Source organism: Halopseudomonas salina (assembly GCF_008641105.1).
Genome location: NZ_VTTI01000001.1, coordinates 83,750 through 141,420 on the forward strand (window position 1 = coordinate 83,750; position 57,671 = coordinate 141,420).

Below are 57,671 nucleotides of genomic sequence, written 5' to 3' on the forward strand. Positions count from 1 at the left end.
CTTCGGCATTCTCGCGCTCGGCTGCATCCTTGGAGTAATGCGCCTTGTCCAGCAGTTGCGCGGTGTAATAGGCCAGCGCACGATTGCCTTCGTTGAAGGCCTTCATGGTCAGCAGCATACGGCGTACATCGGGGTGTACGATGATCGGATCGGCGGGCTTGTTCGGCTCGGCCGGGCCGGAAAGGGCGCGCATCTGCAGGCGATCCTTGGCGTAGGCCAGGGCGCTCTGATAGGACGCTTCACCGTGACACAGACCCTGCATACCAGTACCCAGGCGGGCGTGGTTCATCATGGTAAACATGCAGTTGAGGCCCTTGTTGACCTCGCCGATCAGGAAGCCCTTGGCATCGTCGAAGTTCATCACGCAGGTAGCCGATGCCTTGATGCCCATCTTGTGCTCGATCGAGCCACATTTGACGCCGTTACGCTCGCCCTTCTCGCCATTGGCGTCAGGCAGGAACTTGGGAACGATGAACAACGAAATACCCTTGGTGCCTTCCGGCGCGTCGGGGAGCTTGGCCAGCACCAGGTGTACAATGTTCTCGGCAAAATCATGCTCGCCGCAGGAGATAAAGATCTTGGTGCCAGTAATCTGGTAGCTGCCATCGGCCTGGGGTACCGCGCGGGTCTTGGTCAGGCCCAGGTCGGTTCCGCACTGGGGTTCGGTCAGACACATGGAACCGGTCCACTGCCCTGGTACCAGCTTGTTCAGGTACAGCTCCTTCTGCTCCTGACTACCATGGGCACGGATAGCTGCAGCGCAGCCCTGACTCAAACCCGGATACATGCTCCAGGCGTAGTTGGCAGAACCGATCATTTCAGCCACTACAAATCCGAGGGATGCCGGCAGACCCTGACCGCCAAACTCTTCGGGTCCTGTCATCGACGCCCAGCCGTTGTCCACGAACTGCTGGTAAGCTTCCTTGAAGCCTGCAGGTGTAGTAACGACGCCGTCGTCGATATGGCAGCCTTCCTCGTCACCGGTACGGTTCAGCGGTGCGAGCACTTCACCAGCAAACTTGGCGCTTTCTTCCATCACCGCGGAAATCAGATCCGGGGTCGCTTCGGTCAACTCGAAACGCTCGTAACCGGCGCCGAAGTTGTGCAGTTCTTCCATCACGAAGCGCATGTCGCGCAACGGAGCTTTGTAATCAGGCATGGTTCAATCTCCTAAAGAAACACCTGGCATGTGCCAGGCGTCAGAATTCATACAGTCGTTTGAACACTATGCCGCCAGGCCCTGTCGGTCAAGGCAAATGCCTGCCAATTTCATTGCTTGATACAAAGCCATAAGGCGCCAGCAGAACAGCGGGAGTCCTTATGCAGACTGCTGTGCTCTGTTCGAGACGATTGACCAGCGCTGCGCCGCACTCGTCCTTACCCGCCAGGCCTCTTATTCTATAAAGCTATATAAAAATCAGTTTTCGTGCTTGGACAATCTTAGCCATCCCTCTTAATGTGGCGGCCTGAAAGGTTCCGACCCGCGGAGCCACTGTTACAAGACAAGGTTCGGGTTGATGAACTGGGATTCCCTGCCAATGATTGGCGTCGCCGTTCTGCTGTGCTGGGTTTTTTACGCCTTTGCACGGGAAAAATTCAGCCCTGATGTAGTGGTCGGTATCGCTGTGGCGGTGCTGCTGGTCAGCAGCTTACTGAGTCCTTCCGACGTCCTCGGCATCCTGTCCAACAGTGCGCCTATTACCATTGCCTGCATGTTTGTGCTTTCCGCTGCGCTGGAACGCACAGGCTGCGTCGAGGCGCTGGGCAAGTGGCTGTCGCGCATGGGTGGCGGCAGCCCGTTACGCACCCTGTTCAGCCTGATGCTGACCGCCATGGTGCTATCTACCTTTATCAACAACACACCCGTGGTTGCCATTCTAACGCCCGTCGCTGTAACGCTCGCGGCCCAGGTTGGCAGCAAGGCATCCAAGATGCTGATACCGCTGTCCTACGCGACGATCCTCGGTGGCACCATGACCATGATCGGCACATCGACAAACATTCTGGTCGACGGCGTGGCTCGAGAGCAGGGCATGGAGCCCTTCGGCATGTTTGAAATATTCCTGCCTGGCCTGATCATGTCAGCAATCGGCCTGGCATTCATCATGCTGGTCGGTCATCGACTGTTACCTGACCGCGAGAGTCTGTCAAAGCAGTTGCGCCCGGATCAAAGCAGACCCTTCATGACCGAACTGCTGGTCCCCCATGACTCCCCCGTGGTCAATCAGACCATCAGCGATGCAAAGCTCAATGGCGATACCGGCATTCAGGTTCTGAAGATTTTCCGCGGCGATGAAGAGCTCTCTACTCCGGTCAATACGACTGTGCTCAATGCCGGCGACAGGCTTGTACTGCACGCCAACATGCGCGACTTCATAGAGCTACGTCAGACCGGCCTGCTTACCTTCAATCACCAGCAGCCAGCCAATTTCGAAACCATATCCACCCGGGATGTGGTGCTGGCCGAAGCCATCGTTGGCCGTAACTCGCGCTACAGCCATCGCCCCATGCGCGATTTGAACCTGACCGCCCGCTACGGTATTCACGTACTGGCGATCCATCGACATAACGAAAACATCCAGGACAACCTGGATGATTTTCAGCTGCAGTTCGGTGACGTGATGCTGGTGGAGGGTACCCCCGCACAGATCCGCAAATTTGCCGACAACGGTGATCTGATCAGTCTGAACACCGTGCAGGAGCGTGCCTATCGCCGCGACAAGGCGCCTATCGCGATTGCTGCCGTATTGGCGGTGATGGTGCTGGCAGCACTGAAAGTGATGCCTATAGAGGGTCTGGCAATGATCGCTACCGCCGCTGTGCTGGCGACCCGATGCCTGGATACCGAAGACGCCTACAAGGCCATAGACTGGCGCATTCTGACGATTATCTTCGGTATGCTGGCGATAAGCGTCGCGATGAACAAGGTCGGGTTGGTGGATAGCGTTGTCGATCAGGTCATGCTGCTGGCACCGTTGATGGGCCCGCTTTTCATGCTGTCTTTCATCTACCTGCTGACCTCGATCCTCACCGAGATTGTCAGCAACAACGCCGTCGCGGTATTGCTGACGCCTATCGCGATGGGTGTTGCCTATCAGCTCGGCGCCGACCCGCGGCCCTTTGTGGTTGCCGTGATGTTCGCCGCCAGCGCCAGCTTCGCCACACCAATCGGCTACCAGACCAACACCTTTGTCTACAGTGCAGGGGGTTACAAGTTCACCGACTTCATGCGCATCGGGATACCGATGAACCTGATCATGTGGGCCACGGCGACGCTGGTGATACCGCTGGTCTGGCCGTTATTTCCCGGCTAACGCAGCGGCAAGCTTCAAGCTTCAAGCTTCAAGCAGTTTGAAGTGGCTTTTATAATAAAGCCCGCCAATTACCACTTGGCAGGCTGAAACCTGCTCACTATCAACCAGCTCGGACAGCTTGAAGCTTACCGCTTACCGCTTACCGCTTGCAGCTTGCGGCTTGCGGCTTAGCCCTTCTCGCTTTTCTCAAGCGCCTGCTTCAGATCCGCAAGAATGTCATCGATATGTTCAATACCGATCGACAACCGCACCATATCCCTCGGTACGCCAGCCTTGGCCAGCTCTTCGTCATCCAGTTGGCGATGGGTGGTGGTTGCCGGATGGCATGCAAGGGATTTGGTGTCACCAATATTCACCAGTCGCACGACAAGATCCAGGGCGTCGATAAAGCGCGCACCTGCCTCCTGACCGCCCTTGATGCCGAATGACAGAATCGAGGCTGGAATGCCTCCCATGTATCGCTGCGCCAGCGCGTGTTCCGGGTGGTCCGGCAGTCCGGCAAACTGCACCCAGCTGACCTGCGGATGCTGCTGCAGGTATTGCGCGACCTTCATCGCGTTTTCACAGTGACGCTCCATACGCAAGGTGAGTGTTTCCAGGCCCATCAGGATCTGGAACGCATTCATCGGCGACAGTGCTGCCCCCATGTTGCGTAACGGCACCACTCTGCAGCGGCCGATAAATGCAGCCGGGCCAAAGGCCTCGGTATACACCACGCCATGGTAGGAAGGATCGGGCGTATTCAAAAGCGGGAAACGCTCTGCGTTATCTGCCCAGGGGAAGGTTCCGCTATCGATAACCATGCCGCCCAGCGTGGTGCCATGGCCGCCGATATACTTGGTCAATGAGTGCACGACGATGTCTGCACCATGCTCGATTGGCCGGCAAAGTGCTGGCGTGGCCACTGTATTGTCGACAATCAACGGTACACCATGCCTGTGGGCCGCTTCGGCCAGAGCGGTAATGTCGATAATATTCCCCGAGGGGTTGCCCACTGACTCGCAGAAAACCGCCTTGGTCCGGGCATCAATCAGGCTTTCCAGGCTGGCTATATCGGCGTGATCACCAAAGCGAACCTCGATACCCTGACGCGGCAGGGTGTGGGCAAAAAGGTTATAGGTACCGCCGTACAGCTTGGCAACTGAAACGATGTTGTCACCGACTTCGGCCAGGGTTTGAATAGCGTAGGTGATGGCCGCCATACCGGACGCCACAGCCAGACCACCCACACCACCCTCCATCGCCGAGAGCCTCTGTTCGAGTACATCGTTGGTCGGGTTCATGATGCGCGTATAGATATTCCCGGGCACTTTGAGATCGAATAGATCAGCACCGTGCTGGGTGTTATCGAACGCGTAAGAGGTAGTCTGGTAGATCGGGACCGCTACTGCCTTGGTGGTCGGATCCGGGGAATAACCGGCGTGTACCGCGAGTGTTTCGAGCTTCATGGTTATATTTGTCCGTCGAGGGGTGTGCCGACAAGCATGCCCATGCAGCAGGTGACAGGTCAATATCGGAAACGGACCTGAGAGCAAAGCTTGCTTTCGGTCAACTAATCACACAAAACAGGAGGGCATACTGGAGCAGTAAACCTCAAGGAGTGCTTGCCGTGTCACCGATCATCGTTGCCAGCGACCTCAGCCCCGAATCCGATCTGGCCATTAGCCGGGCATGCATGCTCGCCGGCCGTCTGGGCGCACCACTCATTGCCCTGCATACGGTGGATAATCATTTATCCCTGGCCCTTCAGGACAAGGCCTGTGCCGAGGCCAGGGTCCTGCTCGAGAAACAATTCGAACGATGCCCCGGTGGCACTGCCGACGTACAGATTGTCATTCAGCGCGGTCCTGTTGCCGAGACCATCCTGCGCGCAGCGAGTGAATGTGCGGCACAGCTGCTGATACTGGGTCGGCACCATCAACGCAATCCGGAGCTATTTGTGGGCACCACACTCGAGCGAGTGAGCCGACTTTCCTCGGTACCGGTGCTGTTAGTCGCCAGTGAGAGCAGCTCTTATGACAACGGGTTGCTGGCGCTGGATTTTTCAACCTGCGCCAGTGAGGCCTTGCGTTGTGCTGCAATGCTGCTGCAAGGGGGCAAGCTACATGCACTGCACATGTGCAATCCACCGCTGGGAGCGCGGCTGGCTGGGCCGGCTGCCCGCGAAGCATTCATGGTCGAGAGACAGGAAACGTTATCGTATCTACTGGAAGATGAGATGGAGACTCTGGATCTTATTGGTACACCCAGACCCGATACTGAGCTGAAGATGCGCAGTGGAGAACTCCGCGCCTTGCTTGAACTGGAAATAGCCCAAATCCATCCCGGATTCATCGCTCTTGGCAGCCATAGCCGCAGCAGCATGGGGGAAGCATTACTGGGCAGCCTTGCGCTCGCGCTGCTGAGAGAGCCGCCCTGTGACGTGCTGGTTGCTCGCTGAGGCCCTAGCCAGCCTCGATATGGTCGTGCAACGCGATGAACTGCTGGGTCAGCTTGTGCCGGCCATCGAGAAAAATCAGCGGTGTATTGACCTGATGAGACTCGCGCATTCGCACTGAACTGGAAAGATACACAGGCAAGACAGGCAGCCCCTCGGCGATCAGTTCGTCGAGCATCTGTTGTGGCAGCGATGCCCGCGCCTGGAACTGGTTCACCACAATGCCTTCAACTTCCAGGTCCTCGTTATGCTCTTCCTTGATATCCTCCAACTCACGGAGCAGACCATAGAGCGCCTGGCGGGAAAAGCTGTCGCAATCAAAGGGGATCAAGCAGCGGTTAGAAGCGATCAGCGCGGAAATAGTATAGAAATTGAAGCTCGGCGCGGTATCGATATAAATCCGTTCGTAATTGTCTTTCAGGTCGTTGAGTAACTTGCGCAACTTCTGGATCTTGTAGCGCGACTCGAGCTTATGTTGCAGCTCACCCAGTTCCGGGCTCGCGGGCATCAGCCAGAGGTTTTCAAAGGGCGTTTCGGTGACAAACTGCTCGGCCTTCTTGTTGAACAGACTACTGGACAGCGTTTGCGCGAAGAAGTCGGCAATGGTCAGGTCAACATCTTCGAGACCGTCGCCGAGCAGGTAGTGGCTGGAATTGGCCTGAGGATCAAGATCCACGACCAATGTCTTGTACCCCGCCGCAGCACTGACTGCGGCCAGATTGCAGGCGATGCTGGATTTGCCGACACCGCCTTTCTGATTGAAAATGACTCGCCGCATAACCTTCTCCCGGTCAGTCCTGCGTATGGCTGATTTGATTCAGACTACGATAGCAGAGGGGTCGTGATAGATCGCCGACAACTCGTGCACGGCCTCGATAAACGCACCCGCATGCGCAGGATCTACTTCTGGAGTGATACCGTGACCAAGATTGAATACATGACCATTGCCCTTGCCGTAGCTCTTTAGGATGCGCGCGACTTCTTCGCGGATAGCAGCCGGCTTGGCGTACAACACCGTGGGGTCCATATTGCCCTGCAGTGCGACCTTCGAGCCCACCCGCGAGCGTGCTGCGCCCATATCGATCGTCCAGTCCAGACCCAGCGCATCGGCCCCACTATCAGCGATACTTTCCAGCCAGAGCCCGCCGTTCTTGGTGAACAGAATCACCGGTACGCGGCGCCCGTCATGCTCGCGGATCAGGCCAGATACAATCTTGCGCATATAGGCCAGGGAAAACTTCTGATAGGCATCAGCCGACAGGTTGCCACCCCAGGTATCAAAAATCTGCACTGCCTGGGCGCCGGCCATGATCTGACCGTTGAGATAAGAGGTTACCGATTGGGCCAGTTTGTCGAGCAATTGATGCATGGCTTCAGGCTGGTCGTACAACATGGCCTTAGTCTTGCGAAAATCCTTCGAAGATCCGCCCTCGACCATATAGGTAGCCAGCGTCCAGGGGCTGCCGGAAAAGCCGATGAGCGGCACGCGACCATTGAGTTCGCTGCGAATGGTGCGCACGGCATTCATCACGTAGCCCAGATCCTGTTCCGGATCAGGCACCTTCAGTGCCTCAACATCGGCCGGGGTATCGATACGCTTGCGAAAGCGTGGGCCTTCGCCTGTCTCAAAATACAGTCCGAGCCCCATCGCATCCGGAATAGTCAGAATGTCGGAAAACAGGATCGCCGCATCCAGCGGGTAGCGCTCCAGCGGTTGCAATGTCACCTCGCAGGCTCGCTCGGGATTCATGCACAGCCCCATGAAGTCACCCGCCCGACTGCGCGCTTCGCGGTACTCGGGAAGATAGCGCCCGGCCTGGCGCATCATCCAAACCGGAGTCACATCAACAGGCTCGCGCATCAGGGCGCGCAGGAAACGGTCATTTTTCAGTTGGGGCATGTAGTAGCATCCAATAGCGGAATCAGCCGCCATTGTACCGGGAAATCGGCAGAAAGATCAGCGCTGGCCGGCCAAACCTCAGGGCATGTTGCCACATGTCATGTTTTCTAGAGCGCGACCACTGTCACAGGCATAAAAAAGGCGCCCGAAGGCGCCCTGTATTTCACGCTGGCGCGATCAGAGATCGAGATACTCGAGAATTCCCTCTGCAGCCTGACGACCTTCCCATATCGCAGTCACTACCAGATCGGACCCACGAACCATGTCGCCACCGGCAAAGATCTTCGGGTTACTGGTCTGGAACCGATACTGCGCCTGCTCGACTGCAACCACTCGACCCTGACTGTCGGTATCCACACTCTTGTCGGCAAACCAGTCCGCAGGACTGGGACGAAAACCGAAGGCGATAATAACCGCGTCGGCCTGCAGGATCTCTTCCGAGCCGGGAATAGGTTCGGGGCTGCGACGACCGCGGGCATCGGGCTCACCGAGACGGGTCTCGACCACCTTTACGCCTTCAACGCGATCTTCACCAACAATCGCAATCGGCTGGCGGTTAAAGAGGAATTTCACGCCTTCATCCTTGGCGTTCTTTACTTCCTTGCGCGAGCCGGGCATGTTTTCTTCATCACGACGATAGGCACAGTGTACCGACTTGGCGCCCTGGCGAATCGACGTACGATTACAATCCATCGCGGTATCACCACCCCCCAGCACAACCACCCGCTTGCCTTTGAGGTTGATGAAATCAGCTTCGGACTTCTCGAATCCGAGGTTGCGGTTGACGTTGGCGATAAGAAAATCCAGAGCATCGTATACACCCGGCAGATCTTCACCCGGGAAGCCACCTTTCATGTAGGTGTAGGTGCCCATACCCATGAATACCGCATCGAACTCTCCTAGCAGTTCGTCAATAGTCACGTCCTTGCCAATCTCGGTATTCAGGCGGAACTCAATACCCATGCCCTCGAATATCTCGCGACGGCGTGACATGACCATTTTTTCGAGCTTGAACTCGGGGATACCGAAAGTCAGCAGACCGCCGATCTCGGGGTTACGGTCGAACACCACCGGACTAACGCCGGCACGCGCCAGCACATCGGCACAGCCAAGGCCTGCGGGGCCGGCACCAATGATGGCAACACGCTTGCCCGTAGGCACTACCTGGGACAGATCTGGTCGCCAGCCCATCGCAAAGGCGGTATCGGTGATGTATTTCTCCACCGAGCCGATGGTTACGGCACCGAAGCCGTCATTCAGGGTGCAGGCACCTTCACAGAGGCGGTCCTGGGGGCAGACCCGTCCGCACACCTCAGGCAGCGTGTTGGTCTGATGACACAGCTCGGCAGCTTCGAGAATATTGCCTTCCGAGACCAGCTTGAGCCAGTTGGGAATATAGTTGTGTACCGGACACTTCCACTCGCAGTATGGGTTACCGCACTCCAGGCAACGGTGCGATTGATCGCCCGCCTGCTCTGGCTTGAACTGTTCGTTGATTTCGACGAACTGGGTTTTGCGCATACGCAGCGGACGCTTCTGCGGGTCCTTGCGGCCCACATCGATAAACTGGAAGTCGTTGTTCAAACGGTCAGCCATAAAAAACCTCTTAGCAGCAGCGGTGCTCCAACGGAGCACGGCCGCAAACATTCACCTTGGGCTCAGACCCGCTCAAACACCGCGAGCCTGATGCCAGACAGCCGCTTTATTGCGGATTGGCTCGGGTGCTGCTCAACAAGGCACCCAGACTGGCCGCCTTGGGCTTGACCAGCCAGAAGCGCCGTATGTAATTGTCCAGGTTGTCCAGAACCTCGGCACCCCACGCACTCCCAGTCTCGGCTACGTATTCGTTCAGAACCATGGTCAGGTGACTGCGGTAGGACTCCATGGATTCGCTGGAAATCCGATGCAGCTCCACCAGCTCGTGGTTCAGTTTGTCGAAGAAGCTGTTGTCCTGGTCAAGTACAAAGGCAAAGCCACCGGTCATGCCTGCACCGAAGTTGTGACCGGTATGGCCCAGCACACAAACCATCCCGCCGGTCATGTACTCACAGCAATGGTCGCCGGCACCCTCGATAACCGCGTGACAACCGGAGTTACGCACGGCAAAACGCTCACCGGCACTGCCCGCGGCGAACAGCTTGCCGCCAGTGGCGCCGTAGAGGCAGGTATTGCCGATGATCGCCGTCTCTTCCGAGCGGAACGGGCTGCCCTTGGGCGGCACTACTACCAGCTTGCCCCCTGTCATACCCTTGCCCACATAGTCGTTGGCATCACCTTCTAGGTACATATGCAGTCCGCCGGCGTTCCAGACGCCGAAACTCTGACCTGCGGTACCCTTGAAACGATAGGTGATCGGCGCCTTGACCATGCCCTGGTTGCCATGTACCCGGGCGATTTCGCCAGATACCCGCGCACCGATAGAACGGTCGCAGTTGGTCAGCTTCATCTCGAACTCGCCACCAGTCAGCCCGTCAATGCAGGAACGCGCCAATTCGACCATCTTCTCCGCAGTCAGGCCCTTGTCAAAGGGCTCGTTGCGTGGCGATTCACAGTACTGAGGCTTGTCAGCAGGTACATCCTTGCTGAACAGCAGTGGCTCGAGGTCCAGGTTCTGCTGCTTGCTGGTGTTACCCGGCAGAATTTCCAGCAGGTCGGTCCGCCCGATCAGATCCTGCAAGCGTGTAACACCCAGCTTCGCCATCCACTCCCGGGTCTCGGTCGCGACATAAGTGAAGAAATTCATCACCATTTCCACGGTACCGATGTAATGGTTGTCACGCAGGTGCTTGTTCTGCGTTGCAATACCGGTAGCGCAGTTGTTCAGGTGGCAGATCCGCAGATACTTGCAACCCAGGGCAATCATCGGCGCTGTGCCGAAACCGAAGCTCTCGGCACCGAGTATCGCTGCCTTGATTACGTCCAGACCCGTTTTCAGGCCACCGTCAGTCTGTACCCGGACCTTGCCACGCAAATCGTTACCGCGCAGAGTCTGATGCGCTTCAGACAGGCCCAGTTCCCAGGGCGACCCTGCATAGCGGATGGATGTCAGTGGCGAGGCACCGGTACCGCCGTCATACCCGGAAATCGTGATGAGATCAGCATAAGCCTTGGCAACGCCGGCAGCGATGGTGCCTACCCCGGGCTCGGATACCAGCTTGACTGATACCAGGGCCTGGGGGTTGACCTGCTTGAGGTCGAAGATCAACTGCGAAAGATCCTCGATCGAGTAGATGTCGTGGTGCGGCGGCGGCGAGATCAGCGTTACGCCGGGCACTGCATAGCGCAGGCGGGCAATCAGCTCATTGACCTTGCCGCCAGGCAACTGACCACCCTCTCCCGGCTTGGCGCCCTGGGCCACCTTGATCTGCAGCACATCGGCATTGACCAGGTATTCGGGGGTAACACCAAACCGGCCAGAGGCGATCTGCTTGATCTTGGAGCTGCGTGAGGTGCCATAACGGGCAGGATCTTCACCACCCTCACCCGAGTTCGAGCGGGCGCCCAGACGGTTCATCGCTTCAGCAATGGCTTCGTGGGCCTCCGGCGACAATGCACCCAGCGAGATACCCGCTGAATCGAAACGTTTGAAGATGCTCTCGAGCGGCTCGACCTGGTCGAGATCAATCGGCGTCTGATCGTCACGCAGGCGCAGGAGGTCACGCAGGGACGCTACCGGACGGCTATTTACCAGCCCTGCATATTCCAGATACTTGTCGTAGCTGTCGCCCTGAACCGCATCCTGCAATGCCCTCACCACATCAGGATTGTAGGCATGGTACTCACCGCCGAAGATGAACTTCAACAGGCCGCCCTGCTGTATAGCCTTGCGTGGATTCCAGGCTTCCTTGGCCAGCAGCCCCTGCTCCATCTGCAGGTCACTGAAGCGCGCACCCTGAATCCGGCTGACCACCCCGCGGAAGCAGACGTCGACTACCTCATCAGCCAGACCGATTGCTTCAAACAGCTGAGCACCGCGATAGGAGACGATAGTGGAGATACCCATCTTCGACAGGATCTTCAACAGCCCCTTGGAAATACCCTTGCGGTAGCTCTTGAAGACCTCGTACAGATCACCAATGACTTCGCCGGTACGGATCAGGTCGCCAAGCACTTCGTAAGCCAGGTACGGATAGACCGCAGTAGCACCGAAGCCAATCAGCACTGCATAGTGGTGCGGGTCGCGGGCGGTAGCCGTTTCGACCAGAATATTACAGTCGCAACGCAGTCCCACTTCAATCAGGTGGTGGTGCACGGCGCCCACGGCGAGGGCCGCGTGTACCGGCAGCTTGCCTTCTTCAATATAGCGGTCGCTGAGCACGAGCAGGGTCTTGCCCTCGCGTACGGCGGCCTCAGCCTGTAGTGCTATGTCCTTGACCGCGTCGGCCAGGGGCATGTCGGCTGGCACATTAAGCTCGATACGCTGAACGGCAAAACCCGGGCGTTCGAGATTCATCAATGTGCGCCATTTGGCAGGCGACATGACCGGGCTGCTCAGGATGGCGCGGTTGGCGTGCTCGGCAGTCTCTTCGAACACATTGCGCTCGGCGCCAACACAGGTTTCCAGCGACATCACGATGGCTTCCCGCAGCGGATCGATTGCCGGATTGGTTACCTGGGCAAACTGCTGGCGGAAGTAGTCGTAAACCGAACGTACACGGGTCGACAGCACTGCCATCGGCGTATCGTCACCCATGGAGCCAACTGCTTCCTGGCCATTTTCGGCCAATGGACGAAGCACCTGGTCCCGCTCTTCGAAGGTGACCTGGAACATTTTCATGTACTGCTTGAGCTGTTCCGGGCTGAGAAAATCCGAGCCATGATCGCGATCGTTCATCGTGGCCTGGATACGTAGTGCGTTTTCCTTCAGCCACTTGCGATAAGGATGACGGGACTTCAGTCGACCTTCGACGTCATCCGTGTGCAGCACTTCACCAGTCTCGGTATCAACCGCGAGAATCTGGCCCGGGCCCACCCGGCCCTTGCTAATCACGTCTTCGGGCTGGTAATTCCAGACACCGATCTCCGAGGCCAGGGTAATGTAGCCGTTCTTGGTAACCACGTAACGGGCAGGACGCAGGCCGTTACGGTCAAGCAGGCACACGGCGTAGCGGCCTTCGGTCAACACGATACCGGCCGGGCCATCCCAGGCTTCCATGTGCATCGAGTTGAATTCGTAGAATGCCTTCAAATCAGCATCCATGGTCTCAACGTTCTGCCAGGCTGGCGGCACCACCATACGGATCGCACGGAACAGATCCATACCACCGGCAAGCAGAAGCTCGAGCATGTTGTCCATGCTGGAGGAATCCGAGCCAGTCACGTTGACGATGGGCGAAATGCTCTCAAGGTCAGGTAACAGCTCATTGGTAAACTTGTTGCGGCGAGCGTGGGCCCAATTGCGGTTGGCGGTAATGGTGTTGATCTCACCATTGTGGGCAACCAGCCGGAACGGCTGAGCAAGCGGCCATTTGGGCAGTGTGTTGGTGGAAAAACGCTGGTGGAACACGCTAATAGCGGTTTCCATACGTTGATCGCTCAGATCTGGATAGAAGCGGCCCAAATCAGCCGGCATCATCAAACCTTTATAGGAGATGACCTTGTGCGACAGGCTGCAGACGTAGAAATCCGGGGCCGCCTGCATGGCAATCTCGGCCTTGCGTCGTGCGTAAAAGAGTTTGATGCCGAACTGCTGTTCGTCGAGGCCTTCGCCAGAGACAAACACCTGCTCGATTCGCGGCATGCTGCTCAGAGCCAGCGGCCCGAGGACACTGCTGTCTACCGGCACTTCACGCCAGCCCAGCGATACCAGACCCTCGCCTTGGAGCGCTGCATCAAAGGCCGAATGGGCTGCCTCTGTAGCGGCCTGATCAGCACCCATGAAGACCATGCCAACGGCATATTGTTCAGGCAGGGCGACGCCAATCGATTCCTGGGCTACGTCGCGCAGGAATCGGTCCGGTTTCTGAATGAGCAGACCACAGCCGTCACCGGTCTTGCCGTCAGCGTTGATGCCGCCACGGTGTGTCATGCACGTCAGGGCTTCAATTGCCGTCAGTAACAAGTGGTGGCTCGGCTCTCCCTGCATATGGGCGATAAGACCAAAACCACAGTTATCCTTGAACTGATCAGGCTGATATAAACCTGCTTTCATAGGCACACTCTCAAATGCTATTGAATTCAGACGCTTACGAGACTCAAACGAGACTGGATCTGGCTCGGCGCCGGACAAAAGGGGAGTAATTGTACACAGCGGTTTGTACAGCCACAATTTTTTTTCGGCTAGAAGTGCCGCATAAGCGTATCCAAATGTCGTAAATAAGAAAGCTTTTCAGTGACCAGACTACTAGCGGCGAAGTGAAAGCCTCACCCCGCCACCAGAACCTATGTCATTTCAGGGCTTTTTGAATATCACCCACCGAGCGTGGCCACGGGTTAGCGCTGCGCATTGAAGCAGGCAGTCCGGAGATTCCCTGCTGAGCCTGCTGACGACCAGCATAGTTGCCCTGAGTAACGACAAACCAGGGTTCACCCTGATGGGTCGTCTGGAAAAATCTCAACTCTGCCACGCCGGGATTATTACTGATGAAACCACTGGCTGCGCCACGACTGCGCGAGCCGAGCACCTGCAACACATATCTACCTGGTTGCTGCGCACGGTACCAGTCATCACCACTCGCACCAGCCGCAGCTGTTTGTGGTGCCGAGGGAGCTACCGGCTCGCGGGCAGGCTGAACCGGTTGAGCCTCTGACGTCGGTGTCGGCGCGTCCACCACCGGCGATTCGGGTACAGGCTGCACTGGCTGAGCTGGCATAGCTGGTGATTGTTCCGACCTCTCTACCTGCGCCTCAGCAGAGGCTTCCACGGGAACTTCTCCAGCACCGTTACTGGGAAAAAGATTGACCGTGGCAGAACGTTCGGAGTCCGCAATACGGGTATCTTCGTTATCAGACGGGACCTCGGCGAGCTCATCTGACCCTGGAGGTCTCTCTGATGGAGCAAGGCCGGGGGCAGCGTTTAATTCGGTGAGCTCGGCGAGCTGGGGGTCATTGGTTGCATCGACCGGTACTACCGGATCCGGCAACTCCAGCACCGTGGTGACCGGCTCTCCCTCGCGTTCACCCATGAACCAGGCAAAACCTATGCCCACAGCCACCAGAACCACCGCCACAAGGGACTTCAACGGCAGGACGGCACGGCGGGATGTGATGGGCGACTCCTGCTCAGCCATGGCTTCGCCCATGGATTGCCGGGCTGCGTCGTTGATACGACCAGGCCAGCCACCGCTATGTCGATGAATCCATTGCGTCTGATCTTCATCGAGCAACTCGATGCCTTGTCCTGCAGCCTCCAGACGCTGAGCAAGATAATCCCGAGTCTCGTCAAGGGTGTAGGGCTGCAGGGCAATCAGATGCAGCCATTCAGCACCCTCTTCATCGGCGCTGACGCTGTCCAGCATGGGCTGGATACTATCATCGGCAAACAGGAAGATACGCAGGGGAGAGTCCCCGCCGCTCACCCGGCTCAAGTCAACGAGCTCCTGTAGCGCATCCTGTTCCAGCAGATGCGCGTCGTCGATAATCAGATAAAGGTTTACGCCCGTATCATTGAGCTGGCCGGCCCGGAGCAACAGCGACCTGGAGTCTCGTCCACTGGCATTAACCGCCTGACAAAAAAAGGAAGTCAGTGCGCTGGCGCTCGGAAACTCGCGCGCGGTGGTCACCACGCATTGGGTAGTATCCTTGTTACTGCTGGCTACCAACACCTGGCGCAGTAGCGTCTTGCCACTTCCCTGCGGGCCGGTGACCAACAGAACCTGATCACCAAATCGGGCCAGATGGTGCAGTTGCGCCAGCACTGTCTTGCGTTGCGGCGTGAAAAACTTGAATCCCGGCGTACGCGCTGCAAAAGGATCATGGCTTAGCTGGTAATACTCTTCGATACTTTCAGCACCGCTCAACGCGTTCATGCCTGTTTCCTGTGAATCTGTCATGGGTGGCCCTGTGCAAGGGTAGCTTGCAATGTTTCAGTATCAAATTCGGCGGTAACCACCGCTTTGCCGATGGCTTCCAGCAAAACCAGGCGTAACTGTCCATCAAGAACTTTCTTGTCCACCGCCATCAGACGGACAAAGTCCTGCGGCGTCATTGTTTCAGGCGGCCTTACGGGGAGACCTGCCAGGGCAATTATCCGGATTCCGCGATCACAAGCTGCTGCGTCAATCCAGCCAAGCCGCCTGGACATATCCAGCGCCATGGCCATGCCGGCCCCAACCGCTTCACCGTGTAGCCACTGGCCATAACCCTGTTGAGCTTCGATCGCATGTCCGAAGGTATGACCCAGATTCAGGATCGCTCGCACACCTCCTTCTCGCTCATCCGCAGCAACAACCTCCGCCTTGATGGCGCAGGAACGCGCAATCGCCTGCGTTACCAGGTCATGGTCCAGGCCTCGAAGCTCCTGCATATTGGCTTCTAGCCAATCAAGAAAGGTCTCGTCGCGGATAAGCCCGTACTTTATGACCTCAGCCAGACCGGCGCTCACCTCACGAGGAGGCAGCGATCTCAGGCTCGCCGTATCAATTATGACCGCGCGCGGTTGGTAGAAAGCCCCCAACATGTTCTTTCCGGCCGGATGATTGATCCCCGTCTTGCCGCCGACAGAAGAGTCAACCTGGGAAAGCAGCGTCGTTGGTACCTGGATGAAATCCACACCCCTCTGATAACAAGAGGCGGCAAATCCGGTCATATCGCCAATAACGCCACCACCCAGAGCAATCAGGGTAGTGCGTCGATCATGCCGCGAAGCCAGTAAGGTATCGAAGATCTGCTGCAGGGTTGTCCAGTTCTTGTACGCCTCACCGGTAGGCAGCACGACTCGGGACAACTGGTAACCGTCGAGAGTGCGACACAGAGCATCAAGATACAGAGGAGCTACCGTATCGTCCGTTACAATACAAACCTGCTTACCTGCGATATAGGGAGCGAACAGCTCGCGCTGCTCCAACAGTCCGGAGCCTATGAATATTGGATAACTGCGCTCACCGAGCTCGACCGTCAGTTGCTGCATATAGTTTCTCCCAAGCGAATGCGGCAAGAATACAACAGACGATGGCATTATGGGCAGTCAGGTACGGAAGCGACCTGACAGGTAGACGGGAACGGATTCAGGAATCAGATTCGAGCAGCCGCGCAACAACGGTATTAACCACTACTTTTGGGCCCCGTTGATCCGTATCGATGATGATGTCGGCAATTTCCCGGTACAGAGGATCACGCTTGGCCATCAGATCACGCAACACTCGTTCGGGATCAGCGTTCAGCAACAAGGGCCGTTGCCGGTCCTTGGACGTTCTCTGCAACTGCTGGTCAACGCTGGTACGCAGATAAACAACCAGGCCGTTAGCTGCCAGAGCTTGCCGATTGGCTTCGCGCATGACTACCCCGCCGCCGGTAGCCAGAACGATACCGCTCTCCAGCACCAGCTCGGCAATCATAGCCTCTTCGCGCTGACGAAAACCCTCTTCTCCTTCCACGTCAAAGATCCATGGAATATCGGCGCCGGTTCGCGCCTCAATTTCACGATCAGAGTCTTTGAAAGGATATTTGAGCTCCTTGGCAAGGAGTCGCCCGATGGTACTTTTTCCTGCCCCCATCGGGCCTACCAGAAAGACATTACGCAAGGCGATTACCTGGCCACAGTGATGGCGCCGTTCTTGATAATCCGTGGAGTCAGGAAGATCAGGAGCTCGGACTTCGTCTCTGAAGTCACGTCGCGGCGGAATACCTTCCCGAGCACCGGCAGATCACCAAGGAAAGGTACTTTCATCTGACTGTTCTGGGTTTCACTGGAGAATACGCCACCAATAACGATGGTTTCGCCATCACCCACCAGAATCTTGGCGTTGACCTCATTCTTGCGAATGGTTGGCACACCGTTCACTTCATTGGTGAAGTCGGGCTCATCCTTGGTGACGATGACCTCCATGATCACCTGATTATCCGGCGTGATCTGGGGAGTCACTTCCAGAGACAGAACGGCTTCGGCAAAGGCCGTAGTCGTTGCACCGCTGGAGCTGGCTTCCTGATAAGGAATTTCCGAACCCTTGAGGATTTTGGCTGTTTCCTTGTCTGAGGTGACGACTTTCGGTTGGGAAATGATTTCGCCATTACCCGTGCTTTCCATGGCTGAAAGCTGAAGATCAAGGATTGCGTTATTGGTGATGAAACCGATACCAATTCCCGAGCTCGCACCAATCACACCCATGTCAACAAAAGGAGCATTGACCGCCGGAGTGGGCATTGCTGCGCCGCCGCCGGGGTTACGACCGAAGACCTCATAGCGGTCCCCAAGATCGATACTGCCGCCCCAACGCACACCAAGCGCCTTGTCAAAGCCGACGTTGGCTTCAACGATGCGTGCCTCGATCATTACCTGGCGAACTGGTATGTCAATTTGAGTAATGATGCGGCGCAGTTCGTCGATGCGCTCCTGGGTCAGGGTTACCAGAAGACTGTTGGTACGATCATCGAATATGACCGAGCCGCGCATGTCGTCCTTCAGAGTGCCTGCATTGGCAGTATCTTCATACAGCCCAGCCACATCGGACGCCTTGGCGTAATTGAGCTGGATAATCTCCTTGCGCAAAGGCGCCAGCTCGGCAACCTGTTTCTTTGCCTCCAGCTCCTGGCGCTCACGCGCAGCAATCTCATCAGCCGGTGCAACCAACAACACATTACCAATCTTGCGCTTGTCCAGGCCCTTGGTCTTGAGCACCAGATCCAGAGCCTGATCCCAGGGTACATTTTGCAGGCGCAAGGTGATGCTGCCCTGAACCGTGTCACTGGCTACGAGGTTGAGATCGGTGAAGTCAGCGATCAGCTGCAGTACCGAGCGGACCTCGATATCCTGAAAGTTGAGAGACAATTTCTCGCCGGTGTAGGCGAAGTCCTCGGCACGACGCTGCTCCGCCTCGGTACGACTCAAAGGTTTGAAGCTGACAATCAGACGATCGTCGGTCTGATAGACAAGGTGTTCATAAAAGCCGGTTGGTTCGATATTGATAACTGCATTGCCATTACTGCTGGATGCATTCACAAAGTTGACCGGTGTAGCAAAATCGGTGACGTCCAGCCGAACCCGCAGAGCATCCGGTAACTCGGTATTGGGGAAGTTCAACCGAATCTTGCCACCCTGCTCCTGCACGTCAACCCGTACCGAAGGATCGGACAAATCAATAACGACGTTACCCTCACCCTGATCACCACGCTGAAAGTCCAAACCCCGAATCGCCGATCCGCTGGTTCCGGGACTACTGACTACGGGCTCGTCTGAGGACCTCCAATTACCCGGAACTGCTGTAGCAGTCGCTGGCTGTGCCGCAGGTGCAGCTGCATAACCCGGGGCCGCACCTTCTCCTACCAGCACGTAAAGATCATTGCCATCGGTGCGAGTAGTGTAAGGGACCAGGCTGTCCAGATTGATAATCAACCGAGTGCGATCGTTGGCCTCGACGACCGTCAGACTTCGCGCGTTGCCCATGCCCAGCTCCCGATTACGGGAATCCAGCTGGTTGGTAACGCCCGGCAGGTCAATGGCAATACGCGCAGGCTGCTCGATTGTGTAGCCCTTCGGTGTCGAGAGCACCGGCTCATCGAAAGTCAGCTTGAGTTCAACCCTTTCACCCGGTAGAGAGGCAACATCTAGGTTCTGGAGGTTGGCCGCAAGGGCCAGAGGGCTCAGCAGCGCAATAACCGCGGCGAGCGTAACTTTCTTGGTAAGAGGCATTTGATTGCGTTCCACGCTTGACTGTTTACAGTTCATGATTTCTCTCCCTGGTTGTCCTATCCGCGCACAGGCAAGCTGAGCGTTCGCGGGCGCTCCAACCAACCGCCTTCACCGTCCGGGACGATCTCCATCACCTCGACACGACCTTCTTCGATTGCGATGATGCGTCCATGGTTACGACCCAGATAGTCTCCTACCTGCACCCTATGGACGCTGCCTGCACCTCGAATAAGCGCTTGCATGCCTTGTTCGTCGCTCAGGGTACCAACCATCTCGAACCCCTCGATATTGAAGCCTTCGAGGAACTGTTTGATTCTGTCATCATCTGGCTTGACGTCCTGGGATCCACGCTGCCTCTGAGTCACGTCAACTCGAATAGGTGGCTGGAACGGACTTCTCAATGAAGCTGCACTGTAGGTAAAAGCCTCATATGCCTTGAACCGTGGCAGTGGCTCGATACTTCCTGCAGGCTTGGCCCGCGTATCAGCCATGAATGCCTGCAGATCGCCGAAGCCGCTATCGCCACAGCCGGAAAGGAGCAGGGAGGAAGCAAGGGCCAAGCCCCATACACGCTTGTGCATGATCATTGCTCGCCTCCTGTATCGTTGTAGCGATAGGTACGGGCAAGAATACTCATTTTAAGCAGGTCCCCATTTCCCTCGGTTACCGGCGCGATGCTGAAATCATGCAGCGTAACAATACGCGGCAGGCTGGCAACGCTGCTGACAAAAGAACCCATGTCATGGTAACTGCCCTGCACCACGATCCTTATGGGCAACTCGATATAGAACTGTTTCGCCGTTTCCGGTTGCAGCGTAATGGATTCGAACTCGAGGCCGCTGTTGAGCCCCATCTGGGTTATATCTTCCAGCAGGCCCGGCACCTCGGTGTCGCTTGGCAGCTGCTTGAGCAGCGTACCGAAGCGCTCTTCTATTTCCACCAACTGTTCCTTGTAGGCTTCCAGATTGGCAGCGCGGAAGGATTTGGCTTCAAAGTCCTTGCGCAGGGTAACTTCCTGAGCCTCACTGCGCTCGAGGACCAGCTGTAGATCCTTGAGATGGAAATGGTAGCCGGCAAACAACAAGGCAATAAGTAATACCAGACCGACTATGAACTTCAAGGCACCGGGCCAGGAGCCAACATTATTGAAGTCGATATTGTTGATATCGATCTTCTTGAAGCTATCCATGGATTTAGACAGGCTCATGGCTGCTTCTCCCCAGCGGTACCGGCACTTGGTTCGGTTTGCTTCACTGAAAGCTCAAACACGTTAGCCTGATCCAGCCCACCGGAGGTAACGGCTCGTACCGCGGTCAAATTCGGTGAGGTGAGCCAATCGGACGCATCCATCTGACGCATGAGATTGGAAACCCGGCTGTTGGATTCGGCCCGACCCTTGATGCTGATTGTCGGCCCTTGCATCCCGAGCGAATCAAAGTGCACGCCATCCGGCAGTGTTCTGGCCAACTCATCAAACACTCTGACAATGATCGGCCGATTACCCTGAAGGTCCTGAATGATCTTCATCCGATCGAGAAGTTGCGTGCGACGCGCCTGCAGCTGCTCGATCTCCTTGATACGCGCTTCGAGTAAGGTGATTTCCTTTTGCAGGAACTCGTTACGGGCATTCTGGTGATCAATCTTGCCGTTGAGGAAACGATCCCCGAGAAAAACCAGGCCACCGGCAAAAATGATAATCAGCACCAGAACAGTCATGAATTCTTTCTTGCGCTCTTCCCTGAGCTGCTCGCGCCAGGGTAACAGGTTAATGCGAGCCATTAGTCGAAACTCCTCATTGCCAGACCACAGGCAATCATCAGCGCAGGAGCGTCATTGCTGAGCGCGACGGCGTTGACCTTGTTTGACAGGGTCATGTTTGCAAAGGGGTTGGCAACCAGCGTTGTGGTGCCTATTTTTTGCTGGATCAGTTGATCGAGCCCCGGAATGGAAGCGGTCCCCCCTGCCAGCAGGATATAATCCACATCGTTGTACTGGCCGCCGGCAAAGAAAAACTGCAGAGAGCGCGAGACCTGCTGCACTACCGCATCCTTGAACGGGCTCAACACTTCGCTTTCGTAGTCGTCCGGCAAGCCGCCCTGCTTCTTCGCCAGACCGGCTTCCTCCTGGGAAAGTCCGTAGCGACGCTGAATCTCGTCGGTCAACTGCTTGCCGCCGAAGAGTTGCTCGCGGGTATAGATGATCCGCCCCTTGCTGAGGACGCTGAGGGTCATCATCGTGGCGCCGATATCGATCACCGCAACGGTAACGTCGTCTCGGTCACCCTCAAGCTGATCGATGACCAGCTCGCAGGCACGCTCCATCGCATATGCCTCGACCTCGACTACCCGTGCGTTGAGCCCCGCCAATGCCAGGGCTGCCTCACGGATGTCGACGTTCTCCCGACGACAGGCAGCAAGCAGCACCTCTACCCTCTCGGAATTCCGGGGTGACACACCCTGCACCTCAAAGTCGATGGCGACTTCATCGAGAGGATAGGGAATGTACTGATCCGCCTCGAGCTTGATCTGCTCTTCCATCTCGTCAGGATCGAGACCCGCATCCATTTCGATGGTTTTGGTAATGACGGCGGAGCCGGCAACCGCAACGGCAGCCTGCTTCAGCGAACTGCGTGATCGGGCCAGGACTTTCTCCAGCGCCTGACCAACACCTTCGAGCTCGACGATATTCTTCTCGACGACCGCACTTGGTGGGAGGGGTTCAACCGCATAGGCTTCGACCTTGTAGCGGTTGCCGGAGCGACTGAGTTCAAGCAGCTTCACAGTAGTGGAGCTGATATCGATACCCAGAAGCGTATTCGCTTTTTTCTTTATGAGCCCTAGCACAGCCAATTTCCTATCAGCATCCGACACTTACGGACGGTTTATGTTTTCCTACATTAAATAACAGACCTAGCACAAGCGCAAATAGCTAAAACAAAAAAAATACGCTTATAATGGAGTCTGTTAACCCGTTCTCATCTGGCCTCATCCCTAACCATTTCATTTGACAGGGAATTCGCTTCTCCCCCATGCCATTTTTAAAATTTATATTCTGGTCAATAATTGCTCTCGTCAGTGCCCCAATCCTTGTTTTGAGCGGGGTAGCCCTGTATCTCAGCCCGGATTTGCCTGATGTCGACGCTTTACGTGACCTTCAGTTACAAACCCCTTTGCGGATATATAGCACAGATAATCGACTCATAGCAGAATTCGGTGAGATGCGTCGAATTCCAATAAGCTATGACCAGATACCGCCCGATTTCATCAATGCTTTGCTGGCCGCTGAAGACGACAATTTTCTAAACCATCGTGGCGTAGACCCGATGGGCCTGCTGCGCGCTGTTGTTGAACTGGTACAAACCGGCCAGATCCAAACAGGCGGTAGTACTATCACCATGCAGGTGGCAAAGAACTATTTCTTGAGCAGCGAACGTGTTTTTTCCCGCAAATTCAACGAAATTCTGCTTGCTCTGCAAATAGAGCGAAGCCTCGATAAACGGGAGATATTCGAACTCTACGTCAACAAGATATATTTGGGCAATCGTGCATATGGAATAGAGGCTGCAGCCCAGATCTACTTTGGCAAGTCGATTGACCAACTCGACCTTGCCGATCTGGCCATGATCGCCAGCCTGCCAAAGGCTCCATCACGTTACAACCCTGTCTCCAATCCGGAAAGAACGTTGATTCGTCGTAACTGGATTCTGGGCCGAATGCTCAGTCTTGGCAATATCGATCAGCAAACCTATGAAGACGCTGTCGCCAAGCCGATAAAGGCGACCAAGTACGAGGCAAAGGCCGAGCTCGAGGCGCCCTATGTCGCTGAAATGGCTCGCCTGGAGATGGTCGAGCGTTTCGGTGATGACGCCTACACAAGCGGCTATCATGTTTACACCACTGTCGATAGCAGCCTGCAGACCCTCGCCAACCGCTCACTGCGTGAAGGTCTCATGGAATACGACCGGCGGCACGGATACAAGGGGCCGGAGGCGAGCAACCCTGAAGCTACGCCCGATCAGTGGGAAACCCTTCTTAGGCCCTACCGGGAGATGGGCGGATTATTGCCCGCAGTCGTCACTGCCGTCAGCGCTGATAAAGCTCTGATTCAGATGCGCGGCGGCGCCCTCGGCGAGATACCCTGGGAAGGCATGCGCTGGGCCCGAAAGCACATCAACACCAACAGCCTGGGGCCAAATCCGAGGTCCCCTTCGGACGTGCTCGATGTTGGGGACATCATCCGGGTAATGCATGAAGAAGATGTTCGCTATCGGCTCGCCCAGATTCCAAAAGCCCAGGGGGCCCTGGTAGTGCTCTCTCCGGACGACGGCAGCATTCAGGCTCTGGTCGGCGGCTTCTCCTTCGAGCAAAGTAAATATAACCGTGTCACCCAGGCGAAACGTCAGCCAGGCTCCAGCTTCAAACCCTTTCTCTACAGTGCAGCTCTCGACCATGGCTATACACCCGCAAGCCTGGTGAACGATGCGCCTCTGGTAGTAGATGATGGCCACATGGAAGAAGCATGGCGGCCAAGAAACTCGGGGGGCGATTTTCTCGGCCCGATCAGACTGCGTGAAGCACTCTACCGCTCACGCAATCTGGTCTCTATCCGCCTGCTGCAGGACATCGGTGTGGATCGGGCGCTTACCTACATTGAACGCTTCGGTTTCAGTCGTCGCGAACTACCGCGAAATCTTTCAGCCGCCCTGGGAACACCGGAACTGACGCCGCTGCAGATTGCCCAGGGTTACACCACCATTGCCAATGGCGGCTACGCAGTCAAACCGTACCTGATCGAGCGGATTCAGGACCACCAGAGCGGAGTCATCGACTTTGCCAGACCCGCAGTTACGCCCAAGGTGATCGAAGCCCATCAGCTACGTGTAGAACAATACCGTGCAATATCGACAGTGCCGGATTTGGAGATACCTTCGGCAGAGCGTGTGATTGACCCTCGCACAACCTACCAGCTAACCAGCATGCTCAAGGACGTCATCACCCGCGGCACCGCTGCCCGGGCGCGTGCATTGCAGCGGCCTGACCTGGCGGGCAAGACCGGCACCACCAACGAGCAGAAGGACGCCTGGTTCTCCGGATACAACGGCGACCTGGTTGCCACGGTGTATGTTGGGTTCGACCAGCCAGCCACTCTGGGCCGCAGGGAATACGGCGGTACAGCAGCACTTCCAGTATGGATGACATTCATGGCCGAAGCTCTGGAAGACCGACCGGAGAGCACCCAACCCATGCCGGATGGGCTGGTGAACGCGCGGATTGATCCTGATACCGGCCGGACCGCCCGACCCGGAAGCGACAACGCCCTGTTCGAAGTATTCAAGGAGGAGGACGCCCCTCCCTCATTCAGCGAACTGGATGCCGGCGGCTACTCAAGCGAAGGCGCCGTCACACCTCTCGAACTGTTCTGAGCCAGAGCAGATACCTGCTGGCGCAGCCAGCGGTTCACTGGGTCGTGCTCCGCGGCCTCATGCCAGTACAGGTTGAGGCCGATAGAGGGCAACGGTAGCGGCATATCCAGCAAGCGATTGCCAAGTGCCGCATTTACCAGCTCTGCATGACGCCGTGACATGGTCAGCAGCAAGTCACTCTGCGCCACTACCAGGCTGGCGGCCTGGTAGTTCTGACACCGCTGCACGACCCGTCGCATCAAACCCATATGCCCCAGCGCCAGATCTTCATAGGATAACCCTCGACGCCATGACGCTACAGCAATATGGTCGCTTTCAAGGTATCGATCGGTAGTCAACTCGCCCTCGAAACCCGGTCCTGCAACCACGCAGAGGGGCTCCGACAGCAACTGCATCTGGCGCAGACTGGCCTCTACCGGCCGCGCGATCTGTACCGCCAGGTCAATGCGCCCGGCTGCCAGTTCCAACTTCAGCTCCGACCATCTCAGCCCCGCCGTGCGCACCCTGCATCCGGGAGCGCTGCGACGTAGGTGGGTGAGCAAGGGAGGCAGCAATACCATCTCCAGTTGCTCCGGCAGACTCAAGGTAAAGGTGCGCTCATCACGCAAGGGGTCGAAGTCCTGCAGCCCCTCCAGACTCCTCTGCAAGCGCGCCAGACTATCGCTGATCACTGGCGCCAGCCTCTGCGCCAGCACAGTAGGCATGACGCCTCGCCCCTCACGTACAAAAAGTGGATCCGCAAAATGCTCGCGCAGGCGTGCAAGGGAATGACTGACCGCAGACTGACTGACATGCAGTACCGCTGCCGAGCGCGTCAGACTGCGTTCGCGAAAAATCACTTCGAAAACCCTGAAGAGGTTCAGATCCATGCGCGCAAGCGATGGAATGCCATTCATTTCATTCATGTGAAGAAGCTCTGGATCGGTAGCGTGCGACACTCACCCCGCCGCCCTCCCAATATTATGAAATTGATTCATGATTATAGATGAATAACCTTCGCTTCACCCCGCGGCTTCCTGGGCCTAAGCTGCTCAGCACAAGATCAATAATCCACGGAGACAAGCCGATGCGGGAACATGAGTATCTGTCGACATTGCGTAACCTGCAGGAAGCAGCCTGGCCGAGGGGCGCACCCACCGAAGCTGTTTACCCCCTGGGCGAGCAGCCAATCACCCGCTATCTGCAGCACTGGGCAAAAAGCACTCCGGATAAAACCGCCATCCATTTCTACGGCCACCAGCTCAGCTATGCAGAACTGGACGATCTCAGTGATCGCTTCTCTGCGCTGCTCTACCAGCACGGTATCGGCGCCGGCGACCGGGTTGCGGTGTTCATGCCCAATTGCCCGCAATTACACATCGCCTTCTACGGCATTCTGAAAGCCGGAGCCATTCACGCTCCCGTCAGCCCGATGGCCAAGGGTATGGAGTTGGGCTATCAACTCCAGGACAGCGGCGCCAGCGCCATAGTCTGTTTTGATCAGCTGCTGCCGGTGATACGCGAAGTGCGGGCCGAAACCGACCTGAAACTGGTCATCAGTACCAGCCTCTCCGAACTGTGCCCCACCACTCCCTCGATACCCGTACCCGATCTGCTGCAGGCGCCCAAACTGGCCATTACCGACAGCATCGATATGCTGCCGGCCCTGGAAAAGCTCGCACCTGCAACGAACCTGCCGGAACTGCAGCTGGATGATATTGCCGCACTGAACTACACCGGCGGCACCACCGGCCTGCCCAAGGGCTGCATACACACTCATGGCGACATGCTTTATACCTGCGCCAGCTTCATGCCTGTCGCCCTGGGTCTGGATCTGGACCGTGTGAGCCTGAATTTCATGCCGGAATTCTGGATTGCCGGCGAAAATGCCGGCCTGCTGTTTCCCGTCTTTGCCGGAACCACCATGGTGCTGCTGGCGCGGTGGGATGCCCTTGCGTTCATGAGTGCAGTGCAGCATTACCGGGTCGGCCACACCGGCCTGTTGGTCGACAGCGCTTCGGAAGTACTGGATCACCCGAGGGTCAGCGAGTTCGACTTCAGCTCCCTTGCCGTCACCAGCTGCGTTTCCTTTATAAAAAAGCTCACACCGGAATATCGTCGCCGCTGGCGCGAGCTGACCGGCTGCACCCTGTTCGAAACCAGTTTCGGCATGACCGAGACGCATACCTGCGATACCTTTACCGCCGGCATGCAGGATGACGACTTCGATTTGCGCTCGGCGCCCACCTTTGTCGGCCTGCCGGTACCCGGCACCGAATTCAAGGTGTGTGATTTCGCCACCGGCGAGCTGCTACCCCTGGGTGCCGAGGGTGAACTGTGCGTGCGCACACCGTCACTGCTCAAGGGTTACTGGAACAAGCCCGAGGCCAGCGCCGAGGCCCTGCGTGATGGCTGGCTGCATACCGGCGACAGCGGCGTGATCACCGAACAGGGCCACATTCGCTATCTGGGACGACGCAAGGAAATGCTCAAGGTCAACGGCATGAGCGTGTTCCCCAGTGAGCTCGAAGCGATGCTCGGCCAGCATCCGGACATTCTGGCTTCGGCAGTGATCGGCCGGGCGGACGAACAGCGTGGTGAGATGCCTCTGGCTTTTATAGTCGCCAAGCCCGGCAGCGGACTGACTGCCGACGTATTACATCAGTGGTGCAAGAAAGCCATGGCGGTGTACAAGATACCCGAAATCCGGCTGGTCGAATCCTTACCCATGACAGCAACCGGCAAGGTCAAAAAACAGGAACTGCAGGAATGGATCTGATATGAACTTCAAGCGTCTGCTGATCGCCAATCGCGGCGAGATCGCCATCCGCCTGGCCCGCGCCGCGGCTGAACTGGATATCCCTACCCTTGCCATCTACGCCGAAGATGACAGCGAATCCCTGCATGTGCGCAAGGCCGATCAGGCGGTAGCCCTGAGCGGTCGCGGTGCCAGCGCCTACCTGGACGCAGCGCAGATCATTGCCATAGCACGTGAGCACGGCTGCGATGCGATACATCCAGGGTACGGTTTTCTCAGCGAAAACGCGGATTTCGCCCGCCGCTGCCATAGCGCCGGCATCGTCTTCATTGGGCCCGACGCCTCGGTACTCGACACCTTTGGCGACAAGGCCAGTGCCCGACGCCTGGCCAGCCAGTGCGGCGTACCGCTGGGCCAGGGCACCAACCAGGCAACCAGCCTCGAACAGGCCATGCAATTTCTGCAGGATCAAGGCCCGGGCGGAGCAGTGATGCTCAAGGCCCTGGCCGGTGGCGGTGGCCGCGGGATGCGCGCTGTATATAGCCTGGATGAACTCGACGAGGCCTATGCCCGCTGCACCTCGGAAGCCCAGGCCGCCTTCGGCACCGGTGATCTCTACGTTGAGCGACTGATTCGCAATGCCCGGCATATCGAAGTGCAGATCATCGGTGATGGCAGCAACGTTAGCCATGTATGGGAACGCGAATGTACCCTGCAGCGGCGCAACCAGAAACTGCTGGAAGTAGCGCCAAGCCCGAGCCTTGCCCCGGAGCAACGTGACCAGTTGCTGGAAGCAGCCCTGACCCTGGCCAAGACAGCAGGCTATCGCGGTCTGGGTACTTTCGAATTTCTGCTCGACGAAGATGCTGGCGACTTCGTGTTCATGGAAGCCAACCCGCGCATCCAGGTCGAGCACACCGTTACCGAAGCGGTCACCGGCCTGGATCTGGCGCAGATTCAGATTCGCCTGGCTGCCGGGGCGACGCTCAGCGACCTACGGTTGACCCAGTCGCAGATCCCGGCCCCGCGCGGATTTGCAGTGCAGCTACGGGTCAATCTGGAAAACATGTCTGCCGATGGCAGTGCCCGCCCCGCTGGCGGCACCCTTACCGCCTACGAGCCACCCAGTGGGCCGGGCATCAGGGTCGACGGATACGGTTACAGTGGCTACACCACCAGCCCCAGCTTCGACTCCCTGCTGGCCAAGGTCATTGTTCAGGCCGATGCCGATTACCCCGCCGTGCTGCGCCGCGCCTATCGCGCCCTCTGCGAGTTTCGGCTGGAAGGTGTCAGCAGCAATCTTGCCTTTCTGCAGAACCTGCTCGGCAATGCACAGGTTCAGGCCAATGACGTCACTACTGCGTTTATCGAGCAGCATGCTGCTGAGCTGGTCGACAGGAGCGCGCACCCAAACCTGTTTTTCCCACAGAAAACTGCGCAAGCCCACCAGAACGCCAGTCAGATCACCGCGCCCCCGGGTACCGAGCCGCTGAACGCGCCCGTGCAAGGTGTGCTGGTTGCTCTGTCAGTGCAGCCCGGTGATGCCATTGCGGTCGGCCAACAGGTCGCCGTGATGGAATCGATGAAAATGGAATTCGAGGTCAAGGCCACGCAAAGCGGTATCGTCCGCGAGCTACTGGTCGAAGCTGGCGCCAGTCTGTTCGAAGGCAGTCCATTGCTGTTCCTCGAACCCGCCGATGTGGCCGCAGGCGAGCAATCCAACGAAGAGCAGATCGATATTGCGCATATTCGTGCCGATCTCGCCGAAGTCCTCGAACGGCAGGCCGACCTGACCGACGAGCGCCGCCCTGCCGCCGTTGCAAAAAGGCGCAAGACCGGTCAGCGCACCGCCCGCGAAAATCTCGCAGACCTGCTCGATGACGGCAGCTTCAAGGAATACGGCTCCATGGCCCTGGCGGCACAACGCGGCCGTCGCACCCATGAAGAGCTCTTGGCCATGAGCCCGGCGGACGGCTTGATCAATGGCATCGGCACTATCAATGCCGACCTGTTTGGCGAGCACGTCAGTCGCTGCATGGCCCTGTCCTACGACTACACCGTATTCGCCGGCACCCAGGGCGCGATGAACCACAAGAAAACCGACCGCATGCTCGATCTGGCCGAGAAATGGAAGTTGCCCGTGGTGTTCTTTACCGAGGGCGGCGGCGGCCGGCCCGGTGATATCGACAAGGTGGGCGTTGCCGGTCTGGACTGCACCACGTTCATGCGCATGGCCAGCCTGAGCGGTCAGGTGCCGCTAGTGGGTGTGGTTTCCGGTCGCTGTTTCGCCGGCAACGCCGCCTTGCTGGGGTGTTGCGACGTAGTCATCGCCACCGAGAACGCGACCATCGGTATGGCCGGACCGGCTATGATCGAGGGTGGCGGCCTGGGCAGCTATACGCCGGAGCAGGTCGGGCCCACCAGCGTGCAAGGTCCCAACGGCGTGGTGGATGTGGTCGTCAAGGACGAGGCTGAAGCCACACGCGTGGCCAAGCAATACCTGGCCTACTTCCAGGGCGACATGAAGAACTGGGAAACCGCCGACCAGCGCGAATTGCGCCACCTGATCCCGGAAAATCGTTTGCGTGTTTACGACATCCGCCAGGTCATCGGGACCTTGGCCGATAGCGGCTCGGTGCTGGAGCTGCGCCGTCAGTTCGCCCCCGGCATGATCACCGCACTGATCCGTATCGAAGGCCGCCCGTTCGGTCTGCTGGCCAACAACCCCATGCATCTGGGCGGCGCGATCGATGCAGCGGGTGGCGACAAAGCCGCCCGCTTCATGCAGCTGTGCCAGGCCCATGGCCTGCCGATGGTCTCGCTGTGCGACACGCCCGGTTTCATGGTCGGACCGGAAGCCGAGCAACAGGCGACCGTGCGCCACGTCTCGCGCATGTTCGTCACCGCAGCCAGTCTGAAGATCCCGTTCATGACCGTAGTGCTGCGCAAGGGCTATGGGCTGGGTGCCCAGGCCATGGCCGCCGGCAGCTTCCAGGCGCCGCTGTTCACCATCGCCTGGCCCAGCAGCGAGTTTGGCGCTATGGGTCTGGAAGGCGCGGTACGCCTGGGTTACGCCAAGGAGCTGGCAGCTATCGAGGATGAAAACGAGCGTAACGCGATGTACGAGAAACTGGTCGCCGAGCTGTATCAGCGGGGCAAGGGCGTGAGCATGGCGAGCTTCCTGGAGATCGACGCGGTAATTGATCCGCTGGAAACCCGGGACTGGCTGCTGCGGGGTCTCAACTCGGCACCCACCGAGTCACTGCGTAAGGGGCTGCGCCCCTTTGTGGATACCTGGTAATGCGGTAGGTCCGCGACTTGATGCCTACAGGTCGGCCATCGACAATACTCGGCCGGCCTGGGGCAGCAAACCTGCATCATGCCCCAGCAGCAGTGCCGTTCGCCCGGCAAGCCAGGGTTCCATGCGGGCGATTACACGCTTGCGCGTCGCCGCATCCAGACCGCTGAAGGGCTCGTCCAGAATCACCACTGGCGCCTCCTTGAGCAGTACCCGGGCCAGAGCCAGTCGTCGCCCCTCCCCGCCCGAGAACTGCTTGCCTGATTCGCCGACCCAGGTGTTGATCCCGGCAGGCAAACCACTGACCAACTCGGCCAGGTCAACCATCTCCAACACCCGCCAGAGCTGTTCGTCAGTTGCGGCAGGATTGCCCAGTAACAGGTTGGCGGCGATGCTGTCGTGGAGTAATTCGGTCTGTTGCGTCAGATAGCCCACTTGCGCCCGCCATTGGGTCAGCGACAGTTGATGCAGCCGGGTGCTGCCCAACTGTATGCCGCCCAGCGGAGTGCCGCCCACAGTCATCTGGCCGATCTCCGGATCAATCAGACGCGCAGCCAGCGCTGCCAGCGTCGATTTCCCCGAGCCTGAGGGTCCGATCAAAGCCAATCGCTCTCCATGATGAAGAGTCAGATTGACGTTTTGCAAACCTGCGTACGGCACGCACACATCCTGCCATTGCAGGGTCAGATCAGTCGGTACTTCGGCGGGTTTTTCCGGGTCCACCAGAGCCGTACTCATTGCCGTCTGCTGGTTCAACCGTCTGGCCGCTGCCCGGGTGCTACCATATTGGGCAAAGGCCGCGGGCAGACCGGCAAATCCTTCGCTCAATGCCATCAGCGCCAGCGGGATCATCACCGCCACCGGGCCGGACAACAGCCCTTCGGAATACGCCTGGATGGCGCCGAACAGACCAACCACCACGGCGCCCATGACACCCAGAGTTGCCAGTGCCTGACCCAGCGCAATACGACCCTGGAGCGCCAGTTGATCGTCGAGCATCTGCTGGCTGCGTTGGAGCAGGTGCCGGCGGTGCAGCTCCAGGGTGCCCGCCGCTGTCAGCTCAGCCATACCCTGTAACTGCTCAACGGCCTGCACCCGCAATCCGTCCAGTTGCTCTACCCGCCGCGCGCTGTAGTGCAAGCCAATTCGCGCCATCCCCAACGTCAGAATCAACAACACAGCAAGCAGCACTACTCCGATCAACAACGCCAGGGAAAGATGAAAAACCGCGATCAGAGCGCTTACCAGCACAACGCCCAGCAGGGCCACCAGGGGCGGTGCCAGCAGACGCAGATAAAGCGTATCGAGAGTGTCGATGTCAGCCGTCAGACGGTTGAGCCACTGCGCTGCCCGCAGCCGGCTTAACGTAGCACCGTCCAATACCGCCAGTGCGGCAAAGTGCCGGCCGCGCAGATCCGCAAGCAGGCTCAGCACCGTGTTGTGATTGAAAACCCGCTCAGAGTACCGCGCCACCGTGCGCGTCAGGGCAAAAAAGCGGATGCCGCCACCCGGCATGTATACATCAAACATCACCCGCTGCCCGGCGGCCCACAATAAAGCCGTCACGCCGGTGGCGGTGATAAACCAACCCGAAAGCGCCAGCAGACCCACCGCACTGAACAACGTCAGCGCCAACAACAGCGCACCCACCCAGAGGCGGCCACGACGCTGCATGATCATCTGCAACCAGGGGCTGAGGTCAGACATCGACGAGTCTCCCCCGGGCGATCTCGATACGCCGCTCCGCCAGCGCCATCAGGGCTGGATGATGGGTAGCAATGATCAGGGTTTTTCCACTGCCTGCCAGCGCGCGCAGGGCTGCTATTACCTCGGCTTCGCTCTGTTCGTCGAGGCTGGCCGTCGGTTCGTCCAGCAACACCAGCTGCGCATCCGACAGCCATACGCGCGCCAGCGCCAGGCGCTGTGCCTGGCCACCGGACAATCCGCGACCACCTTCCCCCAGGTGCGTGTGTAAACCCTCTGGCTGGGCGGCCAGAACCGAGCCCAGGCCGACAGCCTCAACAGCGTGCAGCATGGCATGCTCATCGGCGTCAGGCGCAGTAAGACGTAGATTGTCGGCCCAGGTCCCCTGGATCAGAAAAGGCCGCTGCCCAAGCCACGCAACAGGTTGCCGACCGGGCAATAGACCGAACAGGCTGATGCTGCCGGCGTCGGGTTGCACAAAGCCGGCCATGCAATGCAGAAGACTGGACTTACCGGACCCCGACGGCCCCACCAGCGCAACAACCTGGCCACGGGTGAGCGTCAAGGTGATGTCGTTGAGCACCCGGCCCCGCTCAGGATAAGCCAGTGAGAGGTTCTGCAAAGATATGCTGTTGTCATCCGCACCGCGGCTGAGGCTGTCAGCCTGATCGAGGTCTGCCGATTCGAGCTGCAACGCGCCCAGGCTGTCTGCTGCCCCGAGTGCCGCAGCGCGATCGTGATAGGACTGCGCCAGGCTGCGCAGGGGCTGGAAGAACTCCGGCGCAAGCAGCAGGATGAACAGGCCGGAAAACAATGTCAGTTGGGCCGCAGGACCGTACTGGATATACCCCAGCAGGCCAAAGCCGATGTACATCGCCGCCACGGCGATGGCCACCGAGGCGAAGAACTCCAATACGGCCGAAGACAGAAAGGCAATGCGCAATGTTCGCATGGTTACCGCACGATAGCGTTCGGCTGCGGCCTCTACCGACAGCGTAGCCGCCCCCACCTGACCAAACAATTGCAGGCTGGTGAGGCTGCGCACCCGATCAAGAAAATGCCCGGCCAGACGGCCTGCTTCGAGCACGTGTTGCTGACTGACCCTCTCCGCGCTCATGCCCACCAGCGCCATGAACAGCGGAATCAACGGCGCGGCAAACAGCAGGAAGAGTGCCGCCAGCCAGTCAAGCCAGAACACCACCAGCAGAATCGACAGGGGGGACAACAAGGCAAGCCACTGTTGTGGCAGGTATCGGGCGTAATAACCGTCCAAGGCCTCGACCTGCTCAACCCATTGATTGGTCAGAGTCGCACTGGAGCGGTCAGCAAGACGCACGGGGCCCAGCAGGGCCCAATGGTTAGCCAGTTGGCAGCGCACCTGCTGACGTACCTGCGCGCTCGCATGCTGGGCGCAACGCTCCTGGGCATATTGCATCAAGACGCGGAAAACGATAGCCAGAACCAGGCCCACAGCCGGCCAGAACAACGCCACAGGGGGTACATCTGCAATCAGTAATGCATGCACTAACCAGGCAATCAGCCCCATCTGCACAACGATAGTCAGCGTGTGTAAAACACCCAACACCACCGCTGCGCGCAGCCAGGGCCTGATCGGCAGACCCTGTTGCCGCAACCAGTCACGGCTGCGGCGCCCCGACTCAGTGATAGCCTTCACCGACACGGACCTTGCCGCGGAATACCCAGTAGGTCCAGGCTGTGTAGGCCAGGATGATCGGAATCACAAACAGCATGCCGAGTAGCAGGAACAACTGTGATTCCGGCGCGGACGCCGCATCCCATAGGGTGAAGTTCGGCGGAATCACATAGGGCCAACGGGTCCAGAGCAAACCGAAATAGGTCGACGCAAACATCGCCATGGTGGCAATAAACGGGATCGCCTCCTTGCGCTTTCTCAGGCTACGCCAGATCTGGAAGGCGAAGAACGTTGCCAGCACCGGGAAGATCCATATCCAGCGAATCTCGGCGAACCAACGCTCGAAGGCCGCAGGATCGACCGAGGGAGTCCAGATGCTGATGATCGCAAATACCGCCAGCACCGCACCCAGCAACCAGGGCGCCAGACCGTAGGCCCACTCCTGAATGTACCCTTCCGTTTTCATGATCAACCAGGTGCAACCCAGCAAAGCATAGCCAGCCATCAACCCAAGCCCGGTAGTCACGGTGAAGGGCGTCAGCCAGTCGAACGCGCCGCCCGCATAGGCAAGACCCTCTGTTTCATAACCCTGAATGTAGGAACCCACTACCACGCCCTGGGCAAAGGCTGCGAGAAAGGAGCCACCGGCAAACGCCCAGTTCCAGAGGTAGCGTGAGCTCTTGGCCTTGAAGCGAAACTCGAAGGCTACACCGCGGAAAATCAGACCCGCGAGCATCAGAAAGACACCGATATAAAGCGCCGGCAACAGGATCGAGTAGACCAGCGGGAAGGCACCCAGCAAGCCAGCACCACCGAGCACCAGCCAGGTTTCGTTACCGTCCCAGACTGGCGCTACCGAATTCATCATCACATCGCGGGCATCCTCGTCCGGGGCGAACGGGAACAGCATTCCTACGCCCAGATCGAAGCCGTCCATCAGCACGTACATGATCACAGCGAAGGCGATGATCATTGCCCAGATCATTGATAAATCGAAGATTTCCATATCCATGCTCAGGCCCCCTTCTGTTCAAATGAGACGTCGCTGCCCGAAAGCGGACGTGCCGGACGATGCACCTCATCGGCGTCATCGGCGTGCCTGTTGATCTCCAGACCGTCCTGCAATACGCGCATCAGGTAATACAGCCCGGCACTGAAAATCATGGCGTAAACGAGGATGTAGCCAAGCAGGGTAAACAGCGCCATGGGACCGGTCAGGGAGGGTGTCACCCCCTCGGCATGGGTCACCAGACCGTAGACGAGCCAGGGCGCGCGGCCCACTTCCGTTACCACCCAACCAGCCAGCACCGCCACGAACGGCGTCACACTCATCAGACGCAGGGCCTGCAGAAACCACGGCGTTTGCCAGTAGCGCTGTTTACGGCGCAGAAGCAAGCCAGTCACGCCCACCGCGATCATCAGCAGGCCCAGGCCGACCATGATCCGGAACGACCAGAAGACAATGGCCACTGGTGGCTGCTCCACTGCCGGCACCTCGTTCAGACCAGGCACTTCGCCCTCCCAGTCATGGGTAAGAATATAACTGCCCAGTTTGGGAATACCGATTTCAAAGCGGTTGCTCTGGGTTTCCTGATCCGGCCAGGCGAACAACAGCAAGGGCATACCCTTGGTCGTTTCCCAGTTGCCTTCCATGGCCGCCACCTTGGTCGGCTGGTGCTCCAGCGTATTGAGGCCATGGAAATCACCGACAACTGCCTGGGTTGGGGCGATGATCAGTATCAGCCACAGGCACATGGAAAGCGCCTTGCGGTTTACCTCCACCTCGCGCCCGCGCAGCAGGTACCAGGCGCTGACACCCGCTACAACAAAGGCACCGGTGAGGAAGGACGCCAGGCCCATGTGCATGAACCGGTACGGGAAGGACGGATTGAAAATCGCCTCCGTCCAGGATGTAACGAAAAACACCCCTTCACGCAGTTCTACACCAGCCGGCGTGTGCATCCAGCTGTTGGCAGCGAGAATCCAGAAGGAAGAGATGAAGGTACCCAGAGCCACCATACAGGCAGCAAACAGGTGCACCCCTTTGGGCACGCGGTTGCGGCCAAACAGCAATACCCCGAGGAACGCCGCCTCCAGAAAGAAGGCAGTGATTACCTCGTAGCTGAGCACAGGGCCGAGGAAGTTGGCCGCCGCATAGGAATAGTTACTCCAGTTGGTACCGAACTGGAAGGACATGACAATACCCGACACCACGCCCATGCCGAATACTACGGCGAAGACCTGCACCCAGAACGCGGAGAGACGCTCCCATACCGGATTGCCGGTCTTGAAAAAGAGTATTTCCAGGAAGGCGATAAAGGAGGCCAGACCGATAGTAAATACCGGAAAGATAGCGTGAAAAGACACCACAAACGCAAACTGGATGCGCGACAGCAGGAGGGGATCGAGCTCCATGAGCACAGCTCCTTATGGAAATGGATGGCACCGACGGCCCGGCTCAGTCAGCATAGCAACCGAAACGAATCGTGGCTGTGACTGCAGCAGGGTCCTGAATGTTCCTGAATTAAGTGTGCTCCTTGATTCAGATCAAGGACAGGTGGTGAATTGCCGCAGCATTACGCCTAAGCCAATGCAAGCCAGAGAGTCACGCCCAGGGGCAACAGCAGCGCAGTGGCGGCGCCGAGCAGACTCATCGCCAGGGCCGAAAACGCCCCCTGTTCCTCGCCCTCTTCGATCGCGCGGGAGGTGCCGACCGCGTGGGCGGTCATGCCCATGGCCATGCCCCAGGCGGCGGGCTCGGTGATCTTGCATTTGCGCAACAGCCAGGGACCGAACAGAGGCCCGAGCACCCCGGTGAACATCACAAATACCGCCGCCAGCTCGGGAATACCGCCAATCTGTTCGGCCACCAGCATGGCTATCGGTGAGGTGACAGACTTGGGCGCCAGCGTCATCAACATCATCAGGTCAGCACCCAGCGCCCAGGCAATCAACAGGGTAATGACAGTGGCAAACAATCCGCCGAGCAGGATCGTCAGCACCACCGGCCAGAAATACAGCCGGATCCGTCGCAAATTCAGATACAGCGGAACCGCCAGCGCTACGGTCGCGGGGCCGAGCAGAATCACCAGCGGCCAGACTGCTTCGCGGTAAACCGCATATTCAAAACCCAGCAGCGACAGCAATACAACCAGAATAGCGACCGACACCAATACCGGATGAAAGACCGCCATACGCGTGCGCTCGTATAGAGCTAATCCAAGCTGGTAGGCCCCCAGCGTCAGTCCCAGGAGGAACAACGGATGCCCGGCAACCGCCTGCCAGGCCCCATGCAAGTTGCCGATCATCGTCCGCTCTCCGCGTTGCGTTGGCGCCTGATCAGTTTCTGCATCAGCCAGCCACACAGGGGTAGAGTGAGCACGAAAGACAACAGCAGGGCGATCATGATCGCTGTGGCGTCGGCGGCAATTTCCCTGCCGTAGGCCATCACCCCGACGGCCGGAGGTACGAGAATCAGGGGCAGATACTTGAGCAGTCCGGAGGCTGCCATATCCAGCGACTCGCCTGTTTCACCGCGCAGACAGAGAAAAAGCACCAGCAGCACCATGCCGATGATCGGCCCAGGCAGGAATGGCAACAGCAAAACGCTGAGGCCGCTACCAAGCAACTGAAAGACAATCAGCCAGGTCAGTCCGCGCAGTAACATGATCAAAGCCTCGAGTGGCCAGTGGAAGAAGTGCGAAGATTAATGGCTGGTCGCGGGTCTGACCACCCCTACCATGGTCCGCAAACGCAAAGACCGGTCAAATGACCGGTCTTTGGGTGATGCAGTGACAGTCTGACTGTGATCAGTAACCGCGGAGGCTGGCAAAGCGATCAGCATGGTAACGATAATCGCCGAACAGGGCCTGCACCGGCCGCGCCCGCTTCATGAACAGGCCCACATCGAACTCGTCGGTCATGCCCATGCCGCCGTGCAACTGCACCGCTTCATTGGTTGCCAGCTCGGCCACTTCACAACTCTTGGCCTTGGCCAAGCTAACCAGAACCGATGCCTCTGGATCCTGCTCGTCCAGCGCGACCAGCGCCTTGAGGACCACCGACTTGACCAGTTCGAGCTCGCTGAACAGGTGCGCACATCGATGTTGCAAAGCCTGGAAGGAACCCAGTGTCACACCGAACTGCTTACGCTCCTGCAGGTATTTCACCGTGACCTCGAAGGACTGCAGGGAGATGCCGAGCAGCTCTGCCGCCAACTGGGCATTGGCAATATCAAGCGTTTTCTCGAGCGTCGCGAACCCCTGATCAATGTCGCCCAGCAGCGCGTCGGCATTCACCTGCGCATTGTCGAAACGCACGATCGCCGCATTCCGACTGTCGACCATGATGGTCCGCTCAACGCTGACGCCGGCGGTATCGCGATCGACCAGCAACAGACTGATACCTTCGTGATCATTCAGCTCACCACTGGTGCGTACTGAAACGATCAGCTTGTCGGCAACGTGACCATCGATGACGAAAGACTTCTGGCCATCAATCACGAACATGTCGCCCTGACGGCGGGCGGTGGTGGCAACCCGACTTGGCGCATGTCGCGGGGTCTCGTCCACCGCCAATGCTGTGAGCAGGCGGCCCTCGGCGATAGCCGGCAACAGATCCTGCTTCTGCGCTTTCGACCCGGCCAGTTGCAGCACCGACACGCCAAGCACGCCGGTCGACAGCAGCGGTGAGGCGCTCAGATTACGACCTGCATATTCAAATACCTGACCCATACCCACGTTGCCAAAGGCCGACCCCCCAAACTCTTCATCGACCAGTGTGCCGACGAAGCCCATCTCTACCATGCCCTTCCACAAATCGGTGGAAAAGCCTGTTTCGTCACGCTCGTCGCGCAGCTTGCGCAACTGGCTGATCGGAGCGTTCTCGCTCAGGAAGCCCTGTGCGGCGTCCCGGAGCATTTGCTGTTCTTCATTGAGTACCAAAGCTGCCATGAATGCTGTCCTCGATTCGTTCTACTGGAGCCCGAGAATATTGCGGGCGATCACGTTGAGCTGGATTTCCGAGGTGCCGCCCTCGATCGAGTTACCCTTGGAACGCAACCAGGTGCGTGGTGTTGCACCCTCATTCCAGGCCTCACCCTCCCAGACCATTGCGTCGCTGCCGCGCAGCGCTACCAGCAATTCCTGACGGCGCTTGTTCACTTCGGTACCGTAATACTTGAGCATCGCCGATGTGTTGCCCACGCCCTGGCCCGCCTTGACTTCATCAAGCACGCGCTCGGCAGTCAGTTCGAACGCCTTGGCATCGAGTTCCCAGCGGGTAATATCGCTGCGCAGGTAACCGTCAGCCAGCTTGCCGTTTTCCAGACCCAGAGCTTCGACTGCGAACTCCGGAACGGTTTTCTGCCCTGCGGCAGTGCGACCCATACCGCCGATCATCTCGCGCTCGTGGGTCAGCAGATACTTGGCAATGGTCCAGCCAGCGTTGACCTCACCGACAACCTGATCCTTATCGACCCGTACGTCGTCCAGGAAGGTCTCACAGAACGGTGAGCTGCCCGAGATCAGCTTGATCGGCCGTGTGCTTACACCGGGAGTGGTCATATCGAACAGCACCAGGCTGATGCCCATCTGCTTCTTGGCGTCAGGGTTGGTGCGCACCAGACAGAACATCCAGTCGGCCTTGTCGGCGTAGGAGGTCCAGATCTTCTGACCGTTGACGATGAAGTGATCGCCCATATCCTCGGCTTTGGTCTGCAGGCCAGCCAGGTCAGAGCCTGCCCCGGGCTCGCTATAACCCTGACACCAGCGAATCTCACCACGCACCATTTTCGGCAGATGCTGGCGCTTGAGCTCTTCGGAACCGAACTTGAGAATCGCCGGGCCAATCATCCACACACCGAAACTGGACAGCGCCGGGCGCGCCTGAATGCGCGACAGCTCCTCACGCAGAACCTTGTGCTCCTCACGGCTCAGCCCACCACCGCCGTATTCCTTTGGCCAGTCGGGCGCTGTCCAGCCCTTGTCGGCCATGCGCTCGAGCCACTGGCGCTGCTCTTCACTCTTGAATTTGAAGTCACGGCCACCCCAGCACTGATCATTGTCAGCGGAAAAGGGCGTGCGCATGCTCTTGGGGCAGTTCTCTTCAAGCCAGGTACGAGCTTCCTGACGGAATGCGTCCAGATCGGTCACGGGATGGTCTCCTCAATGAATCGACAGCGTGTATCGGTGAATGTGTAATCAGGCAGCATAAGATACTCTCCGGGTGCCTCCAACACCCGTGCCTTGATCGCAGGAATAATGACCCATTAGTCACAGCAATATATTGCCCGGCGTTAGCGCCCGGACCTGACTGAAATCCCGCTATCGCTGGCCATTCAGCCTTCACCCTGTTCACTGCCAACGGGATAGGATAGAGCAGGCCGGTCCCCGGCACTGGAGGAGCTGTTAACAATGCACAACAACAAACAACAGGAAGCGCCACTCAGCGCCTTGATCATCGGCGCCGGGTTTGGCGGAACAGGTCTGGCAATACGTCTGGACAAGGTAGGAATCAGTGATTTTCTGATTCTGGAGAAAGCGGGAGATGTTGGCGGCACCTGGCGCGACAACAGCTACCCGGGGGCTGCCTGCGACGTTCCCTCGCACCTGTACTCATTCTCCTTCGAGCCCCGCGCCGAATGGTCGAGCCGCTATTCGCCGCAGGCCGAGATCCACGATTACATCCGCCACTGTGCACGCAAGTATCACCTTTACCCACGGATCAAGTTCGATACCGAAGTCAGCCAGGCCCGATTTGATGAAGACACCGGGCTATGGCATGTCACCACGACCGATGGACGTGAGTACCAGGCGCGCGCGCTGATAACCGCCTGCGGCCAGCTCAATCGTCCGATCTACCCCTCGATTCCCGGACTCGACAGCTTCAACGGCGAGGCCTTTCACTCCGCCCGCTGGCGCCATGACATTGATCTGCAGGATAAACAGGTGGCGGTGATCGGCACCGGCGCCTCGGCAATCCAGTTCGTCCCGCAGATAGCACCCAAGGTCAGCAAGCTCATGCTGTTCCAGCGCAGCGCACCCTACGTAATAGCCAAGTCGGACAGACGCTACGGCAAGCGTGAGCAGGCATTGCTGCGGCGCTTTCCAACTCTGCAAAAGCTCAGTCGCAGCGGCCACTACCTGACCCACGAAATGCGCGCTCTGGCATTTATCAGTTTTCCGTCGCTGATGAAAATGATGGAAGGCAGCTTTCGCAAGCATCTGGAAAAGGGCGTAAGCAATCCGCAAAAACGCGCCCAACTGGTGCCTGACTACCCCATGGGCTGCAAGCGCATGCTGATCAGCAATGATTTCTTTCCGGCCGTCGATCGTGACAACGTCGAGCTGATCACCACCGGCATTGATGCCATCACCCCGGACGGGATACAAACCGATGATGGCCAGGAACACAGAGCCGACGTGCTGATCTTCGGCACCGGATTTGCCGCCACCGACTTTCTGGCGCCGATGACGATACAGGGCCGCGGCGGCCACGACCTGAACGAGGCTTGGCAGGCAGGGGCCGAAGCCTACAAGGGCATCAGCGTCAGCGGCTTTCCCAACCTGTTCATGCTTTATGGCCCCAATACCAACCTGGGGCACAGCTCGATCATCTACATGCTGGAAAGTCAGTTCAACTATGTTATCAGTTGCCTGCAGACCCTGGCACGGCGAGGGCTGCGCTTCATTGACGTGAAACCCGAGGTACAGACTGCCTTCAACACCCTGATCCAGGACGATATCAGCACCACCATCTGGAGTCGCGGCTGTAATAGCTGGTACCAGACTGCAGAAGGCAAGCAGACCAACAACTGGCCGGGCTACACCTTCAACTATCGCCGCCTGACACGGACCCCGGAGCTCAACGATTATGAATGTGCACGCTGATTACACTCACCCCAATCCGGGCCAGCCAATACTCAGCTCGATTATCCGCGGAGTAATGCGGCTGTTATTCCGCGGCCTGATACGCCCAGGTGTACCTATCGCGATCCAGCGGGCGGTCATTCGCATCCTGACGGCCGCCATGCCGGTCAGTGGTGGAGTGCAGCGCAGCCGCGAACTGATTGCCGGCAGACCCTGCGAATGGCACCGTCTCCCGGCGGGTTCTGACAAGATTATTCTCTATCTGCATGGTGGCGCCTACCTGATCGGCTCGCCGGCAACTCACAGGGGGCTGGCTGCCGCCCTGGCCCGCACTGGCGAGCGGGATCTGTGTGTACTTGACTATCGACTAGCACCGGAGCATCCCTTCCCCGCCGCGCGGGACGACGCGGTAGCCGCCTACCAGGCCCTGCTACGCAGAGGCTACGAACCCGCCGACATCGTGCTGGCCGGTGATTCTGCAGGAGGACACCTGGCACTCATCACCGCCCTGGAGCTGGATCGCCAGGGCCAACATATGCCGGGCGCGCTGGTCTGCTTTTCACCCGTGGTCGACTTTACCGGCGAGCAACTGCATGCCCCCGAGTCAGGTGATCCACTGCTGAATGCAAGCTGGATCGAACAGGCCGCCGATCTCTTTTGTCCACCCGGGATGGACCGGCGCAATCCGGGGTTATCGCCGATCAACGACGATCTGACTCGCTTGCCACCTTTGCTGATCCAGGTCGGTGAGGACGAATTGCTGCTCAACGACAGCTTAAGACTGGCCGAAAAGGCCCGCATTGCGGGCGTGAATGTGCAACTGGAGCGCTATCCCGAGTGCTGGCATGTTTTTCAGGCCAACACCGGCATTCTCAAGGTGGCCGACCTCGCGCTGGAAAGGGTCGGCGTATTCCTGAACAAGCGCCCTAGGGTCTGAACAGACACGGTCTGTGGCAGGCACTGCGCTGCAGACCAATCAACCTGCCTCCATGCCAAGCACGCCGGTTCTTGTACAAGTCAATCGCACCCTCCCGCCTCGAATTGCTCAAACCGGATGAGCCCCGTATTACAGTGCTCCTGTGTGACAGAGAATATCAAAATGCCAGCACTTTCTTGTACGTCGGATAAAATGTGTATAAGATTGTCTCGAATTTACGGCATTCCTGTACACAACCAAGGACACAATCCATGTTCCGCCAGCTCACTATTGCGCAACGTCTCGGAATGGGATTCGGCGTTGTTTTATCCCTGATGATTATTATCGCGTTGGTCGGTATCAACCGCGTCAGCGTTATCGATTCCACCCTGACTCAGGTCAGCGACACTGACACCGTCAAGCAACGTTATGCGATCAACTTCCGGGGCAGCGTGCATGACCGTGCCATTGCAATACGCGATGCGGTGCTCGCGCCGGATGCTCAGTCGTTCAATGGTTTTTTGCAGCAGATCGAGCAGCTAAACGGGTTTTACCAGGAGTCGGCTGTCGCCATGGATCGCCTGTTTGCCCAGGGCAACCCGAACGCCGAAGAGCAACGCCTGCTAACGGCCATCAAGCAGATCGAAAGCCAGACCTTGCCCCTGACTGCCGAACTAGTTGCGCAGAGGCGCGCCAGTGATACCCTCGCGACGCGCAGCATGTTGCTTGAAGAAGTCTCGCCGGCTTACAGTGAATGGCTGCGTCGTATCAATGCCTTTATCGACTACCAGGAGGACATAATTGCTGCCGAAATTGGCACCGTTCGTGAAGTGGCTGGCGGTTTCCAGTTCCTGATACTGGTCCTTGCAGGGGTCGCCGTGCTGCTCAGCGTCAGCGTATCGATGCTCATTATCAAACAGATCCGTTCGACCCTGGGCGCAGAGCCCCATGAGGTGGCTGAAGTCATGCAGCGCCTGGCCAATGGTCAGCTCAATCAGCGCATCACAACGACCTATCCTGATAGCGTTATGGGTGCTGCCCGGGACACCGTAAAACACCTCTCGGACGTTATCGAGCAGGTACGCTCGGCTTCGGTAGATCTGAACGAAGCTGCGGAGCAGTTGCTTGGTACCTCCGACAGCAATAACCGGCAGATCCGTCTGCAATCGCGCGAGTCAGAGCAAATGGCGACTGCCATTCACCAGATGGCGGCCACAGTCAACGAGGTTGCCGGTTATGCGGCCAATGCCGCCAATGCCACCCGCAATGCCGACGCGGAAGTGGTCACCGGCAACCGGATTGTCGGCACCACGGCCAGCGCCATTCAAGACCTGGCCACAACACTGGAAGATGCTACCGAGACCGTAAAGAAAGTCTCCCGCGACAGCGCCAACATCGAAAAGATTACCGAAGTGATCAACGCCATTGCGGAACAGACCAATCTGCTCGCCCTGAACGCTGCGATCGAAGCGGCCCGGGCCGGTGAACACGGTCGCGGTTTTGCCGTGGTCGCCGACGAAGTCCGCTCGCTGGCCACCCGTACACAGGATTCAACTCGCGAGATTCGCGGCATGATCGGCACACTCCAGGAAGGAGCCAGCAACGCGGTAGGCGTGATGGAAACCAGCCGGGAACTGGCGCAGAAGACCGTAGATCAGATCCGCCAGGCCGAAGGCGCCCTGGGCAAGATCAGCCACGAGGTCAGCGCTATCAACGACATGAATGCGCAGATCGCCAGCGCCTCGGAAGAGCAGAGCGCGGTTGCCGAAGAAGTGAACCAGAACATCAACCGGATCCACGATGCGACGGTTGAGACCTCCGCCGGATCTGATCAAGTCGCCTCATCCAGCCGGGAGCTGTCGACCCTGGCAGTGCAGTTGAAGGAAAAGGTGCGTTTCTTTCAGCTCTGAACGCGTTCTTTAATCGCCCAACTCACCGGTGTTGCTCGATTTGCTGCCCAAGCAGATCGGCCACCGGCACGCGCAAACCCAAACGCGTCAGATTCCAGTAATGCCCTTCCAATGTTCGATTGACCAACAGCGTGCCCGGTGCGGGCTGCAGACTGCTCAGGGACGCCAGTGCATCGGGTATCAATCGCTGAATTTCCTGGTGTACCGGCTGGTCAGCAAAATCCCATAGCACGCCCGGCTGCAGCAGGGGACCGAGCAGCTGCGTCAGGTTGCGATACAATGCCCAGGGCGGTGCAGATTGCGGCTGACGCGTCCCCAGCGCCTGAAAGCCTCTTTCCAGCTGCTCAGCATTGCCTGACTGCAAGGCCTTGAAGGTACAGACGTAAGCGGCCAGCACCGCTGGGTCAACCGCCTGCACGCAGCCAAAATCATAGACCACCAACTCACCGGCAGGTGTATAAGCAAAGTTGCCGGGGTGCGGATCTGCGTGCAACTCGCCCAGGTCGAAAGCCTGCGCTGCCAGCCAGGCCGGCAGCGTATGCGCCAGCCGTTGTCGGACCTCCAATGGCGCCTGAGCGACCTCGGCGAAGGGCAAACCGGGCACTTCGGTCAGCACCAGCACACCGGGCCGGCAGAGATGCTCGATCGGGCGCGGCAACAGAACAGCATCCCAGTCGGCAAAAAAATCACCAAAGCGCTTGAGCCGCTGCATTTCTGCGGCGTAATCCAGCTCCGCGTGAATGGTCTGCTCCAACTCCCGGTAAATGCCCTCAAGCTGCGCAGCAGGGGCGCGAAAAAGTCGCCCCAAAGGCAACAGCCGCCGCACCTGCCTGAGATCAGCCGCACAAATCTCCGCGATCCCCGGGTACTGGATTTTCAGCACCAGGGCTTCACCATTCAGCCCGCGGGCGCGATGGACCTGCCCGAGTGACGCCGCCGCAAAAGGCTGCTCGTCGATAAACTCGAAATAGTCTGTGAGTTCGCCCTGATAAACCTTGCGCAAGTGAGCTTGAAGGCGATCGTAGGGCAGAGCCGGAACCCTGTTCTGCAATGCTCCAAGCGCACGGGAAATCGGCTCCGGCAACACGTCATGCCATTGAGAAGCCATCTGACCGAGCTTGAGCACCGGGCCTTTCATGTCCCCCAGCACGGCGGCAAGTAACTCGCCAACCGGTTGCCAGTCAATTCCCGAACGCCCGCGCAACACGCGCTGACCGAATACGCCACCGGCAATACGGGTGGCAGTGCCGGCCAGGCGCAAAAAACGTCGGGCGGCGGAGACGGAAGGCGGTCTGGCAGATGACAAGGCACGGAACCTATTCAAGATATGGAGTTCCGATACTGAGCCGAGCCAGCGTCACCCGCAATCAGAGCCCGGTAAGCAAAGATGACAACCTCTAGCATTCCGACGGTTCGGGCAAGACTTTTGAGCCGTGGAGTCGCATCTTCTAAGATGGAGCCTTATCCCAACCAGCGAAGAGCCAGTGGCGATCCCTTCCAGCAGAACACAGCAACAAGCCGGCGCCCGTGTTGGTACCGATAGCCAGCCGCCCTCTGATGAAAGATGGCTCGGCCCCTTTCTGGGTTTCTGCACCTGGCTGGCCCTGTGGGCGCTTTTAAGCCAGGGGCAGGGCTGGGCGTTCGGTGTGCCACTGGCGCTGATCGGGGCATTTGTCGGGTACCGCCTGCGGCTACACACTGGCAAATTGCGCCTGCAGGTCCTGCCCGCCTTTATCGGCTTCTTTCTGCTTGAGCTCTTTGCCGGTGGCTGGGATGTAGCCCGACGCGCACTGCACCCCAGACTACCGATCGCGCCCGCCTGGCAGACTTTCGAGCTCAAAGCCACAGATCCACGAGCCAAACTCCTTCTGTCTGCCTTGGTTGGCCTGCTACCGGGCACCCTCGCCTCTCACCATGAGGAACAGACGCTGCATATACACGCGCTGGATCAACAGCAAGACTGGCAGAGCACGGTAACCCGGCTGGAATCCCTGCTCGCACAACTGCTTGGAGACACGCCAATATGATGCTGCTCGCAACCCTGCTGCTTCTGAGTATAGCCGCCGGACTCTGGCGACTGGTGCGCGGACCGACCCGGGCGGACCGACTGCTCACCGTGCAGCTGTTCGGCACTACTGGTGCGGCAATTCTACTGGTCCTGGCCCACGCACAGGGTCAGCCTGCACTGATCGAGGCAGCCCTGGTGCTGGCCGTACTTGCCGCCGTGGTCAGCGCCGCGCTGGTCCAGCTGATGCGCCGGAGGCCCCATGCCTGAGCTGACAGTATGGATGAGTTGGCTGAGCTGGCCATTCCTGCTTGGTGGCGTGTTCTTTTTTCTGGCCGGGACACTGGGCCTGCTGCGTTTTCCCGATGTGTATAGTCGCCTGCACGCCGTCACCAAGGCCGACACCCTGGGTCTGGGTTTGCTGGTTGCCGGCCTTTCCCTGCGCAGCGACAGCTGGCAGAGCGTCGGCTTGATGATCATGGTCTGGCTGCTGGTCATGGCTTCCGGTGCAACTGCGTGTCAGCTGCTGGCCCGTTACCAGCGCGAAGCAGAGAGCAGCAAGGCGACGACCGAGCATAGGCAGGCAAACGATGCCCGCTGAGCTGATCTTCGATGGCATACTCATACTGCTGCTACTCATGCTCGCCGGTGGGGCCCTGCATGTGCGCAGCCTCTATAACGCAATCGTGCTGTTTATCGTGTTCGGTTTGCTTCTGGCGCTTACCTGGGCCCGGCTCGGAGCAGTCGACCTGGCACTGGCTGAAGCGGCAATCGGTGCCGGTCTGATCGGTGTCATGCTGCTTGCCGCCCTGGCGCGCAGCGATGCAGAACCCGGCCCGCGCTCAGGCCGGGCGGCGATAATCGTCAGCTTGGGTCTGGGCGGTTTGCTGGTTGCCATGCTGACCCGCGCGGTATGGCCCTTGGCACAGAACACTGCGGCACTTCCGGACATGGTCGAGATCCAACTTGCAGCGAGTGGCGTCAGCCACCCGGTCACTGCGGTGCTGCTCAACTTCCGCGGCTGGGATACGTTGCTGGAGCTGGTGGTATTGCTGCTGGCGCTGCTCGGGGTGCGCCAACTCGGCCGAACGACCATGCAGTTACCCACCGCCTGGCCGATACTGCGCGCCTGGAGCCGGCTGCTCGCGCCACTCACAATCATGATCGGCGGCTATTTGCTGTGGCGGGGCAGCGTGGCGCCCGGCGGCGCATTTCAGGCCGGCGCCGTGCTGGCGGCGGGAGCGGTGATGCTCAACCTGGCTGGCCTGTTGCCCAATATCCGCTGGGACAGCGGGCTAACCCGCTCTCTGATCCTGGGTGGCATAGCCGTATTTGCGCTGGTCGCCGTTGGTACCCACTGGTTTGGCGCGGGCTGGCTGGATTATCCGCTGAACTGGAGCAAGCCGCTTATCGTGCTGATCGAGATCGCCGCCACCCTGTCAATTGCAGTCAGCCTGACCGTTCTGGTGATCGGCGAAAATGAGCAACCCTCGCCATGACCCATGTATCTCTCTATCTTCTCGGCGGTATTGCCCTTTGGGTCCTCGGCCTGCATGCCCTGATGCTGCAACGTAGCGCACTTCGCCGCATCATGGCTGTCAATGTAATGGGTAGCGGTGTATTCATGGTCATGGTAGCACTGGCCAGTCGCGGCGCAGATATAGACCCGGTGCTCCAGGCGCTCGTGGTGACCGGCCTAGTGGTAGCCGCGAGCGCTACCGCCTTTGCCCTTCGGCTAGCGACCGCTGACGCGGGTGACAACGCTGACACCAAGCAGCCCGCAGACCAGGAGCGCAGATGAGCGCGGCATTACTCAGCCTGCTGGTTCCACTCTTCACCGCGTTACTGCTGTTGCTGTTGCGGCTGCGTGCCGGCGGCCTGGTGATCGCCGCCAATGCCCTGAGCCTGGGGCTGGCTGTCATGGCCCTGAGCACCGTGGTATCGACCGGCACACAGCAACTGAATCTCGGCGGCTGGGACGCGCCCCTGGGCATACGCTTCGAGCTTGGACCGCTGACCGCGTCCCTGCTCGTCTTCACCGCGCTGGTGCATCTGCTGGTCGCGGTCTATGCCGAGCGCAGCCGCCACAGCCAGACACGCGACACCGACTTCTGGCCGCTGTCCTGCCTGCTGCATACCAGTCTCGCGGCGCTCTGGCTGTCACGGGATCTGTTCAACTGGTACGTCACACTCGAACTGCTCGGCCTGGTTGCGGTGGCAATGGTCATCCTCTCCGGGCCCAAGGCACATGCACCCGCATTGCGCTATCTACTGCTGTCGCTCGCTGCATCCCTCTGTTATCTGCTCGGCGTCGCCCTGATCTATGGTCAATACGGCGTGCTGGATATTCGCCTGTTGGCAGACATGGTGACCGATGATCGGGTAACGCGACTGGCGCTGCTGCTACTCACCCTGGGCCTGATGCTCAAGGCCGCGCTCTGGCCTCTGCACCAATGGTTACCGGCCGCCCATGCGTCCGCGCCCACCGCGGTCAGCGCGCTGCTTTCGGCACTGGTGGTCAAGGGGCCCCTGTTCATCCTCTGGATGCTCTGGGACAACCTCGCTCCGGTCGAACTGGCCCGCCAGGCAGGTGTTTTCTTTGCCGTCGCTGGCATAGCAGCACTGATCAGCGGAGGCTGGGCGGCACTGCGTACACCCTGGATCAAGGTGCTGGTAGCCTATTCCACCGTTGCCCAGCTGGGCTATGCCCTGCTGGCGCTGGGCCTGCTGCTGCACTGGCAGGACCCGACCCTGTCCACCGCGCTCTGGCTGTTCGTCATTGCCCACGGCCTGGCCAAGGTATCCATGTTCCTTGCCGCCGGCGAGATGCAGGCGACCCTGGGTAGCCGCAAGGTAAGCGCACTCAAAGGGGCCAGCCAGACCATGCCGATTGCCATGTTCGCCTTTGCGGTGGCCGGCGGCAGCCTGGTCGGGCTGCCCCCCAGCGGCGGATTTGTGGCCAAGTGGGTGCTTCTGCAACCACTGTTCTCCCAGCCCTCGCACTGGCCCTGGGCACTCGGGGTGTTGCTCGGCACCCTGGCAAGTGCCGCCTATGTGTTTCGGGTGGTGGCCATCGCCTTCGACCGCGCCGACCCCAACCGCCCGGACTATGATCCGGATACATCCGCCCAATGGTTGGCAATGCTGCCAGCGCTGGTGGTCTGGGCCATGGCCCTGATGAGCGAACCCGTCATCCGCTGGTTCGGGGAGGCAGGCCTGTGACCGGCGCCTGGACTACCTTCCTGCCGCTCGCACTGGTGCTCAGCTCGCTGCTGCCCGGGCTGATTATTTTCACCCTGCGTGAAGATCAGGTCAGATTGCGCATCAGCCTGAACCTGTTGGCCGCCACTCTCAAGCTATGTCTGGTTGGCGTCATGCTCTGGGGCGTGGACAGGGGTCTGAGTTTTCGTTTTGCCATCGACTTTCTGCCCGGCGGCGGCCTCGTTCTGCAGGCTGACGCCACCTCCCTGCAGTTCATCACTTTGTCCGCCGTGCTCTGGCTGGCGACCACCGTTTATGCGATCGGTTACCTGGAAAACTCCCCACTGCGCTCCCGATTTTTCGGTTATTTCAGCCTGTGTGTCAGCGCCACCATGGGGGTGGCGCTGGCTGGCAACATGGTCACCTTCCTGCTTTTTTACGAACTGCTGACCTTGGCGACCTTTCCTCTGGTAGTACATCGCGGCAGCAAAAAGGCCCTGCATGCAGGGCGGGTGTATCTTGCCTACACAATGGGCGGCGGCGCCCTGCTGCTGATGGGTGTGGCACTGCTGCACAGCCTGATCGGCAGCCCCGAGTTCCAACCCGGAGGCTATCTGGGGCCCATGCTTGACGCCCATCGCCCCAGCCTGATTCTGGCCTTCGCCCTGATGATCGCCGGCCTGGGGGTCAAGGCCGCGCTGATTCCCCTGCATGGATGGCTGCCCCAGGCCATGGTCGCGCCAGCACCAGTCAGCGCGCTTCTGCATGCGGTAGCTGTGGTCAAGGCAGGGGCCTTTGGCATTATCCGGGTAGTGTTTGACGTATATGGTGTGGAACAGATGCAGGCGCTGGGGCTGGCGACCCCACTGCTGGCTCTGGCGGCCGCCACTATTCTCTACGGGTCGCTGAAAGCGCTGCAGCAGCAGGAACTGAAAAAACGACTGGCCTACTCTACAATCAGCCAGGTGTCCTACATTACACTCGGCGTCGCACTGCTGGGGCCTTTGGCCGCCGTGGCCGCGCTGGCGCATCTGGTGCACCAGGGACTGATGAAGGTCACCCTGTTCTATTGCGCGGGTAATTTCGCCGAGACCCTGGGTATCCACCGTATCCGGGAAATGGATGGCGTGGGTAAACGCATGCCCGTGACCATGACTGCCTTCACCCTGGGGGCCCTTGGCATGATTGGTGTGCCGCCGACGGCCGGGTTTATTACCAAATGGTACCTTGGCATCGGTGCGCTGGATGTCGGGCAGGATTGGGTGTTGCTGGTGCTGGTGGCCTCCGGCCTGCTGAACGCAGCGTACTTCATGCCGCTGATTTATCGCGGCTGGTTTTCTGCGCCCCCGGCGCAGTGGCCTGAAGAACGCAACCTGGGTAATGGCAAACCGGGGCTCGGCGAAACCCACTGGATGCTGCTAGCCCCCGTGATCTTCACCACCGTTCTCTCGCTCCTGGTAGGCATTTTTGCCAACACCGAACTCAGCCCGCTGGCCTGGAGCCAACTGATTATCGACAGGCAGTTCGATCCATGAGTGCGCTTCTCTGGCTCCTCATCCCCCTGGCACCGCTACTTGCGGGGGCGCTTTTGTGGCGCTGGCCTGAACGCCTGGCCCCCTGGTTATGGTTGAGCTGTCTGCCAGCCCTGCTGCTGAGCCTGTGGCCGGCGCCAGCGTTGGAGCCCGGCATATTATGGCCCGGTGCCGCCTGGGCCGCAGAGGACCTGCTATCGCGCGCCTGGCTGGCATTCAGCGCCCTGCTCTGGGGCTGCGCCAGCCGTTATGCATGCACCGACCTGGTGGACGATCAACACCAGTTTCGGTTCTGGTCTTGCTGGTTGTTATCCCTGACCGGAAATCTGCTGCTGGTAATAGCTCAGGACGCGGGCAGTTTCTACGTGGGTTTCAGCCTGATGAGCCTGGCTGCCTACGGGCTGATCGTGCACGAGCGCGGACCAAAGCCCCGGCAGGCAGGGCGCCTGTATCTGCAGCTGGCAGTCCTCGGTGAGATGCTGATCTTTGCCGGCATGCTGCTGCGCATTCACGAATCTGGTGGCGCGCTTGATCTGGCAACCTGGCAAAGCGTGCCGGTCGGTACGCTGACCGCGGCGTTGGTGATCATGGGTTTTGGCCTGAAGGCGGGATTCTGGCCATTGCATGTATGGCTGCCCCTGGCTCACCCTGCGGCTCCGGCGGCGGCCAGTGCGGTGCTGTCCGGCGCAATGATCAAGGCAGGCATTTTGGGAATGTGGCGATTTCTGCCGGAGCAGGACCCGCTCCTGCAGAGCTGGGCAATGCCCTTGCTTGCCATAGGCACGATCAGCGCCTTTTACGGTGTGGCTCTGGGTCTGATACAGATCAAGGCGAAAAGCGCCCTTGCCTACTCTTCGGTCAGCCAGATCGGCTATCTGCTGGTGATTGTGGCACTGGCCTGGCTACATCCTGATGCGCGCCCCGCGGCTGCCGTCCTGCTGGCTCTGTACGGCGTGCATCACGGCCTCGCCAAGGGCGCGCTGTTCATGGGTGCAGGCCTGGCAGCGCACTACCGCCTGGGTGCTATCCACTGGCTATTGATGACCTTGCCAGCGCTGGCATTGGCAGGCCTGCCATTTACTAGCGGTGCAGCGGTCAAGATCCTGCTCAAGGATACGGTGTATGCAAGCGACGTAAGTCACTGGTCTGTTTTGCTGACCCTGGGCTCTGCTGCCACCGCGCTACTGGTGCTGCGGGCCATCTGGTTGATGTGGCGCAATCAGCCCGAAGCACCAGCTGCCTCGCCTCCTGCTGGCCAATGGGTGCCCTGGGTTTTACTCTGCTCAATGCCGGCCCTGCTGCCATGGATATGGCCCGAGCTGCGCAACGCCCTGCTCGCCAGCCTGCCTCTCAAGCCCCTGTGGGCAGCCATGTGGCCGCTTCTTGGCGCAACGGTCACGGCCTGGGCGGTACACGTAAGCGGCTGGCAGCTACCCGCACGACTGCAGACTCTGCCGAATCCGGCACGGGCCTGCTCGCTGCGGCTAAAGCGCATGCTCCAGCGCCCCCCGGTGCCACAAGCTCACCCTGACATCCAGCGCCACCGCTGGCGCGACATTGAGCGGCGCTGGAATCATCTCTGGAGCGGCGGCGCTGTGGCGGTCAGCGCCTGGATCATTATTCTCCTGCTGCTTCTGGGTTGGCTGGACTGAACAGCGCCAACATACCTACCAGCGCCTGTGGCGGGATGGTCTCACCATTGAGTTCGATTTCGCCGTCAGCGTAGATCAGGTTGGTCACCAGATTATCGTCTTCCTTGCGGGCCAGATTGGTACTTTCAGCCATACCCGCCAACATCTCGACTACCACCTCGGCCTCCACGGCAACCGCCTCGGCATCCGCACCCGGATCGAACAGAGTCTTGTACGTGATCATGTCCCGCAGCATGGGCAGGGATATCTGCACATGTGAGTCGACCCTGGAAAACAATTGTGGGAGCATCTCGGGCAGCGCAAGATCGAAGGACTCCGGATTGGCCAGGTGCACCTCTGCTCGCGCCCTGCTCTCACCATTGGGCGTGCGGATCACCAGCAGATCCAGTGCCAGTTTTGGCTGCGCAGCCAACAGAGCAGTAAGTGCCTCTCTCCAGCGCTCGGATTGCTCTGGAGGCTCTTCACCGCGGTAAATACTCATGTTCAGCTCGTTGTACAACTGATTGATCTCGGCTGTGGCGTCCTGGTCGAACTGTGAAAAACTCCATTTCATTTCCGCCGACCCCAGCTCCTGACCGTCGTAACTGACCTTCGCCAACCCGAAATCAATGCCGCCTGCAAGATTACCGGCGTCTTCACCAAGCACAGCGTTCTGCGTCAGCCCTTCCAGCAACATGGTTCCGTCGTTCTCACTCACCAGCCGCAAGGTCTCTACCGCAAGACGCCCTTCACCCAGGTAAATGCCGGCAGAGCCACGCTGCTGATCGGTGAAAAGGGTGACCCCCTCCAGATCCAGAGTGAATGACGCCTCAAGATCCGGCTGCGAGGTCATGCGCATGCCGTCCCACTGCCCTTCCAACAACACTGCATTACCCTCGACGTCGGTGGCAAAGTCGAGCGTTACCGGCGCCAGCTCGGCCGTCACTTTCTCGTTCTGGAACACCAGCGGTGCCACACTGAAACTGCCGTCAACACTGTTGCCATAACCCAGGGTGCTGCTTATTTGCACGGGCGTCTGGTCGCCGCTGGCGGCAAACAGCGGTTCCAGTCTGTCGCTGCGTTCCAGTGTCGCATTGCTGGTCGCCATAACCGGCGTCAGTTTCAACCGGGCAAGGCGCGAGGCAGGAAACGGACCATGCTCCAGCCGGTCGATAACCGCGAGGGTAACCAACCCTTCCTCCTCTTCACCCGGGTAAGTGATTTCATACCGGGCGGCACTGGAAAACAGCCCGCGCTCGAATCGGGTCATCTCCATGGTCACCGAGGCACCGGGCATTGCCTCTTCAATCTGCGCGTTACTGCGCGCCACCGCGTCACGCAGCACCTCTTCCATTTGCGTGCCGGTGTACCACGCGCCCGCCGTGCCGGCCACGCCAAGTGCAACCACGACCGCGACGGCTATCCCTGCTTTTTTCATACATGTGTCCTTAACCAGTGATGGAGAATCAACGGGAACTGTAGGCCATAGCGCCAAGGCTGTCAGCCTCGCCGCATCGCATCACCAAGATGATCGGCCATTTGCGCTGCCTATCATGGCCGCCGCGACTTGCGATCCACCGGGCAAATGCCGATGCTTGAAGGCTGAACAAGAACCACGCACAGGATTACCACGTCGACATGAACGAAAATAAAAACACCTTTCACTGCAGCCTGACACCGCGCTTTACCGACCTGGATACCTGGCGCCACGTAAACAACTCGCGCATCTATCAGTTGCATCAGGAAGCAAGATTGCAGGCCCACCTGGACCTGTTTGGTCCTGATGCCTGGTTTTCCGACGAGGTTCGCCTGCGGCCGCTGCGCAGCATTACCGACTTTCGTCAGGTCACCTGGTATGGCAGCGAGGTAAAAGCGCAGGTGCAGGTGCAAACCTGTACCAATGACGATTACAGGGTGCGCAGCGATCTGTTTCAGAACGGTGAACATGTAGGCACCCAGCAGGCGCTCATGGGTGCCTACGAGAACGGCAAACGGGTTGACCTGCCAGCAGCAACCCGTGAGCGGCTGGAAGCCATCGTAAGTAATGATGCGCAGCTCCTGCCGACCCCGGATTATGTAGAGCGAGTCGGCCTGGTAACAAGCTTCCCGGTCATCCAGCAACTGACGCCCCGCTATGCGGATCTCGACGCTGACAGCCAACGCAGCGAAGCCGCTCTGGCTCGCTACATGGAACAGGCGCGCTTCGGCGCCATCCGCCATCTGGATCTGGGCGGGTTGGGCATACTGATCGCATCAATGGACGTCAGCTACCTGCACTTCCAGGCTGGCTGGAAACCGGTTGACCTGCGCGCCGGCATCAACCGCATTGGCAACAGCTCTTTCGTCTTCACCGGCTGCGCTACCAGCGAGCACGGTTTGCAGGCAGCGGCTAACAGCGTGATGGTGGTGATTGACCAGGCCAGTGGTCGCCCGGCACCCATTCCCGATGTCCTGAGAGAACAACTGCAAGGGCTGAAAATCTGACCTGATCAGTCCCTGCCCCGCTAGTTGTACATGAACGTCGGCCCGGGGTGCTCGCGGCCGTCGTCCACTCCGACCTCGGTGCTGACCAGCGCGTTGAGGCGCTGGTTGAGCCCGTTGATCAAACCCCACTGAGCGGGCGGATCCACCGCCAGATTATGCAGCTCATCGGGGTCGGCCTGGGTGTCATAAAGCTCCAGATCATTGTTGCGCATCAGGTCGTCAAGGCCCTCGGGCGTGTGGTGATTGCTCGGCGCAAAATAGCGGGCAAACTTGTAGCGTCCATCATGAATGCCGCGAAACAGTGCGCGGTTGTTACGCGACGGTCCGAGCTGACCCTGGCGCAATGACTCCTTGATGATCGCCCAGGGTGTAACCTTGTCAGTGTTGGTCATCACCGCCTCACTGAATTCCGGATCCAGATACATCACCACGCCATAGTTGAACAGGTGCCCGCGCTCGTCACGCAGAGAACGCAACGCCGCACCGCCCAGGCTCGGCGCCAGGCTGACCCCTGCCAGTTGCGGGTAGCGCTCTGCCTGCATCTGGGGGGTTATCCCCGCCAGCTCGAGCACCGTGGGTACGATATCAACTGCCGAGCCCAGCGCCGGGGTACTGCGAGACTGCTGAATATCGGGATGGCGCACAATGAAATTGACCCGGGTATTTTCCTTGTACATATGCGGCCCCTTCTGCCGCAGCTTGTGCGCCCCGGCCATCTCGCCATGGTCTGCGGTAAGGATAACGATGGTGTCCTGATCGCGACCGCTCTCCTTCAATGCCGCAAGCACCTGGGCAATGGACTGATCCACGTCGCGGATGCAGTTCAGATAGTAACTTTGCAAGCCCTGCCATGCCTGTTCATCATCCGGCGCAATATGCCCATACACCTGATTACAGATGGCCACGTCGGTACGCTGAGCCCAGGGCTTGGTACTCAGGTCATCGGCGTAGAAGCTCTTGGGCAGCGGCACGTCCCATTGCTTGGCATAGACCCCCGTGTTGGGGCCCGGAGATATCGGCCCCAGGTAATTCTGGCGCAGACGCGAGTTCTTCTGCTCCGCCCCCGAGCTGTAGAACATGATGTCGTGGGGATTGACGAAATTGACCGCCAGGAACCAGGGCTGCTCGTCATCCTTGTGATCATGCAACCAGCCTACGGTGTCACTAGCGGTCACCTTGTCAAAGATGAAACCGCTCAGGTGTGAACCATGTGGGTCGCCATTCAGATTGAAATCAGCGAAGCCATAGGGCATCAACTCGTCAGTGGTCGGCCTGACCAGACCATAGGTCAAATCGCTCGATTCAGGGATATGCGAAAGATGCCATTTGCCCTTGTAGGCCGTGTGGTATCCCTGGTCACGCAGCATATGGCCCAGGGTCGGCATGCTGCTTTCCAGCTCGTTGAAGGGGGGCAGACCGATATTGGCAATCACCCCGGTCTTTTGCGTGTGCTGGCCGGTAAACATCACCGACCGGGACGGTGAGCAGGGCGTGGTATTGACGTGGAAATTCTCAAGGCTTACACCCGAAGCCAGCAATTGCTCATGCCCAGGCAGGTGCACCACGCTGGGCAGGTCCGTAAAGGCCCGCTCCTGATCGGTCACAATGAGCAGAATGTTCAGCTTGCTCGCTCGCGGTCCGGGCGGTTGTGGCGCACTTTGAGCCGTGCCAGGCAGAGCCGCGCGGGCACTGATGGATGATGCCAGGCTGCCGGCTGAAAGCGCTCCAGCCCATTTCAGTAGTTCCCGTCGCTTCATCTGATGCTCCTTGCGTCTTTGACGCGGGCTTTTGTTGGTAGACGACAGTGGCAGGCTGACAAAAGCGGATGCATAATTCCAATGCATTTTATGACCTCATTCGATGCGGAGACCGC

General features: G+C 58.8%; 43 protein-coding genes. 17 read left to right on the forward strand and 26 right to left on the reverse strand.

Translation table 11 applies throughout. The features are described from left to right. Positions 1-1,159: acyl-CoA dehydrogenase family protein (locus FZF01_RS19485; protein WP_223825336.1), on the reverse strand; the 1,159-nt coding region annotated here is incomplete at its 3' end. A gap of 358 nt (positions 1,160-1,517) precedes the next feature. Here FZF01_RS19485 and FZF01_RS00390 point away from each other — a divergent pair. Beyond that, a complete protein-coding gene (locus tag FZF01_RS00390) occupies positions 1,518-3,314 on the forward strand; it encodes an SLC13 family permease (protein WP_150276131.1) in 1,797 nt (598 codons plus the stop codon). Between the two features lie 167 nt (positions 3,315-3,481). Here FZF01_RS00390 and FZF01_RS00395 read toward each other — a convergent pair whose 3' ends face one another. Continuing rightward, on the reverse strand, positions 3,482-4,762 hold the full coding sequence (locus tag FZF01_RS00395) for a bifunctional O-acetylhomoserine aminocarboxypropyltransferase/cysteine synthase (RefSeq protein ID WP_150276132.1): 1,281 nt from the start codon (positions 4,760-4,762) through the stop codon (positions 3,482-3,484). Between the two features lie 161 nt (positions 4,763-4,923). Here FZF01_RS00395 and FZF01_RS00400 point away from each other — a divergent pair, with 161 nt between their 5' ends. Further along, the gene (locus tag FZF01_RS00400; protein ID WP_150276133.1) at positions 4,924-5,754 is read left to right on the forward strand and encodes a universal stress protein; all 831 of its coding nucleotides are present in this window, start codon (positions 4,924-4,926) and stop codon (positions 5,752-5,754) included. Between the two features lie 4 nt (positions 5,755-5,758). Here the strand turns inward: FZF01_RS00400 and FZF01_RS00405 are convergent, their stop codons facing one another. The 12 genes from FZF01_RS00405 to FZF01_RS00460 all read right to left on the reverse strand — a co-directional run bounded on the left by FZF01_RS00405 (position 5,759) and on the right by FZF01_RS00460 (position 22,279). Continuing rightward, positions 5,759-6,529: a ParA family protein gene (locus tag FZF01_RS00405; protein WP_150276134.1), complete on the reverse strand. Its 771-nt coding sequence runs from the start codon at positions 6,527-6,529 to the stop codon at positions 5,759-5,761. Between the two features lie 39 nt (positions 6,530-6,568). Continuing rightward, positions 6,569-7,651, reverse strand: coding sequence for a uroporphyrinogen decarboxylase (hemE, locus tag FZF01_RS00410; protein ID WP_150276135.1), 1,083 nt, complete (start codon positions 7,649-7,651; stop codon positions 6,569-6,571). 177 nt (positions 7,652-7,828) lie between these two features. Beyond that, positions 7,829-9,247 (reverse strand): FAD-dependent oxidoreductase, encoded by a 1,419-nt coding sequence (locus FZF01_RS00415; RefSeq protein WP_150276136.1) that lies wholly within the window; start codon positions 9,245-9,247, stop codon positions 7,829-7,831. Positions 9,248-9,353: 106 nt separating this feature from the next. Next, the gene (gene gltB, locus FZF01_RS00420) at positions 9,354-13,802 is read right to left on the reverse strand and encodes a glutamate synthase large subunit (RefSeq protein ID WP_150276137.1); all 4,449 of its coding nucleotides are present in this window, start codon (positions 13,800-13,802) and stop codon (positions 9,354-9,356) included. A gap of 235 nt (positions 13,803-14,037) precedes the next feature. After that, positions 14,038-15,618: an AAA family ATPase gene (locus tag FZF01_RS00425; protein WP_188434323.1), complete on the reverse strand. Its 1,581-nt coding sequence runs from the start codon at positions 15,616-15,618 to the stop codon at positions 14,038-14,040. A 20-nt stretch (positions 15,619-15,638) separates the two neighbouring features. Further along, positions 15,639-16,718 (reverse strand): 3-dehydroquinate synthase, encoded by a 1,080-nt coding sequence (aroB, locus tag FZF01_RS00430; protein WP_150276139.1) that lies wholly within the window; start codon positions 16,716-16,718, stop codon positions 15,639-15,641. Between the two features lie 97 nt (positions 16,719-16,815). After that, positions 16,816-17,331, reverse strand: coding sequence for a shikimate kinase AroK (gene aroK, locus FZF01_RS00435; protein ID WP_150276140.1), 516 nt, complete (start codon positions 17,329-17,331; stop codon positions 16,816-16,818). Positions 17,332-17,336: 5 nt separating this feature from the next. Then, positions 17,337-19,436 (reverse strand): type IV pilus secretin PilQ, encoded by a 2,100-nt coding sequence (gene pilQ, locus FZF01_RS00440; protein WP_150276690.1) that lies wholly within the window; start codon positions 19,434-19,436, stop codon positions 17,337-17,339. A 56-nt stretch (positions 19,437-19,492) separates the two neighbouring features. Further along, the gene (locus tag FZF01_RS00445; protein WP_150276691.1) at positions 19,493-20,017 is read right to left on the reverse strand and encodes a pilus assembly protein PilP; all 525 of its coding nucleotides are present in this window, start codon (positions 20,015-20,017) and stop codon (positions 19,493-19,495) included. A 2-nt stretch (positions 20,018-20,019) separates the two neighbouring features. Then, positions 20,020-20,643 (reverse strand): type IV pilus inner membrane component PilO, encoded by a 624-nt coding sequence (locus tag FZF01_RS00450; RefSeq protein ID WP_150276141.1) that lies wholly within the window; start codon positions 20,641-20,643, stop codon positions 20,020-20,022. Then, positions 20,640-21,215 carry a PilN domain-containing protein gene (locus FZF01_RS00455; protein ID WP_150276142.1) on the reverse strand — a complete coding sequence of 192 codons (576 nt, stop codon included), beginning with the start codon at positions 21,213-21,215 and terminating at the stop codon, positions 20,640-20,642. Before FZF01_RS00455 ends, FZF01_RS00450 begins: the two co-directional genes overlap by 4 nt. Beyond that, the gene (locus FZF01_RS00460) at positions 21,215-22,279 is read right to left on the reverse strand and encodes a pilus assembly protein PilM (RefSeq protein WP_150276143.1); all 1,065 of its coding nucleotides are present in this window, start codon (positions 22,277-22,279) and stop codon (positions 21,215-21,217) included. The genes FZF01_RS00455 and FZF01_RS00460 overlap by 1 nt, the downstream gene beginning before the upstream one ends. 185 nt (positions 22,280-22,464) lie before the next feature. Here FZF01_RS00460 and FZF01_RS00465 point away from each other — a divergent pair, with 185 nt between their 5' ends. After that, a complete protein-coding gene (locus tag FZF01_RS00465; protein WP_150276144.1) occupies positions 22,465-24,858 on the forward strand; it encodes a penicillin-binding protein 1A in 2,394 nt (797 codons plus the stop codon). Here FZF01_RS00465 and FZF01_RS00470 read toward each other — a convergent pair. Continuing rightward, entirely contained in the window at positions 24,816-25,763 is a 948-nt protein-coding gene (locus tag FZF01_RS00470; RefSeq protein WP_150276145.1) for a LysR family transcriptional regulator, read from the reverse strand. The genes FZF01_RS00465 and FZF01_RS00470 overlap by 43 nt on opposite strands. 161 nt (positions 25,764-25,924) lie before the next feature. Between FZF01_RS00470 and FZF01_RS00475 the strand changes: the two genes are divergently transcribed. Next, the gene (locus FZF01_RS00475) at positions 25,925-27,616 is read left to right on the forward strand and encodes an AMP-binding protein (RefSeq protein WP_150276146.1); all 1,692 of its coding nucleotides are present in this window, start codon (positions 25,925-25,927) and stop codon (positions 27,614-27,616) included. A gap of 1 nt (position 27,617) precedes the next feature. After that, positions 27,618-30,896, forward strand: coding sequence for a carboxyl transferase domain-containing protein (locus tag FZF01_RS00480; protein ID WP_150276147.1), 3,279 nt, complete (start codon positions 27,618-27,620; stop codon positions 30,894-30,896). 24 nt (positions 30,897-30,920) lie between these two features. On the opposite strand, the gene cydC is transcribed toward FZF01_RS00480, so the two are convergent. The 8 genes from cydC to FZF01_RS00520 all read right to left on the reverse strand — a co-directional run bounded on the left by cydC (position 30,921) and on the right by FZF01_RS00520 (position 40,403). Beyond that, positions 30,921-32,600, reverse strand: a complete 1,680-nt coding sequence (gene cydC / locus FZF01_RS00485; protein ID WP_150276148.1) for a thiol reductant ABC exporter subunit CydC — start codon at positions 32,598-32,600, stop codon at positions 30,921-30,923. Next, positions 32,593-34,272 carry a thiol reductant ABC exporter subunit CydD gene (gene cydD, locus FZF01_RS00490; protein ID WP_223825337.1) on the reverse strand — a complete coding sequence of 560 codons (1,680 nt, stop codon included), beginning with the start codon at positions 34,270-34,272 and terminating at the stop codon, positions 32,593-32,595. Before cydD ends, cydC begins: the two co-directional genes overlap by 8 nt. Beyond that, a complete protein-coding gene (cydB, locus tag FZF01_RS00495; RefSeq protein WP_150276692.1) occupies positions 34,256-35,257 on the reverse strand; it encodes a cytochrome d ubiquinol oxidase subunit II in 1,002 nt (333 codons plus the stop codon). Before cydB ends, cydD begins: the two co-directional genes overlap by 17 nt. An 8-nt stretch (positions 35,258-35,265) precedes the next feature. Continuing rightward, the gene (locus tag FZF01_RS00500; RefSeq protein WP_150276149.1) at positions 35,266-36,666 is read right to left on the reverse strand and encodes a cytochrome ubiquinol oxidase subunit I; all 1,401 of its coding nucleotides are present in this window, start codon (positions 36,664-36,666) and stop codon (positions 35,266-35,268) included. A gap of 167 nt (positions 36,667-36,833) precedes the next feature. Beyond that, on the reverse strand, positions 36,834-37,559 hold the full coding sequence (locus tag FZF01_RS00505) for an LrgB family protein (RefSeq protein WP_150276150.1): 726 nt from the start codon (positions 37,557-37,559) through the stop codon (positions 36,834-36,836). Further along, positions 37,556-37,918 carry a CidA/LrgA family protein gene (locus tag FZF01_RS00510; protein WP_150276151.1) on the reverse strand — a complete coding sequence of 121 codons (363 nt, stop codon included), beginning with the start codon at positions 37,916-37,918 and terminating at the stop codon, positions 37,556-37,558. The genes FZF01_RS00505 and FZF01_RS00510 overlap by 4 nt, the downstream gene beginning before the upstream one ends. A 142-nt stretch (positions 37,919-38,060) precedes the next feature. Next, positions 38,061-39,203 carry an acyl-CoA dehydrogenase family protein gene (locus FZF01_RS00515; RefSeq protein ID WP_150276152.1) on the reverse strand — a complete coding sequence of 381 codons (1,143 nt, stop codon included), beginning with the start codon at positions 39,201-39,203 and terminating at the stop codon, positions 38,061-38,063. A 21-nt stretch (positions 39,204-39,224) separates the two neighbouring features. Beyond that, on the reverse strand, positions 39,225-40,403 hold the full coding sequence (locus tag FZF01_RS00520) for an acyl-CoA dehydrogenase family protein (RefSeq protein ID WP_150276153.1): 1,179 nt from the start codon (positions 40,401-40,403) through the stop codon (positions 39,225-39,227). Between the two features lie 261 nt (positions 40,404-40,664). Here FZF01_RS00520 and FZF01_RS00525 point away from each other — a divergent pair, with 261 nt between their 5' ends. From FZF01_RS00525 to FZF01_RS00535, 3 genes are all read left to right on the forward strand, one after another. Beyond that, positions 40,665-42,140 (forward strand): flavin-containing monooxygenase, encoded by a 1,476-nt coding sequence (locus tag FZF01_RS00525; RefSeq protein ID WP_150276154.1) that lies wholly within the window; start codon positions 40,665-40,667, stop codon positions 42,138-42,140. After that, complete coding sequence (locus tag FZF01_RS00530; RefSeq protein WP_150276155.1) at positions 42,124-43,056, forward strand: alpha/beta hydrolase; 933 nt, start codon at positions 42,124-42,126, stop codon at positions 43,054-43,056. The genes FZF01_RS00525 and FZF01_RS00530 overlap by 17 nt, the downstream gene beginning before the upstream one ends. A gap of 251 nt (positions 43,057-43,307) precedes the next feature. Continuing rightward, positions 43,308-44,945, forward strand: a complete 1,638-nt coding sequence (locus FZF01_RS00535) for a methyl-accepting chemotaxis protein (protein WP_150276156.1) — start codon at positions 43,308-43,310, stop codon at positions 44,943-44,945. Between the two features lie 22 nt (positions 44,946-44,967). Here the strand turns inward: FZF01_RS00535 and FZF01_RS00540 are convergent, their stop codons facing one another. Then, a complete protein-coding gene (locus FZF01_RS00540) occupies positions 44,968-46,269 on the reverse strand; it encodes an ABC1 kinase family protein (RefSeq protein WP_223825338.1) in 1,302 nt (433 codons plus the stop codon). A gap of 160 nt (positions 46,270-46,429) precedes the next feature. On the opposite strand from FZF01_RS00540, the gene FZF01_RS00545 reads away from it, so the two are divergent. From FZF01_RS00545 to FZF01_RS00580, 8 genes are read left to right on the forward strand one after another with little or no spacing between them, the layout of a single operon-like run. Then, complete coding sequence (locus FZF01_RS00545) at positions 46,430-46,972, forward strand: Na+/H+ antiporter subunit E (RefSeq protein WP_223825339.1); 543 nt, start codon at positions 46,430-46,432, stop codon at positions 46,970-46,972. Then, positions 46,969-47,220 (forward strand): monovalent cation/H+ antiporter complex subunit F, encoded by a 252-nt coding sequence (locus tag FZF01_RS00550; RefSeq protein WP_150276157.1) that lies wholly within the window; start codon positions 46,969-46,971, stop codon positions 47,218-47,220. The genes FZF01_RS00545 and FZF01_RS00550 overlap by 4 nt, the downstream gene beginning before the upstream one ends. Position 47,221: 1 nt before the next feature. Further along, on the forward strand, positions 47,222-47,551 hold the full coding sequence (locus tag FZF01_RS00555) for a cation:proton antiporter (protein ID WP_373286425.1): 330 nt from the start codon (positions 47,222-47,224) through the stop codon (positions 47,549-47,551). Continuing rightward, entirely contained in the window at positions 47,541-48,449 is a 909-nt protein-coding gene (locus FZF01_RS00560) for an MnhB domain-containing protein (protein ID WP_150276159.1), read from the forward strand. Before FZF01_RS00555 ends, FZF01_RS00560 begins: the two co-directional genes overlap by 11 nt. Then, positions 48,446-48,751: an NADH-quinone oxidoreductase subunit K gene (locus tag FZF01_RS00565; RefSeq protein WP_150276160.1), complete on the forward strand. Its 306-nt coding sequence runs from the start codon at positions 48,446-48,448 to the stop codon at positions 48,749-48,751. Before FZF01_RS00560 ends, FZF01_RS00565 begins: the two co-directional genes overlap by 4 nt. Continuing rightward, a complete protein-coding gene (locus tag FZF01_RS00570) occupies positions 48,748-50,172 on the forward strand; it encodes a complex I subunit 5 family protein (protein WP_150276161.1) in 1,425 nt (474 codons plus the stop codon). Before FZF01_RS00565 ends, FZF01_RS00570 begins: the two co-directional genes overlap by 4 nt. Then, positions 50,082-51,686, forward strand: coding sequence for a proton-conducting transporter transmembrane domain-containing protein (locus FZF01_RS00575; RefSeq protein WP_150276162.1), 1,605 nt, complete (start codon positions 50,082-50,084; stop codon positions 51,684-51,686). Before FZF01_RS00570 ends, FZF01_RS00575 begins: the two co-directional genes overlap by 91 nt. Further along, positions 51,683-53,335, forward strand: a complete 1,653-nt coding sequence (locus FZF01_RS00580; RefSeq protein WP_150276163.1) for a complex I subunit 5 family protein — start codon at positions 51,683-51,685, stop codon at positions 53,333-53,335. The genes FZF01_RS00575 and FZF01_RS00580 overlap by 4 nt, the downstream gene beginning before the upstream one ends. On the opposite strand, the gene FZF01_RS00585 is transcribed toward FZF01_RS00580, so the two are convergent. Then, positions 53,301-54,752 (reverse strand): YdgA family protein, encoded by a 1,452-nt coding sequence (locus FZF01_RS00585; protein WP_150276164.1) that lies wholly within the window; start codon positions 54,750-54,752, stop codon positions 53,301-53,303. The genes FZF01_RS00580 and FZF01_RS00585 overlap by 35 nt on opposite strands. Before the next feature lie 200 nt (positions 54,753-54,952). On the opposite strand from FZF01_RS00585, the gene FZF01_RS00590 reads away from it, so the two are divergent. Next, the gene (locus tag FZF01_RS00590; protein ID WP_150276165.1) at positions 54,953-55,798 is read left to right on the forward strand and encodes an acyl-CoA thioesterase; all 846 of its coding nucleotides are present in this window, start codon (positions 54,953-54,955) and stop codon (positions 55,796-55,798) included. A gap of 20 nt (positions 55,799-55,818) precedes the next feature. Here the strand turns inward: FZF01_RS00590 and FZF01_RS00595 are convergent, their stop codons facing one another. Then, positions 55,819-57,555: a sulfatase-like hydrolase/transferase gene (locus tag FZF01_RS00595; protein WP_150276166.1), complete on the reverse strand. Its 1,737-nt coding sequence runs from the start codon at positions 57,553-57,555 to the stop codon at positions 55,819-55,821. Positions 57,556-57,671: the final 116 nt, after the last annotated feature.

Coding starts and splice junctions, on each gene's coding strand:
- FZF01_RS00590 (WP_150276165.1), top strand. CDS start 54,953: ATGAACGAAAATAAAAACACCTTTCACTGCAGCCTGACACCGCGCTTT.
- hemE (WP_150276135.1), bottom strand. CDS start 7,651: ATGCCCCAACTGAAAAATGACCGTTTCCTGCGCGCCCTGATGCGCGAG.
- FZF01_RS00480 (WP_150276147.1), top strand. CDS start 27,618: ATGAACTTCAAGCGTCTGCTGATCGCCAATCGCGGCGAGATCGCCATC.
- FZF01_RS00510 (WP_150276151.1), bottom strand. CDS start 37,918: ATGTTACTGCGCGGACTGACCTGGCTGATTGTCTTTCAGTTGCTTGGT.
- FZF01_RS00395 (WP_150276132.1), bottom strand. CDS start 4,762: ATGAAGCTCGAAACACTCGCGGTACACGCCGGTTATTCCCCGGATCCG.
- pilQ (WP_150276690.1), bottom strand. CDS start 19,436: ATGCCTCTTACCAAGAAAGTTACGCTCGCCGCGGTTATTGCGCTGCTG.
- FZF01_RS00570 (WP_150276161.1), top strand. CDS start 48,748: ATGAGCGCGGCATTACTCAGCCTGCTGGTTCCACTCTTCACCGCGTTA.
- FZF01_RS00415 (WP_150276136.1), bottom strand. CDS start 9,247: ATGGCTGACCGTTTGAACAACGACTTCCAGTTTATCGATGTGGGCCGC.
- FZF01_RS00450 (WP_150276141.1), bottom strand. CDS start 20,643: ATGAGCCTGTCTAAATCCATGGATAGCTTCAAGAAGATCGATATCAAC.
- FZF01_RS00515 (WP_150276152.1), bottom strand. CDS start 39,203: ATGGCAGCTTTGGTACTCAATGAAGAACAGCAAATGCTCCGGGACGCC.
- FZF01_RS00425 (WP_188434323.1), bottom strand. CDS start 15,618: ATGAACGCGTTGAGCGGTGCTGAAAGTATCGAAGAGTATTACCAGCTA.
- FZF01_RS00530 (WP_150276155.1), top strand. CDS start 42,124: ATGAATGTGCACGCTGATTACACTCACCCCAATCCGGGCCAGCCAATA.
- FZF01_RS00535 (WP_150276156.1), top strand. CDS start 43,308: ATGTTCCGCCAGCTCACTATTGCGCAACGTCTCGGAATGGGATTCGGC.
- FZF01_RS00390 (WP_150276131.1), top strand. CDS start 1,518: ATGAACTGGGATTCCCTGCCAATGATTGGCGTCGCCGTTCTGCTGTGC.
- FZF01_RS00550 (WP_150276157.1), top strand. CDS start 46,969: ATGATGCTGCTCGCAACCCTGCTGCTTCTGAGTATAGCCGCCGGACTC.
- FZF01_RS00465 (WP_150276144.1), top strand. CDS start 22,465: ATGCCATTTTTAAAATTTATATTCTGGTCAATAATTGCTCTCGTCAGT.
- FZF01_RS00565 (WP_150276160.1), top strand. CDS start 48,446: ATGACCCATGTATCTCTCTATCTTCTCGGCGGTATTGCCCTTTGGGTC.
- FZF01_RS00525 (WP_150276154.1), top strand. CDS start 40,665: ATGCACAACAACAAACAACAGGAAGCGCCACTCAGCGCCTTGATCATC.
- FZF01_RS00470 (WP_150276145.1), bottom strand. CDS start 25,763: ATGAATGAAATGAATGGCATTCCATCGCTTGCGCGCATGGATCTGAAC.
- FZF01_RS00455 (WP_150276142.1), bottom strand. CDS start 21,215: ATGGCTCGCATTAACCTGTTACCCTGGCGCGAGCAGCTCAGGGAAGAG.
- cydB (WP_150276692.1), bottom strand. CDS start 35,257: ATGGAAATCTTCGATTTATCAATGATCTGGGCAATGATCATCGCCTTC.
- cydC (WP_150276148.1), bottom strand. CDS start 32,600: ATGTCTGACCTCAGCCCCTGGTTGCAGATGATCATGCAGCGTCGTGGC.
- FZF01_RS00505 (WP_150276150.1), bottom strand. CDS start 37,559: ATGATCGGCAACTTGCATGGGGCCTGGCAGGCGGTTGCCGGGCATCCG.
- FZF01_RS00580 (WP_150276163.1), top strand. CDS start 51,683: ATGAGTGCGCTTCTCTGGCTCCTCATCCCCCTGGCACCGCTACTTGCG.
- FZF01_RS00595 (WP_150276166.1), bottom strand. CDS start 57,555: ATGAAGCGACGGGAACTACTGAAATGGGCTGGAGCGCTTTCAGCCGGC.
- FZF01_RS00575 (WP_150276162.1), top strand. CDS start 50,082: ATGGTTGGCAATGCTGCCAGCGCTGGTGGTCTGGGCCATGGCCCTGAT.
- FZF01_RS00585 (WP_150276164.1), bottom strand. CDS start 54,752: ATGAAAAAAGCAGGGATAGCCGTCGCGGTCGTGGTTGCACTTGGCGTG.
- FZF01_RS00445 (WP_150276691.1), bottom strand. CDS start 20,017: ATGCACAAGCGTGTATGGGGCTTGGCCCTTGCTTCCTCCCTGCTCCTT.
- FZF01_RS00500 (WP_150276149.1), bottom strand. CDS start 36,666: ATGGAGCTCGATCCCCTCCTGCTGTCGCGCATCCAGTTTGCGTTTGTG.
- FZF01_RS00405 (WP_150276134.1), bottom strand. CDS start 6,529: ATGCGGCGAGTCATTTTCAATCAGAAAGGCGGTGTCGGCAAATCCAGC.
- FZF01_RS00475 (WP_150276146.1), top strand. CDS start 25,925: ATGCGGGAACATGAGTATCTGTCGACATTGCGTAACCTGCAGGAAGCA.
- aroB (WP_150276139.1), bottom strand. CDS start 16,718: ATGCAGCAACTGACGGTCGAGCTCGGTGAGCGCAGTTATCCAATATTC.
- gltB (WP_150276137.1), bottom strand. CDS start 13,802: ATGAAAGCAGGTTTATATCAGCCTGATCAGTTCAAGGATAACTGTGGT.
- FZF01_RS00560 (WP_150276159.1), top strand. CDS start 47,541: ATGCCCGCTGAGCTGATCTTCGATGGCATACTCATACTGCTGCTACTC.